This is a genomic window from Pseudomonas sp. P5_B3 (assembly GCF_056400405.1).
Genome location: NZ_JBFULI010000006.1, coordinates 115344 through 169684, shown reverse-complemented (window position 1 = coordinate 169684; position 54341 = coordinate 115344). Strand labels below are relative to the sequence as shown.

Annotated in this window: 66 protein-coding genes and 1 pseudogene (2 of these 67 cut by a window edge); 54 read left to right on the top strand and 13 right to left on the bottom strand. The window is 57.3% G+C overall.

Annotation, left to right across the window (positions count from 1 at the left end):
• Together AC1DRN_RS06405 and AC1DRN_RS06400 are read right to left on the bottom strand one after the other, a co-directional pair.
• Nucleotides 1-874, bottom strand: partial view of a hypothetical protein gene (locus tag AC1DRN_RS06405; protein ID WP_457265779.1) — the 5' portion only. 14 nt of this gene lie to the left of the window's left edge; only the first 874 of its 888 coding nucleotides appear in the window; it begins with the start codon at nucleotides 872-874; its stop codon lies beyond the left edge, outside the window.
• Nucleotides 875-1217: 343 nt separating this feature from the next.
• Nucleotides 1218-2027 carry a S24 family peptidase gene (locus AC1DRN_RS06400; protein ID WP_457265778.1) on the bottom strand — a complete coding sequence of 270 codons (810 nt, stop codon included), beginning with the start codon at nucleotides 2025-2027 and terminating at the stop codon, nucleotides 1218-1220.
• A 100-nt stretch (nucleotides 2028-2127) separates the two neighbouring features.
• On the opposite strand from AC1DRN_RS06400, the gene AC1DRN_RS06395 reads away from it, so the two are divergent.
• The 9 genes from AC1DRN_RS06395 (at nucleotide 2128) to AC1DRN_RS06355 (ending at nucleotide 6858) form a co-directional block, all read left to right on the top strand.
• Entirely contained in the window at nucleotides 2128-2367 is a 240-nt protein-coding gene (locus AC1DRN_RS06395; RefSeq protein WP_457265777.1) for a transcriptional regulator, read from the top strand.
• A gap of 31 nt (nucleotides 2368-2398) precedes the next feature.
• A complete protein-coding gene (locus AC1DRN_RS06390; RefSeq protein ID WP_457265776.1) occupies nucleotides 2399-2587 on the top strand; it encodes a hypothetical protein in 189 nt (62 codons plus the stop codon).
• An 18-nt stretch (nucleotides 2588-2605) separates the two neighbouring features.
• Complete coding sequence (locus tag AC1DRN_RS06385; protein WP_457265775.1) at nucleotides 2606-2785, top strand: hypothetical protein; 180 nt, start codon at nucleotides 2606-2608, stop codon at nucleotides 2783-2785.
• 198 nt (nucleotides 2786-2983) lie between these two features.
• The gene (locus tag AC1DRN_RS06380; RefSeq protein WP_457265774.1) at nucleotides 2984-3955 is read left to right on the top strand and encodes a phage replication protein; all 972 of its coding nucleotides are present in this window, start codon (nucleotides 2984-2986) and stop codon (nucleotides 3953-3955) included.
• The gene (locus AC1DRN_RS06375) at nucleotides 3942-4739 is read left to right on the top strand and encodes a hypothetical protein (RefSeq protein WP_457265773.1); all 798 of its coding nucleotides are present in this window, start codon (nucleotides 3942-3944) and stop codon (nucleotides 4737-4739) included. The genes AC1DRN_RS06380 and AC1DRN_RS06375 overlap by 14 nt, the downstream gene beginning before the upstream one ends.
• Entirely contained in the window at nucleotides 4736-5206 is a 471-nt protein-coding gene (locus AC1DRN_RS06370; RefSeq protein WP_457265772.1) for a hypothetical protein, read from the top strand. The genes AC1DRN_RS06375 and AC1DRN_RS06370 overlap by 4 nt, the downstream gene beginning before the upstream one ends.
• A complete protein-coding gene (locus AC1DRN_RS06365) occupies nucleotides 5203-5802 on the top strand; it encodes a recombination protein NinG (protein WP_457265771.1) in 600 nt (199 codons plus the stop codon). The genes AC1DRN_RS06370 and AC1DRN_RS06365 overlap by 4 nt, the downstream gene beginning before the upstream one ends.
• On the top strand, nucleotides 5799-6476 hold the full coding sequence (locus AC1DRN_RS06360) for a hypothetical protein (protein ID WP_457265770.1): 678 nt from the start codon (nucleotides 5799-5801) through the stop codon (nucleotides 6474-6476). Before AC1DRN_RS06365 ends, AC1DRN_RS06360 begins: the two co-directional genes overlap by 4 nt.
• 163 nt (nucleotides 6477-6639) lie before the next feature.
• Nucleotides 6640-6858 carry a hypothetical protein gene (locus AC1DRN_RS06355; protein ID WP_457265769.1) on the top strand — a complete coding sequence of 73 codons (219 nt, stop codon included), beginning with the start codon at nucleotides 6640-6642 and terminating at the stop codon, nucleotides 6856-6858.
• Between the two features lie 282 nt (nucleotides 6859-7140).
• On the opposite strand, the gene AC1DRN_RS06350 is transcribed toward AC1DRN_RS06355, so the two are convergent.
• Together AC1DRN_RS06350 and AC1DRN_RS06345 are read right to left on the bottom strand one after the other, a co-directional pair.
• The gene (locus AC1DRN_RS06350; RefSeq protein ID WP_457265768.1) at nucleotides 7141-7866 is read right to left on the bottom strand and encodes a type II toxin-antitoxin system HicB family antitoxin; all 726 of its coding nucleotides are present in this window, start codon (nucleotides 7864-7866) and stop codon (nucleotides 7141-7143) included.
• 51 nt (nucleotides 7867-7917) lie between these two features.
• The gene (locus AC1DRN_RS06345; RefSeq protein ID WP_457265767.1) at nucleotides 7918-8097 is read right to left on the bottom strand and encodes a type II toxin-antitoxin system HicA family toxin; all 180 of its coding nucleotides are present in this window, start codon (nucleotides 8095-8097) and stop codon (nucleotides 7918-7920) included.
• Nucleotides 8098-8256: 159 nt separating this feature from the next.
• Between AC1DRN_RS06345 and AC1DRN_RS06340 the strand changes: the two genes are divergently transcribed.
• Genes AC1DRN_RS06340 through AC1DRN_RS06330 form a run of 3 tightly spaced genes read left to right on the top strand, consistent with a single transcriptional unit; the run spans nucleotide 8257 to nucleotide 9068 of the window.
• Nucleotides 8257-8571 (top strand): phage holin family protein, encoded by a 315-nt coding sequence (locus AC1DRN_RS06340; protein ID WP_457265766.1) that lies wholly within the window; start codon nucleotides 8257-8259, stop codon nucleotides 8569-8571.
• A gap of 53 nt (nucleotides 8572-8624) precedes the next feature.
• Nucleotides 8625-8813, top strand: a complete 189-nt coding sequence (locus tag AC1DRN_RS06335) for a hypothetical protein (RefSeq protein WP_457265765.1) — start codon at nucleotides 8625-8627, stop codon at nucleotides 8811-8813.
• On the top strand, nucleotides 8814-9068 hold the full coding sequence (locus tag AC1DRN_RS06330) for a hypothetical protein (protein ID WP_457265764.1): 255 nt from the start codon (nucleotides 8814-8816) through the stop codon (nucleotides 9066-9068). It begins immediately after the preceding gene.
• Nucleotides 9069-9099: 31 nt separating this feature from the next.
• Here the strand turns inward: AC1DRN_RS06330 and AC1DRN_RS06325 are convergent, their stop codons facing one another.
• Nucleotides 9100-9312: a hypothetical protein gene (locus tag AC1DRN_RS06325; protein ID WP_477786654.1), complete on the bottom strand. Its 213-nt coding sequence runs from the start codon at nucleotides 9310-9312 to the stop codon at nucleotides 9100-9102.
• Nucleotides 9313-9386: 74 nt separating this feature from the next.
• On the opposite strand from AC1DRN_RS06325, the gene AC1DRN_RS06320 reads away from it, so the two are divergent.
• From AC1DRN_RS06320 to AC1DRN_RS06300, 5 genes are read left to right on the top strand one after another with little or no spacing between them, the layout of a single operon-like run.
• Entirely contained in the window at nucleotides 9387-10010 is a 624-nt protein-coding gene (locus AC1DRN_RS06320; RefSeq protein ID WP_457265762.1) for a putative metallopeptidase, read from the top strand.
• A 32-nt stretch (nucleotides 10011-10042) separates the two neighbouring features.
• Complete coding sequence (locus tag AC1DRN_RS06315) at nucleotides 10043-10504, top strand: DUF2280 domain-containing protein (RefSeq protein ID WP_457265761.1); 462 nt, start codon at nucleotides 10043-10045, stop codon at nucleotides 10502-10504.
• Nucleotides 10491-11792, top strand: coding sequence for a terminase large subunit domain-containing protein (locus AC1DRN_RS06310; protein WP_457265760.1), 1302 nt, complete (start codon nucleotides 10491-10493; stop codon nucleotides 11790-11792). Before AC1DRN_RS06315 ends, AC1DRN_RS06310 begins: the two co-directional genes overlap by 14 nt.
• Nucleotides 11789-13249, top strand: coding sequence for a DUF4055 domain-containing protein (locus tag AC1DRN_RS06305; RefSeq protein ID WP_457265759.1), 1461 nt, complete (start codon nucleotides 11789-11791; stop codon nucleotides 13247-13249). The genes AC1DRN_RS06310 and AC1DRN_RS06305 overlap by 4 nt, the downstream gene beginning before the upstream one ends.
• Complete coding sequence (locus AC1DRN_RS06300) at nucleotides 13224-14312, top strand: minor capsid protein (RefSeq protein ID WP_457265758.1); 1089 nt, start codon at nucleotides 13224-13226, stop codon at nucleotides 14310-14312. The genes AC1DRN_RS06305 and AC1DRN_RS06300 overlap by 26 nt, the downstream gene beginning before the upstream one ends.
• A gap of 11 nt (nucleotides 14313-14323) precedes the next feature.
• Here the strand turns inward: AC1DRN_RS06300 and AC1DRN_RS06295 are convergent, their stop codons facing one another.
• Nucleotides 14324-15079 carry a hypothetical protein gene (locus tag AC1DRN_RS06295; protein WP_457265757.1) on the bottom strand — a complete coding sequence of 252 codons (756 nt, stop codon included), beginning with the start codon at nucleotides 15077-15079 and terminating at the stop codon, nucleotides 14324-14326.
• A gap of 37 nt (nucleotides 15080-15116) precedes the next feature.
• Between AC1DRN_RS06295 and AC1DRN_RS06290 the strand changes: the two genes are divergently transcribed.
• The 29 genes and pseudogenes from AC1DRN_RS06290 (at nucleotide 15117) to AC1DRN_RS06150 (ending at nucleotide 38773) form a co-directional block, all read left to right on the top strand.
• Nucleotides 15117-15272: a hypothetical protein gene (locus AC1DRN_RS06290; RefSeq protein WP_414924222.1), complete on the top strand. Its 156-nt coding sequence runs from the start codon at nucleotides 15117-15119 to the stop codon at nucleotides 15270-15272.
• A gap of 177 nt (nucleotides 15273-15449) precedes the next feature.
• A complete protein-coding gene (locus AC1DRN_RS06285; protein ID WP_457265756.1) occupies nucleotides 15450-16160 on the top strand; it encodes a hypothetical protein in 711 nt (236 codons plus the stop codon).
• Nucleotides 16161-16169: 9 nt separating this feature from the next.
• Complete coding sequence (locus AC1DRN_RS06280) at nucleotides 16170-17138, top strand: major capsid protein (RefSeq protein ID WP_457265755.1); 969 nt, start codon at nucleotides 16170-16172, stop codon at nucleotides 17136-17138.
• 50 nt (nucleotides 17139-17188) lie between these two features.
• The gene (locus tag AC1DRN_RS06275) at nucleotides 17189-17746 is read left to right on the top strand and encodes a hypothetical protein (RefSeq protein ID WP_457265754.1); all 558 of its coding nucleotides are present in this window, start codon (nucleotides 17189-17191) and stop codon (nucleotides 17744-17746) included.
• A gap of 62 nt (nucleotides 17747-17808) precedes the next feature.
• A complete protein-coding gene (locus AC1DRN_RS06270) occupies nucleotides 17809-18312 on the top strand; it encodes a DnaT-like ssDNA-binding protein (RefSeq protein WP_457265753.1) in 504 nt (167 codons plus the stop codon).
• 36 nt (nucleotides 18313-18348) lie between these two features.
• On the top strand, nucleotides 18349-18567 hold the full coding sequence (locus AC1DRN_RS06265) for a hypothetical protein (RefSeq protein ID WP_457265752.1): 219 nt from the start codon (nucleotides 18349-18351) through the stop codon (nucleotides 18565-18567).
• A gap of 19 nt (nucleotides 18568-18586) precedes the next feature.
• On the top strand, nucleotides 18587-18955 hold the full coding sequence (locus tag AC1DRN_RS06260) for a hypothetical protein (protein ID WP_457265751.1): 369 nt from the start codon (nucleotides 18587-18589) through the stop codon (nucleotides 18953-18955).
• A complete protein-coding gene (locus tag AC1DRN_RS06255) occupies nucleotides 18952-19548 on the top strand; it encodes a hypothetical protein (RefSeq protein ID WP_457265750.1) in 597 nt (198 codons plus the stop codon). Before AC1DRN_RS06260 ends, AC1DRN_RS06255 begins: the two co-directional genes overlap by 4 nt.
• The gene (locus AC1DRN_RS06250) at nucleotides 19545-19961 is read left to right on the top strand and encodes a phage tail terminator-like protein (protein WP_457265749.1); all 417 of its coding nucleotides are present in this window, start codon (nucleotides 19545-19547) and stop codon (nucleotides 19959-19961) included. Before AC1DRN_RS06255 ends, AC1DRN_RS06250 begins: the two co-directional genes overlap by 4 nt.
• Nucleotides 19962-20032: 71 nt before the next feature.
• Nucleotides 20033-20680, top strand: coding sequence for a phage tail protein (locus AC1DRN_RS06245; protein ID WP_457265748.1), 648 nt, complete (start codon nucleotides 20033-20035; stop codon nucleotides 20678-20680).
• 9 nt (nucleotides 20681-20689) lie between these two features.
• Entirely contained in the window at nucleotides 20690-21073 is a 384-nt protein-coding gene (locus AC1DRN_RS06240) for a phage tail assembly chaperone (protein ID WP_414928251.1), read from the top strand.
• Between the two features lie 53 nt (nucleotides 21074-21126).
• Nucleotides 21127-21393: a DUF1799 domain-containing protein gene (locus tag AC1DRN_RS06235; RefSeq protein ID WP_457265747.1), complete on the top strand. Its 267-nt coding sequence runs from the start codon at nucleotides 21127-21129 to the stop codon at nucleotides 21391-21393.
• Nucleotides 21394-21420: 27 nt separating this feature from the next.
• Nucleotides 21421-24414 carry a phage tail tape measure protein gene (locus tag AC1DRN_RS06230; protein ID WP_457265746.1) on the top strand — a complete coding sequence of 998 codons (2994 nt, stop codon included), beginning with the start codon at nucleotides 21421-21423 and terminating at the stop codon, nucleotides 24412-24414.
• Nucleotides 24415-24420: 6 nt separating this feature from the next.
• Nucleotides 24421-24759 (top strand): phage tail protein, encoded by a 339-nt coding sequence (locus AC1DRN_RS06225; RefSeq protein ID WP_457265745.1) that lies wholly within the window; start codon nucleotides 24421-24423, stop codon nucleotides 24757-24759.
• A gap of 11 nt (nucleotides 24760-24770) precedes the next feature.
• Nucleotides 24771-25523, top strand: coding sequence for a phage minor tail protein L (locus AC1DRN_RS06220; protein WP_457265744.1), 753 nt, complete (start codon nucleotides 24771-24773; stop codon nucleotides 25521-25523).
• 2 nt (nucleotides 25524-25525) lie between these two features.
• Nucleotides 25526-26290, top strand: a complete 765-nt coding sequence (locus AC1DRN_RS06215) for a C40 family peptidase (RefSeq protein WP_457265743.1) — start codon at nucleotides 25526-25528, stop codon at nucleotides 26288-26290.
• A 241-nt stretch (nucleotides 26291-26531) separates the two neighbouring features.
• A complete protein-coding gene (locus AC1DRN_RS06210) occupies nucleotides 26532-27032 on the top strand; it encodes a hypothetical protein (RefSeq protein WP_457265742.1) in 501 nt (166 codons plus the stop codon).
• A 370-nt stretch (nucleotides 27033-27402) separates the two neighbouring features.
• On the top strand, nucleotides 27403-27753 hold the full coding sequence (locus tag AC1DRN_RS06205) for a hypothetical protein (RefSeq protein WP_457265741.1): 351 nt from the start codon (nucleotides 27403-27405) through the stop codon (nucleotides 27751-27753).
• A 56-nt stretch (nucleotides 27754-27809) separates the two neighbouring features.
• Nucleotides 27810-28421, top strand: a complete 612-nt coding sequence (locus AC1DRN_RS06200; protein WP_457265740.1) for a tail assembly protein — start codon at nucleotides 27810-27812, stop codon at nucleotides 28419-28421.
• 60 nt (nucleotides 28422-28481) lie between these two features.
• Nucleotides 28482-31409, top strand: a pseudogene (locus tag AC1DRN_RS06195) (TipJ family phage tail tip protein); the annotation flags it as partial.
• A 516-nt stretch (nucleotides 31410-31925) separates the two neighbouring features.
• Complete coding sequence (locus AC1DRN_RS06190) at nucleotides 31926-33902, top strand: DUF1983 domain-containing protein (protein ID WP_457265817.1); 1977 nt, start codon at nucleotides 31926-31928, stop codon at nucleotides 33900-33902.
• A gap of 319 nt (nucleotides 33903-34221) precedes the next feature.
• The gene (locus tag AC1DRN_RS06185) at nucleotides 34222-34914 is read left to right on the top strand and encodes a hypothetical protein (RefSeq protein WP_457265739.1); all 693 of its coding nucleotides are present in this window, start codon (nucleotides 34222-34224) and stop codon (nucleotides 34912-34914) included.
• A gap of 15 nt (nucleotides 34915-34929) precedes the next feature.
• Nucleotides 34930-35655, top strand: coding sequence for a pyocin knob domain-containing protein (locus AC1DRN_RS06180; protein ID WP_457265738.1), 726 nt, complete (start codon nucleotides 34930-34932; stop codon nucleotides 35653-35655).
• The gene (locus AC1DRN_RS06175; protein WP_457265737.1) at nucleotides 35655-35945 is read left to right on the top strand and encodes a hypothetical protein; all 291 of its coding nucleotides are present in this window, start codon (nucleotides 35655-35657) and stop codon (nucleotides 35943-35945) included. Before AC1DRN_RS06180 ends, AC1DRN_RS06175 begins: the two co-directional genes overlap by 1 nt.
• On the top strand, nucleotides 35942-36307 hold the full coding sequence (locus AC1DRN_RS06170; RefSeq protein ID WP_457265736.1) for a phage tail protein: 366 nt from the start codon (nucleotides 35942-35944) through the stop codon (nucleotides 36305-36307). Before AC1DRN_RS06175 ends, AC1DRN_RS06170 begins: the two co-directional genes overlap by 4 nt.
• A 62-nt stretch (nucleotides 36308-36369) precedes the next feature.
• Nucleotides 36370-36795, top strand: a complete 426-nt coding sequence (locus AC1DRN_RS06165; RefSeq protein WP_457265735.1) for a cell wall hydrolase — start codon at nucleotides 36370-36372, stop codon at nucleotides 36793-36795.
• Nucleotides 36792-37310, top strand: a complete 519-nt coding sequence (locus tag AC1DRN_RS06160; RefSeq protein ID WP_457265734.1) for a lysis system spanin subunit — start codon at nucleotides 36792-36794, stop codon at nucleotides 37308-37310. Before AC1DRN_RS06165 ends, AC1DRN_RS06160 begins: the two co-directional genes overlap by 4 nt.
• A gap of 160 nt (nucleotides 37311-37470) precedes the next feature.
• Nucleotides 37471-38373 (top strand): endonuclease/exonuclease/phosphatase family protein, encoded by a 903-nt coding sequence (locus tag AC1DRN_RS06155; protein WP_457265733.1) that lies wholly within the window; start codon nucleotides 37471-37473, stop codon nucleotides 38371-38373.
• Nucleotides 38366-38773 (top strand): hypothetical protein, encoded by a 408-nt coding sequence (locus AC1DRN_RS06150; RefSeq protein WP_477786653.1) that lies wholly within the window; start codon nucleotides 38366-38368, stop codon nucleotides 38771-38773. The genes AC1DRN_RS06155 and AC1DRN_RS06150 overlap by 8 nt, the downstream gene beginning before the upstream one ends.
• A gap of 344 nt (nucleotides 38774-39117) precedes the next feature.
• Here AC1DRN_RS06150 and AC1DRN_RS06145 read toward each other — a convergent pair whose 3' ends face one another.
• Nucleotides 39118-39327 carry a hypothetical protein gene (locus AC1DRN_RS06145; protein ID WP_457265731.1) on the bottom strand — a complete coding sequence of 70 codons (210 nt, stop codon included), beginning with the start codon at nucleotides 39325-39327 and terminating at the stop codon, nucleotides 39118-39120.
• A 341-nt stretch (nucleotides 39328-39668) separates the two neighbouring features.
• On the opposite strand from AC1DRN_RS06145, the gene AC1DRN_RS06140 reads away from it, so the two are divergent.
• Entirely contained in the window at nucleotides 39669-40346 is a 678-nt protein-coding gene (locus tag AC1DRN_RS06140; protein WP_223457164.1) for an aminotransferase class III-fold pyridoxal phosphate-dependent enzyme, read from the top strand.
• 375 nt (nucleotides 40347-40721) lie between these two features.
• On the opposite strand, the gene AC1DRN_RS06135 is transcribed toward AC1DRN_RS06140, so the two are convergent.
• The 6 genes from AC1DRN_RS06135 to AC1DRN_RS06110 all read right to left on the bottom strand — a co-directional run bounded on the left by AC1DRN_RS06135 (nucleotide 40722) and on the right by AC1DRN_RS06110 (nucleotide 49750).
• The gene (locus tag AC1DRN_RS06135; protein ID WP_223457165.1) at nucleotides 40722-41693 is read right to left on the bottom strand and encodes a WD40/YVTN/BNR-like repeat-containing protein; all 972 of its coding nucleotides are present in this window, start codon (nucleotides 41691-41693) and stop codon (nucleotides 40722-40724) included.
• A gap of 14 nt (nucleotides 41694-41707) precedes the next feature.
• Complete coding sequence (locus AC1DRN_RS06130; RefSeq protein WP_223457166.1) at nucleotides 41708-44068, bottom strand: efflux RND transporter permease subunit; 2361 nt, start codon at nucleotides 44066-44068, stop codon at nucleotides 41708-41710.
• A 67-nt stretch (nucleotides 44069-44135) separates the two neighbouring features.
• On the bottom strand, nucleotides 44136-45998 hold the full coding sequence (locus AC1DRN_RS06125) for a DUF1302 domain-containing protein (protein WP_223457168.1): 1863 nt from the start codon (nucleotides 45996-45998) through the stop codon (nucleotides 44136-44138).
• Between the two features lie 21 nt (nucleotides 45999-46019).
• Nucleotides 46020-47375 (bottom strand): DUF1329 domain-containing protein, encoded by a 1356-nt coding sequence (locus AC1DRN_RS06120; protein WP_223457170.1) that lies wholly within the window; start codon nucleotides 47373-47375, stop codon nucleotides 46020-46022.
• Between the two features lie 88 nt (nucleotides 47376-47463).
• Nucleotides 47464-48375, bottom strand: coding sequence for an NmrA family NAD(P)-binding protein (locus AC1DRN_RS06115; RefSeq protein ID WP_223457172.1), 912 nt, complete (start codon nucleotides 48373-48375; stop codon nucleotides 47464-47466).
• Nucleotides 48376-48748: 373 nt separating this feature from the next.
• Nucleotides 48749-49750, bottom strand: coding sequence for a helix-turn-helix domain-containing protein (locus AC1DRN_RS06110; RefSeq protein WP_223457174.1), 1002 nt, complete (start codon nucleotides 49748-49750; stop codon nucleotides 48749-48751).
• A gap of 365 nt (nucleotides 49751-50115) precedes the next feature.
• Here AC1DRN_RS06110 and AC1DRN_RS06105 point away from each other — a divergent pair, with 365 nt between their 5' ends.
• The 7 genes from AC1DRN_RS06105 to AC1DRN_RS06075 all read left to right on the top strand — a co-directional run.
• Nucleotides 50116-50760, top strand: coding sequence for a hypothetical protein (locus AC1DRN_RS06105; RefSeq protein ID WP_110660168.1), 645 nt, complete (start codon nucleotides 50116-50118; stop codon nucleotides 50758-50760).
• Between the two features lie 77 nt (nucleotides 50761-50837).
• On the top strand, nucleotides 50838-52052 hold the full coding sequence (locus AC1DRN_RS06100) for an amine dehydrogenase large subunit (RefSeq protein ID WP_223457176.1): 1215 nt from the start codon (nucleotides 50838-50840) through the stop codon (nucleotides 52050-52052).
• The gene (locus tag AC1DRN_RS06095) at nucleotides 52046-52591 is read left to right on the top strand and encodes a MauE/DoxX family redox-associated membrane protein (RefSeq protein WP_223457177.1); all 546 of its coding nucleotides are present in this window, start codon (nucleotides 52046-52048) and stop codon (nucleotides 52589-52591) included. The genes AC1DRN_RS06100 and AC1DRN_RS06095 overlap by 7 nt, the downstream gene beginning before the upstream one ends.
• A complete protein-coding gene (gene mauD, locus AC1DRN_RS06090; protein ID WP_223457178.1) occupies nucleotides 52588-53184 on the top strand; it encodes a methylamine dehydrogenase accessory protein MauD in 597 nt (198 codons plus the stop codon). The genes AC1DRN_RS06095 and mauD overlap by 4 nt, the downstream gene beginning before the upstream one ends.
• A 26-nt stretch (nucleotides 53185-53210) precedes the next feature.
• Complete coding sequence (locus tag AC1DRN_RS06085) at nucleotides 53211-53738, top strand: methylamine dehydrogenase light chain (RefSeq protein WP_411740682.1); 528 nt, start codon at nucleotides 53211-53213, stop codon at nucleotides 53736-53738.
• Nucleotides 53739-53878: 140 nt separating this feature from the next.
• Nucleotides 53879-54178: a hypothetical protein gene (locus AC1DRN_RS06080; RefSeq protein WP_223457179.1), complete on the top strand. Its 300-nt coding sequence runs from the start codon at nucleotides 53879-53881 to the stop codon at nucleotides 54176-54178.
• Nucleotides 54171-54341 carry the 5' end (the start) of a c-type cytochrome gene (locus AC1DRN_RS06075; RefSeq protein WP_110660980.1) on the top strand. It continues 453 nt past the right edge of the window, so 171 of the gene's 624 nt are visible here — the first part of the coding sequence; it begins with the start codon at nucleotides 54171-54173; its stop codon lies beyond the right edge, outside the window. Before AC1DRN_RS06080 ends, AC1DRN_RS06075 begins: the two co-directional genes overlap by 8 nt.

The window sequence follows — 54341 nt, the reverse complement described above, 5'->3', positions numbered from 1 at the left end:
CCTTCACTTGGATTGCCCATTCAACAAGCGTACCACATATTGATTCGTCGTGCTCAATCGTAGACTCTGAATTGTTTGTGCCAGGAATATACTTACGAGAAGATACAGCCTTAAAAGGCGGGTGGTCTCTCCCAGTAATGAAAAATGATCCCTTGTTACTTCTAATAGCTAGGAACGATGACGTGAAGGTCTCCGGCATGCTCCGGAAATCCTTTCCACCTTTGCCCCTATGCGTAAGTTTTGTTCTGGTCTCTTTAATGTGCGTTGAGGCTCTAATCATCTCAGAGTCAGAGCTTCCAGTAATACCTAACTTGTTCTTTAGATTGCTTAGGAATGAGTCGCTATGTTTTGTAGGCAAGGTGCTTGGTATACCAACACCTAAATCACAAACGATAATTGTTAAATTCTCATCATCTATGCCAACAAGCATCCACCAGCGCGGGTCGGGTATTCCTAGGCCGTCCTGTCTAGGAGACGGATAGGCGTGTTCTACACAGTTGGCGATTGCTTCAATTGCTCCTCGGTATAACCGTTTCAGAATTTGGGGGGGAACCTCTTTAGACAGCGTTTGCAGCAGCGAGCTAGCAAGGCTGCCATCCGCAGAGTCGCCAGATAATTGATGCCATCTTTTTACCGATCTTACGGATGATTTGGTATTGTTTTGCTGCCCGATCAATCTATAAAATCCGATCTGATTCAGGGCGCCTTCTACAAAATTACTATTATCAGACCTGCCGGGGCCACTTCTCAGATTTTCGGGATTTATACACCTTATACTGTTATGCGGATATGCTTTAACAAGGCGGTCAATCTCTGCATAAAAAAGCAGCCCAGCGCCGGCAGTTATCCGCGAGCAGTTTTTTAGATTTATCACAGTTCTACTAGTCGTACTGACGCACTGCCTAATTCGCTTAAGGAATAAAACGAAGGCCCGATGATTTTTTGGGCTGTAAAGATCCATCTTCGTAGGGGCATCTACTATGTGCGGCTTTTCGGCGTGTTTCCTCTTTTCGGAGCGCCCTCCTTTTTTATGAAGGCGTCCTATATTCGCGCGTATAGACCGCGCAAATCTTCTTTCAGCCGCCCTTAATTTTGCCGGCCCTTGGCACTGCAGAACCTTCCTCACTGGCGCTCCTTGCTCTCTGTATTCACCAAGCTAAAATCTGCATGCCAAATAGCCACCCAGGGCCTGACGGAACACCCCAACTGATTAATGCTCATGCTTTTCTACCATTCCAAATAAACAGCACTTTCGCATGAATCGTCACATCGTCAATGCGTGCCGTCTGATTCTCGTAATGCTGGTTGTCTGATATGAGCCTGTAGTGCTCTTCATCCAGACGCATCATCCGCTTGATGTATAGCTCTTGATGCCAAGTCAAAACGTAAATCCCGTCCCCAACAAAATCCTTGATCCCCTTGTCGACAATTACCAGGTCCTTGTCATTGATCGTCCCTTCCATGCTTTGGCCCCAGCCATTGATCATCGCGAGAGCTGATGTCGAGGTATAGGTGACGCCTTTATCGCGCAGGATTTCCTCCCGCACAACCAAGTTCCTAACTACCTCTGTGTAATCTGGAGGCACCTGCCCGTGCCCCATAGCTGCCCGTATGTCGTACTGCGGGATTAGGATTTCATCATTTGTTGGGCGAAGGCTCGAAAGGCTGGCTGGTAAAAAATTTGCCGGGCCACTATCTGGCTCCTCTGCCGCCGCCACGATGCGGTCCCGCGCTTCGCTGGAAAATCCCTTCACCTTGGACAAGGACAGCTTCAGCTGTTCAATCGCCGAGAGACCTGGCTTCACAGGTGACGCCACCTCGGAGCGCGCAGGGCTGACCAGGCTGCCAGCAGCCAAGCCGATCTTTTCTTCCAAGTTCGCTGCAGCCTTCTCGCCGAGGTTTCTGTGCCCGTTAAGAATTTGGGACAGATACGACGCATCCAGGCCGTGCTGATTGGCAAAGTCTTTCTGCGAAGCCCCAGCCATTACGGCCTTAAGAGCTTGTACTCGTAGTTGATTTATATCCATTCGCGAATGATCGCTTCCGTTTAGTACTCAGTAAATTACGGTCTGCTATTGAATGTCAGATTAGCAGTTGCTAATCTGGCGGCAATACGGAGGCGCACCCATGAATCTGCACGACTACATCAAGCCATTTGACAAGCAGTCCCTTGAGAACTTTGCAGCGAGCTGCGGCACGACTGTCGGACAGCTCAAGCAGGTTGCCTACGGCTACCGGCGTCCGGGTGCTGCGCTCGCCATCAGCATTGAGCGCGAATCCTCTCGCTCGGTGACCTGCGAGGAAATGCGCCCGGATATCGACTGGGCATACCTACGCAGTTCCGAGCCAACTCAATCAGCCGCTTAAGCCAATTTCATCAGCCAGGAGCATCGACCGCATGTACGCCAATCCCAAGCACCTCCATGACCGCGAGATCAAGGTCCGTGTTGATGAGGACACGTTTGATCTCATTCAAGCGCTGGCGAAATTCCATCGCACACAGCGCGCAGTCCTTTGTCGGGAGCTCTTAGAGGCCCAGCTTGCCGCCTTGTCGTCTGAGGATACAGCTGAGCACAACGCGGCCTGAAGGCCCAAAGGAGGCCCCATGCCTATCGAACAGGTCGGCTTGGACCAGGCCCTGATGGATCAGCTGGAGCGTGAAGCAGAGAAGAGGGGGGTTACCCCCGAAGAGCTGGCTGCCGAGTTGATGCGTCGAGAACTGGCCAACCGAACCAAGCCCCGAAATCCGAGGGGAACCGTAGCACCTTTCCATCGAAAGGCCTGAGTAGGCCCTGATAAGACCAAATTTCAGGCACAAAAAAGCCACCGGGCATGGTGGCTGATTTGTAAAACTAGAGAGGCCCGACTATGCAGAGCCAGCCTAATTCAAGCAATACCCCCTTCAATGTCGCGACACGTTTTCAGAATTCGAAAAACGTGTCGCGTACTTCTCCGCGTTCTCACTTTGTCAGGAACACCTGACATGCAATACACCGTTACGATCAACCAGGTGAAGGCGCTGGAGTGGGGGCTGAACTCTCAGCAGGCTCTGCTGTTCGCCTTCGTCTACGGCTGCCCGAGCTGGACCAAGCCAATCAAGACGGATGACGGGATCTTCTTCGCGCTGAGCAAGGCCAAGATCATCGAGGAGCTGCCGCTGCTCACTGATAAACCGGATACCGCTTACCGCTTGCTGAAGGCCCTGGAAGAGGCCGGTTTGATTGAGCTTTCCAGTACCTCGAACATCACGCTGTTTCGCCTGACCGAGAAGGCGATCGAGTGGAACCAGAAGCTTGATGGGTCGGAAAAATATCCGACCCCACCACAGAACAAAGGTCGGAAAAAAATCCGATCTACCTCGGAAAAAAATCCGATCAAGGTCGGAGAAAAATCCGAGCCAGGGTCGGAAAAATCTCCGACAAATCAGGATACCAATCATCAGGGTACCAATCAGGATACCAGTCAGGACTTGCAGGACGGCCCGGACAAGCCGGCCCGCAACTTGGTGCTGGTGGTTGATCGCACCGACGTTCCACGGGTTGATATTCCAGCCGACATGCCGGGCCCCAAAGACCAGTCCTGCAAAACCTTCAAGGTCTGGGCGAATTACGCCATGGCCTACCGCAAGCGCTACAGCACTTGGCCGGTGTGGAACGCCAAGGTCGGTGGCCAACTCGGACAACTGGTCGACCGCCTCGGTACCGACGTCGCCCACCACGTCGCAGCCCATTTCCTGAAAACCAGCGATGCCGCAGTTCTACGCAAATGCCACAGCCTCAACGAATTGCTGGCGAACGCCGAGAGTTACCACACCCAGTGGGTGACCGGTCAGCGGATCAACGGCGCCACTGCACGCCAGATGGAACGCACCGAAGCGAACCTTTCCGCCGCTGAGCAAGCCGCTCAATTGGTTCTGACCAGACGTCAGTCGGGAGAGCGCAATGAATACCTCTGAAATGAACGACGCCCAAGTTGCTGGTCTGTCCGCTGCGATCATCGCAACAGCCGAAGCCATGGGCCAGGAGATGAGCCCCGGTACGGCGGCAATCATGGCTGAAGACCTGTGCGCCTATCCCGTATCGGACATCCGCGCTGCGCTGAAGGCCTGCCGCTTCGAAGTAAAAGGCAAGCTGACCATGGCGGACATTCTGCAGCGCGTTCAGGCTGCCGATGGCCGCCCGGGCAAGGATGAAGCTTGGGCGATCGCGATGACCACCAACGATGAATTCGAGACCGTGGTACTGACCGACGAAATCCAACTGGCTCTGGCCGCTGCAAAACCGGTTCTCGACGCCGGCGACAAGGTCGGCGCTCGCATGGCATTCATCAGCGCTTACGAGCGGTTCGTAGGCCAGGCCCGAGAGGATGCGAGACAGGTCAACTGGCACGTCTCTGTCGGGTTCGACGCCAACCGTCGTATCCAAGCCGTCACCAAGGCGGTGCAAATGCAACGTATCCCGCGGGAACACGGGCAGAAGTACTTGGCCGATCTGAGCGTTGAGCCGATCACCGAGGACGGTCGCGCCCTGGCTGGCTTGCTCACCAGCGCAGTCACCCGGCCGGCCCCGGCGATTCGCGAAAAGCTCCAGCTGGTGAAGACGTCGATGCTGGAAATGCGGAAGGTCAGTGCCGAGAGGAAAACTGAAATGAGGATTGAAGCGGCGAACGAGTTGGCGGATCGCCGGGCACTGCTGATTCAGCAGGCTCAGGAGCTGGAAGCGAAGAGGGCGACGCAATGACTGACAAGATCAGCGTCAACAGCCAGGCCAAGCTCACCGAGGCCATCACGAAGCTGAACACCATGTTCCGGGACAAGAAGTTTGTGGTGGTGTCTTTGCGCCCGGGCAAGGATCGCACACTCGATCAGAACGCCTTGTGGTTTGCCATGTACAAGCGCATCGCAGAGATGACCCCGATCGGCGATGCAGCCGACGCCCGGCGTTACTGCAAGCTGCACTTCGGCGTCCAGATCCTGCTGAACGAGGATGCCGGGTTTCAGGCGGAGTGGTACCGGGTTATGCGCCATCTGCCGTACGAGATAAAGCTATCGATGATGGGCGGCTGCAAGCTGTTCGGCCCTGATGGATTCCCAGTGACCAGTCTGTTCAATCGCGCTCAAGGCATCCAGTACACCGACTGGATCTCAGCCTACTTCACTGGCCATGGCGTGGTTTTCACTGATCTGCTGAGCAAGGAGGCTGCATGAGGACTGGGATCAAGGACGTGAAGCAGAAGACGTGCAAAGCCTGTGGCGAGAAGTTTGCCCCGATGTTCAATACCACACAGGTGGTGTGCAGCCAGAAGTGCGCCTTGGCTCACGCTCCCGCCAATAGCGAGAAAGCCCGCAAGGCCATCGACCAGCGCGAGCGCCGCGAGATCAGAGTCCGCAAAGAGAAGCTGAAGAGCAGGGCGGAGCACCTGCGCGAAGCCCAAGCGGCGGTGAACGAGTACGTGCGCCTGCGTGACGCGCACCTGCCATGCATCAGCTGCGACTCGATGCCGAGCGATCACGACCTGATCACGGGTAGCCGCTGGGACGCCGGTCACTATCGGTCGGTCGGTGCCTGTCCTGAGCTTCGGTTCGAACCTATGAACATCCACCGGCAGTGCGTGAAGTGCAATCGCAATCTGTCCGGTAATGCGGTCAAGTACCGCATCCGCCTGGTGAAGCGCATCGGCGCCGACAAGGTGGATTGGCTGGAAGGGCCTCATTCGGCCCGCAAGTACACCATCGACGACCTCAAGGCCATCAAGGCCGAATACCGGGCAAAGACAAGAGAGCTCAAAAAGGAAGCAGCATGAAACTGATCAGCGCAAGGCAGGTATGGACAGAGTCGCAGCACGAATCGAACGCATCGATCAGTGCCATAGCAATCGACAAGGCAGAGTCGGCCCCGGTGAAATCAGGTTCTCGCATGCGCCGCCATGAAGCGGTATTTGCGGCCCTGGGCGAGGACAAGGAAGAGCGCATTCAGGTTGTACGCCAGCGGATCAGCATCAGCGAGACGCGCCGCACGCCAGTGGGTCGTTCCACGGCGCGCGCTGCTCACCTGGCGACCATCGGGAAAGTGCTCCGCGCCATCGATACGTTGCCATTCCAGGTGCAGCAGTTCGGGCACTTCCTTTATCACCCGGCGATGACCATGCAGCACGTCATGAACGCAGTGCTGTTGGTGGCAGCGAAAGCGGAGCTGCCCGACCTGACATCGGCCAAGCGCGTGAAGGCCCAGTACCTGATCACCCTAGCGCTGCAGTCGTACAAGGCCCAGGTGAGCGGGGCGGCAGAGTGGGGGCCAGCGCGGGTAGCGTCCGAGATGAAAGAGTTCTTCGGTGTGACGATTGATCCGAAGAACTGGACGCGCGACTGGCTCGACCTGTGGGAATCCCTGAAGAAAGTGATCACGGAAGTTGATATCCAGGCTCAGCAACCGGTATGGCAGGTAATTCACTCGGAAAAAGATGAAGAGGCGGCATAAATATATTGACATGACGGGAGTTTGTGCGTACTTTTCCCATAGTGCACAAGTAACGCGAAACGCACACGAATACCTGAACCCGGCCACCGTGCCGGGTTTTATATTGTGCGCATGCGACATCGCGTGATAGCGTTTTGACTCTACCGAAAATCAGGAGTCATTAATGTCTGTCACCATCTCGCATAAAGTAGGCCTCGAAGTTCCTGAGGAATGGCGCACCCTCCAAATTCTAGAAATTTGGATCGTCGCTATTGATGGGGAGCCTATGGGAGTCTTCTTCAGTGGGGAAGAGGCCAATGCTTATGCACACTGGACGGAGTGGCGCATTTCTGAAGAGTTAAAGCGGAGTTCTGAACCAAGCTCAGGACCTCGATTGGGATAATGCCATCAACAAGGGGAAACTTTATTTCCCTTGGGATGAGGGAAGCCTCGCCATCATGCGGGGCTTTTTTACGCCTCGAATTCACCTGTAGCCAGGGCAGCGCTCGGGAAAGCCTGGACGTCGATAGCCGGATAGTGCGACGCACGGAATCAACACCGGCAGCCCCCGCACCCCGACCTCAGATGCTTTCGGGGTGGCACGAGACTGAACTGGCGAGATCGATGCAATGGGGGGTCGACGCTGGGAAGGTCTTTGGCGGACAGCGCGGAAAGACGCGTGCACCTATTCGATCAATGCGATGCTTTCTACCGGTTTGCCCGTTACCGGATCCTTCATTGAAGATCGACGGAAGCGACCGGTCGCGACAATCTGGTCAAGGACCGCATCCACTGCCTGCATCGTGCTTGGTTGGCGGGCGTATCGCGTGCGCAGGATGAAGTCCAGTGAGTAGCGCTTGACCTTCGCCAAGCCTTCGCGAGTTTTTCCGATTGGCATTTCAGTCACTCCAGTCTCTTGGAACGCGTCTACTAACCGCTCGATGTACAGGCCGCCATGGGCACCGCCATACGGAAGATCAATCCAGCCTGGCTCGGAAGGGCTCACGCGAATTGATGTTTTAAGCGCGCCGAGTGCGGCTTCCAACTGTTCCATCTTTGACGTATGTAGGAAGTCTACAAGGCGGTCGCCCTGAGCCTGGTGAACGCCAAGTGCACGGCACAGATCTGCTTTGCGCATGCCTTGCTTCATCATCTCGTTCCAGAGAGCAATCTTCGCAACGGTAACGGCTGGCAAAGCAACAACGTGCTCTCCATCCTCCGGTGGGGTCGCTTCTGGAATGGCGCGACGCTCGTCGACATAGAGTGAAAGAGTAGATTCGATCGCGTCCAGGGCTTCGCTGATAGCGTGCTCTCGGTCATCGCCATAGCTGTTCAGTTGCGGCAGGTCTCGGCAGAAGACGGCAACACCTGGTCCATCATCTTCTTCAAAGCGGATTGCATAGTCGTACATGGTCACTCCTCGGAGGTGATGGTCCAGCATTCAGATGTGGTGAAGGGGCTCTCAGAGCCCCAGTTGTTTAATGATCGCCTTGCGGGTCGGTTCTGGCATTTCCTTGCTACCGTGATCCGCGAAGGTGGTCCTGTTGCCGTTTGGGGCGGAGACTTTGAAGTGGCTTCCTTTGCCGGCTTCGAAGGTTACCCCTTGGGCCTTCAACCATCGTCTGAACTCGCTGAACTTCATCACCTCGCCTCGTTGTTTGGATGAGTCCATTCTACAACATTTATGTGTTAATACAACAAATTTGTTGTGTTTGGTTTAGCACCTATTCAGGGCCTCAGCATTCGTTGGGGCTTTTTTGTTCATAGCTCCCTGATAGGGGAGGAACCTGAGATGCCACACATGCCAGAAAAAGACCCGTCGTTCTGGGTGTTGGTCCTGACCGCCCTGAGAGAGAACGGCCTAGCCATGGGGCTGACGTTTGCCCTTACCTGGCTCCGTAGTCAGTACGACGGCAAAGAGACGAAACCTTTGCGTCAATTGATCGAGGCGGCGCTCGGTGCGCTGATCGTTATGGTGGTTGGCCTGACGGTAAAAGAGTTCGGCTTCAGCATTGCCTGGTCATTCGCCACGGCCGGCTTCATCGGCGTGCTCGGTGTTGAGCAGGCCCGACAACTCGGCAAGCGCTGGGCTGAAAGAAAGGCAGACGAGATATAGGCCGCGACACGTTTCGCGAATCAGAAAATTGTGTCGCGACACTGGAGTTCAGCATGACCAACGTCACCCGCCTGCTCCATGCGCTGCCAATGAGCCGGGACATCAACAAGGCGTTGAACGATCTGGATAGCGCGATTGCCAAGGCAATTGACGCTGCCAAGGCTGCCGGGCTGCCGCAAGGCCTGATCGTTGCAGAACTGCACGGTTACGCCCACGCGCAAACACACATCATGGTGACCTGAATGACCGTCAAGGTGCTGGAGTTCAAGCGTGAGGACTGGCGAGACGCTGCCAAGACCTTGCGCAAGATTGCTGATGATCTCGACGCCGGCGATCACCCGGACTGCACAGTTGGAGCCTTAACGTTGATCGGCCCAAAGGGCGAGGTCACCGTATTTGGTCTGGGTCCTAAGTGCGACGACCTGCAGTGCTTGGGTGCCATGCGCTTGGGTGAGCAGAAGCTGGTTGACGTGTTGCTCGATGGCGGGGAAGGGTAGGTGTGCCGCAGGTGAGTGCGGCACGGATGAATCACTCTGCGTTGACCTTCAGTGCTTCCTGAATTTGATCAGCATACGCGGAGAGATTGCCGAGTTCCCATTGAAGCTGGTTTCCGCCGCTAGAGTTCAGGACCTTGGACTGAATCAGCGTCAAAGCTGCCGTTACAGCCGCCTCGCGACGCGCCGTCGGAGAACCTTGGCTGATGTCGGTATCCTTGAGCAGATTTTTAAAGTTTTCAGACATGTTGCTTTCCTTGCTGATGAGTTGAATCCCACCAATACCGGCATCCAGCCGCCATTTCAAGTGTCAGGTGATTCGTGAACAGACCGATGCCGCCTGCCTCGATTTTGGAGCTGTCTGGACTGTCTGACTTCGGTATCCGCCTTACTCCAGCCCCAGAAGTGTGGGAGTGGCTCAGTGCTGAGATCCTGGCCGACACCGGCCGCATCCACAATGAAGACCACGCACACCTGATTGACGCTGATGTCCGGTTCATGTGGGCATCGTCCCACTTCGAGAAACAGGGCCGAACGGTGCTCGGGCAGACTGAGCAAGTGGCGTTACGCGCCGGTGGTTGGCAGAAAGCTCGGATGGAACAGCAGATGATGGATTGGTTCGGCGATGTGCCGGCGTACATCATCACCTTGGCTGCGGATTACTGCGCCACCTGTAGCGATGCTGACTTCTGCGCACTGGTCGAGCATGAGCTGTACCACATCGCTCAGGCGAAGGATCAGTACGGCGCACCCAAGTTCACCCAGGAGGGCCTGCCCAAGCTTGAGATGCGCGGACACGACGTTGAAGAATTCGTCGGTGTCGTTCGTCGCTATGGAGCGAGCCCTGAGGTTCAAGCACTGGTGGACGCTGCAAACAGTCCTGCCGAGGTGGGAGAAATGAACATTTCGAGGGCCTGCGGAACCTGTCTGCTCAAGTCGGCCTGAATTTCTGACAGGTTTTGACGGATGACAACCATATGGCAGCACTACGAAGCGAGGTCAAAGCCTTCATTGTTCAGGCTCTAGCCTGTTTTGATACGCCATCTCAGGTGGTCGAGTCGGTCAAGAAAGAATTCGGCATTGAAGTCAGCCGGCAGCAGTGCGAATCACACGACCCGACAAAGTTCGCCGGTCGAGCCCTGGGCGCAAAGTGGGCCGAGCTATTTCACGCTGCCCGCAAACGATTCCGCGAAGAGACGGAAGACATCCCGATCGCCAATAGAGCGTATCGACTCCGGGCACTTGGTCGCATGGCTGAGAAAGCCGAGAACATGAAGAACATGTCGCTGACTGCTCAGTTATTGGAGCAGGCCGCGAAGGAAGTCGGCGATATCTACGTCAATCGCAACCGGAAGGACGAGCCTGACGACGAGCTGGCAATCCCGACTCGCATTCAGGTCGACGTAGTGGATGCGAGGAAGCCGAATGCCGAGCCTTAACGTTCCGCAGTCGCAGTTCCTCCTGTTGCCCCATAAGTTTCGTGCATTCGTTGCTGGCTTCGGCTCTGGAAAGACCTGGGTGGGATGCTCGGCACTGAGCAAGCATTTCATGGAGTGGCCCGGCGTCAACGCTGGCTACTTCGCGCCGACTTACCCTCAGATCCGTGACATCTTCTATCCGACGATGGAAGAGGTGGCCTATGACTGGGGGTTGAAGACCAAGATCAATCAGGCGAATCATGAGGTTCACATCTACAGCGGCCGGCAGTATCGCGGCACTGTGATCTGCCGCTCGATGGAAAAGCCGCAGACAATCGTCGGCTTCAAAATCGGCCATGCTCTGGTGGATGAGCTGGACGTGCTGACGTCGCTAAAGGCTCAGCAGGCTTGGCGTAAGATCATCGCCCGGATGCGATACAACCTGCCTGGGTTGAAGAACGGCGTGGATGTGACCACGACGCCGGAAGGCTTCAAATTTGTCTTCCTCCAGTTCGTAAAGCAACTGCGTGACAAGCCGGCACTGAAGGAAATGTACGGCCTGATTCAGGCCAGCACCTTCGACAACGAACTGAACCTGCCGGACGACTACATCCCATCGCTGATGGAATCGTATCCCGAGCAACTGATCCGCGCTTACCTCAATGGCCAGTTCGTCAACTTAACGTCCGGCTCGATCTACCACGCGTACGATCGCAAGCTGAACCACTGCTTCGACACCGTGCAGCCGGGCGAGCCTCTGTTCATCGGCATGGATTTCAACGTCGGCAAGATGGCGGCGATCACCCACGTCAAACGGGACCAGGGTCTGCCGCGTGCCGTGGATGAGTTGATGGATGGCTACGACACGCCGGACATGATCCGCCGCATCAAGGAGCGCTACTGGCGCCACAACGGCAACGACTTCGAGAAGACCTGTGAAATCCGGATCTACCCGGATGCATCCGGTGATTCGCGTAAGTCGGTCAATGCCAGCGTCACGGACCTGGCCATGCTTAAGCAGGCGGGCTTCGCGGTCATAGCGCCGGCGGCCAACCCGCCGGTGAAGGATCGAATCAACGCCATGAACGCCATGTTCTGCAATGCGCAGGGCGAGCGACGTTACTTGGTCAACCCGTTCACATGCCCGACTTACGCCGATGGCCTTGAGCAGCAGATATGGGCGCCCAACGGCGAGCCCGATAAGAGCCAGGGCAACGACCACGCCAACGACGGCGGCGGTTACTTCATTCACCGCGAGTACCCGATCGTTAAACCGGTCACCACAATGAAAATGGGAGTCGCCCGATGACGGACGTCACTTTTACCCGGTCCGAGTATAAGGCGGCGCAGTACCGCTGGCGCTTGGTGCGCGACGTCTGCAAGGGTTCGGAAACCATCAAAGCTGCTGGCGACCGATATTTGCCGAGGCCGAATGCATCGGACACCAGCCAGGACAATAGGGACCGCTACGACGCGTACAAGAAGCGTGCTGTCTTCTACAACGCCACGGGTCGGACAAAGCACAGTCTGGTGGGGGCGGTGTTCCGCACCTGGCCAACGCTGACTGTTCCCGGTGCGCTCGACTATGTGTCGAAGGACATCGACGGGCAGGGCGTAAGCATCTACCAGCAGTCGCAATCGGTCATCGGGCATCTGCTTGAAGTTGGCCGCCACGGACTGCTGGTGGATTACGCGGCTGTCCAGGCCGGCACCGTGAGTAAGGCAGACGAACAAGCAGGTCGCGCACGGGCGAATGTCGCCAGTTACCCGGCCGAGGCCATCATCAACTGGAAGACGCGTCAGGTCGGCGGCCAGTACCTGCTTTGCCTCGTCGTGCTGCGCGAGACGGTCGACGTCGACACCGATGATGGCTTTGGTAGCGAGCAGGTTGTCCAATACCGCGTGCTGCGCTTGGATGCCGCCGGCGTCTACACGCAGGAGGTGTGGGAAGAGGGCTCCAGCCAGACGGCAATGGTCATCGCACCCTTTACTCCACTCAATGGCCTTGGCCAACCGTGGCGCGTGATTCCGTTCCAATTTCTGGGCAGCGAGAACAACGACACGACCATCGATGATTCGCCGCTGTACGACATGGCCGAAGTCAATATCGGCCACTACCGCAACAGTGCTGACTACGAAGAGGCGGCCTACCTGGTGGGCCAGCCGCAACCGTGGATGGCGGGGCTCGATGAGCAATGGCGCGACCACATGGAGAAGAACGGCATCTTCCTCGGCTCCCGCGCGCCCTGGCTGCTGCCGGTCAGTGGCACATGCGGTGTCTGGCAGGCACAGCCGAACACCGTGGCCAAAGAGGCCATGGACGCCAAGAAAGAGGACATGGTGTCGCTGGGCGCCCGGCTGATCGAACGGGGAAGTGCGGTGAAGACAGCGACCCAGGCCGACAACGACAGCGCCGCTGAACACAGCGTTCTGTCACTGGTGGTGAGCAACGTCAGTGAGGCTTACAGCCAGTGCCTGGTGTGGATGGCTGAGTTTGTGAATGCCGCGGGCGAAACGCTTTACAAGCTCAATCAGGATTTCAGCCAGATCACTCTGGACGCAACGATCCTCAGCGCGCTGTTCAACGCAGTGCAGGGCGGTAAGTTGCCGGCGGGCGACTTCTGGCAGTACCTGCGTGATCGTGGGGTGATTGATCCGGAGAAGACCGACGATCAGATCCGCGATGAACTGGAAACCGAGAACCCCGGGCCTGACCTGGATGACGACGAGGTAATCCCGGATGGCCGCAAACCAAGCGATCCTTGATGCCACGATTCGGCACGCTGTTTTCCTTGAGCAACTGAAGTCGGGCGAGGTCGCCAAGTTCGGGCCTTTCCTCAAGGAAATTGACCGCTCGATCCGCGAGCGGCTGACCCGGGCCGACCTGACGGATTACACCGTTGCGCGGCTGGAGCGCCTGCTGAGCGAAGTCGACAGCCTGCTGCTGGGCATCTTCGATCGGTACAGCGAGAAGCTGAACCTCGATCTGATCGACATCGCGAATTACGAGGCCGAGTTCGAGGCAGCCAGCCTGACCCGGGCGGCGCCGGTGGGCGTGTCATTCGATGCGGCGGTGCCGGGTGCTGCTGCGGTGCGTGCGGCGATCCTCACCAATCCGCTCAGCGTGCGCGGTGCGGACGGCGGGAAGCTGCTCAAGTCTTTCATTGATGGCTTTACCACCACCGAGCGACAACGCCTCACAGGCGCAATCCGGCAGGGCTTCTTTGAAGGCCAGACGAACTTCCAGATCATCAGGAATATCCGCGGGACCAAGGCACTCAAGTACAACGACGGGGTCCTGGCTACGACCAACCGAAACGCTGGCGCCATCGTGCGGACGGCAGTGCAGCACGTTGCCACCCAAGCGCGCATGGAGACGCTGAAAGAGAACTCCGACGTCGTGCAGTCGGTCGAGTGGGTCAGCACGCTGGATTCCAAGACGACCAGTCAATGCCGGACACTCGACAAGCGCCGATTCAAGCTTACCGAGGGGCCGAGACCACCGATCCATATCAACTGCCGCTCTACGGTGGTGGCGGTGACCCGGTTTAGCGCGTTGTTCGCCCAGGGCGCCACGAGAGCATCCATCGGCGACGGCGGCGCCCAGCAGGTGAGGGCAGACCTCAGTTATTACGACTGGCTCAAGCAGCAGCCGGCGGCGTTTCAGGACAAGGCCATCGGCCCGGTCCGCGCCAAGCTTTTCCGCGAAGGTGGCCTGAGTATCGAACGATTCTCCGAGCTTCAGCTTGATCGCAACTTTTTACCTCTGACCCTTGTGCAGATGAAGGCTCTTGAGCCTCTGGCGTTCGAGCGGGCAGGGCTGATTTGATACGTGTGTAGTCAGAGGACATTGAGGTAGCGGCGAAGCCCTATCCACATCTTGCTGACACCGAGACGATCCGCTGCATCTTGCTGGTTTTTGTAGGTGTCCAGCGGATCGACTTTGTCTTCAGGCCAGCTTGCGAATGCATGAATGATGATTGCAGTGATCTTTGGGATTTGGTCCAAAAACCTCGCGTTGTCCGAGCCCGAATAAAACTCAGGCTGACAGTTTTCAAGAGGCGCGAGGGCCAGGTAGAACTGGTGTCGCCAGTGTTCTTCATGACCTTCAAGCTCCTCAAGGGCTACTTTGTCACGTATGCGCACCTTTGCTTTCTTGTAGTCCTCAAGCAGCCTCGCTGTTGTGAGCCATGCGAGTCGGTTTGCTGGAGGCGGGACAACGCGAGCATCGCCGACAAGGGATTCATACGCGCGCTCGAGGGTCTTAACTGCGTAGTTCAACAAGCGGTCATCGCGCCTCTCATTGACACTTTTTCGAATAGTCAAAAAAGCAAATAAAGCTGATAGGGCGCCAGCACATGCCGCCGCTACGTTTGCCCAATCTCCGCCTGTCATTACTGCACCCTCATCCCAAGTCATCACATCAGTCGTTTGCCATCGTGCAAGCGGCCATTTGACTACGACGCCCAACCAGGCGTCGAGCATTTCGATAACCCGCAGGCAGGGCCCGCATCCTCGTCTCTGGGAGACAACGCCAAGCTGTGCCGTGAACGCATCGTTGTTTCGTGATCGTTGACGGATGGAACGGATATTCATATACAGTCCGTTCTTTCAATTTTTGTTTTGGTTAGTTATGAGCGAAGAACGAGATATTCCAGAACCCGAGCACGACCATCTGCTCGATCATGAATTCCATGATGACGAGTCATGGGTTGAAGAAGACGCCCAGGCAATTGTTGATGAAGATGATGACGTTGATTTTCTTGATCAGATAGATCAAGACGACTGACACGAAAAAATTCAACACCCAAAAGGCCCGCCCATTCGCACGGACCTACATGCTTTCAATCAAGCCCTGGCAGCCGCCGGGGTTTTTTATGCCAACGATTTACACAGGCCTCGTCAATGACGGGGCTTTTTCATATCTGCGGGCAGGGCCTGCAAATCGTCTCTGGGAGACAAACAAATGGGCTTGATGTATCAGCTGGACACTCTGGATGGTCTCGACGACACCGTTAAATCGCTCTACACCGAGAAGGACGGCAAGTACGTCCTCGGCATTGAAGGACTGCCGCAACCCGAAGACGTTTCCGGCTTGAAGTCGAAGGTTGAAGAGCTGCTCGGCGAGAAGAAAGCCGCGGAGAAAGCCCGCAAGGATGCCGAAGATCAGGCTCGCCTGGAGCGCGAAGAAGCAGCCCGCAAGTCCGGCAACGTCGAAGAACTCGAACGTTCTTGGTCCGAGAAGTACAACCGCCGCGAAGCTGAGCTGAATGGCACGCTGGAACAGGAGCGCCAAACACTGAGTGGGCAGATCCGGGAACTGACTGTCGGCCGGACTGCTACTGATATCGCGTCTGCCTTAGCAATCCCGGGCAGCGCCAAAGCCCTGCTGCCGCACATCGAACGTCGTCTGAGCGTCGAACAGCGCGATGGGAAGCCTGTCGTGGTTGTCCTCGACCAGCAGGGCAAGCTCTCGGCGGCAACGCTGGATGAGCTGAAAGCAGAATTCGCAAATGACGTGGCGTTCGCGCCACTGATAGCGGGTAGCAAGGCATCTGGCGGCGGGGCCGGCGGTGCAGGAACAGGCGGCGGGGCCGCGAAAGGCAACATCGGCGGCACCAAAACGGAACGCGCTGCGGCAATCGCCAGCAGGTTCTCTGACCTCCCTCTCAAGTAAGGAATCATCATGTCCCTGTCTCAAATGCAGGTTTTCAATCAATACATCATGCCGGCGACTCTCGAGACGCTGGATCAGTTGCTCGAAGCGTTCAACGCAGCCAGCAACGGCGCGATCGTGCTGTCTCCCGAAGGCTTCACCGGCGACTTCCTGCAGGAATCTTTCTTCCAGGCGTTGGGTGCTGCTCAGCGTCGAGTTGATCGCTACGCGGCGAATGGTGTCGCGCCGATCACCGACTTGACCGAACTGAAGAACACTTCTGTGAAGGTTGCCGGCGGCTTCGGGCCGATTCGCTACGAGCCATCTCAGATGACCTGGCTGGAGCGTCCAACCGTTCAGGGCGTCGAAGTGGCCAGCCGCGCGTTTGCCGAGGTCCTGCTGAAGGATCAACTGAACACCGCCATCGCTGCTCTGGTAGCTGCGATCACTGCGCAGTCCGCTGCCGTAAACGACGTGTCCGCAACTGCGGGCATCACTCAGGCAGGTCTGAACAACGCGCATGCAAAGTTCGGTGATGCCAGCCAATCGATTGTTGCTCAGATCATGCAGGGCACCACCTGGCACAAGCTGGTTGGTCAAGCCATCGGCAATTCCACCAACCTGTTTGTGGCCGGCAACGTTCGCGTGGTCGACATCCTGGGTAAAGTCTCGGTTGTCACTGATGCTCCGGCCTTGATGCAGACTGGCACTCCGAACAAGGAAATCATCCTGGGGCTGGTAAGCGGCGCTGCATTGGTTCACGACAACCGCGACATCATCTCGAACGTTCAAACCGTCAACGGCAAAGAGCGAATCGAAACCACCATCCAAACCGATTACACGTTTGGCCTGGGCCTGAAGGGTTACACCTGGGACACCACCAACGGTGGCAAGTCTCCATCCAACGCGGCGCTGGCCACCGGCACCAACTGGGACAAAACCGCTGCCAGCATCAAGGACACCGCCGGTGTTGCTCTGATCGGTGATGCCTCCAAGTAACCCCTGATGGCGGAGCCGGGCTTCGTGCTCGGCTCGGCGAGGAAACGATCATGAGCAATAAGAACATCTGGTATTTACCTGGGCCATTCCACCAATACCGGGAAGACGTGAAGGCGTTGGCCAAGGAGGTCGGTCTGCGCATCATCGACGCGAACGTGACAGAGGGTCGGGACGACGAAGCCGACAACACTCCCGAAGTAACACTGAAAGAAGTGCCAGCTCCGGCAGCTATGGCTGTTGTTAGCGGCGATCAGAGCGAATTGGAAGAGCTGATCGGCAAGCTGCGGGCCGAGAGCGATACGGTCCGCGCCGTTATTGACGGTCTCGAAGCTGGCGAGATCGTGAAACCGGAATGCGGCGAATTGGCGATCCGTCTCTACGACGCGCTGGACCACATTCGTACCCAGGTGGATGAGCTGGCCACCAGTCGCGATTCTCTTGCTACGGACAACGAGACGCTGCGTGGGGAGATCGAATCTCTGAAGGCTGACGAAGGGCAGGAAGTCGAAGCCCTGAGAGCCAAGCTCGACGCGGCCGGCGTGACGTACCGGGCGAATGCTTCGAAAGAATCCTTGGAAAAGCTCATCGCTGATCTGCCCAAGGCGTGATACTGCGGGTGTTAGCATCACTGATGCCCAATCATTCAAAACTCATTCCAGCGAGATGATTCATGGCTCTCATCGTTGAGGACGGTACCGGCAAGCCAGACGCCGAAAGCTATGCGAGCGCCGAGGATTTGGTCATGTACGCCGGCAAGTTCGGCGTGACCATCCCGGGGGAAGTGCCCGCGCAGGAAGCGCTGTTGCGCCGAGCGGCCTTGGCGATGGATGGCATGAAGTGGAAGGGACGCAAGATGGACAGCGACCAGGCATTGTCCTGGCCGCGCCGGGGTATCGAACTGGATTACGAGTTCAAACCCGAGAACTACCTGCCGGCGCGCATCCAATACGGCCAGATGGCGTTGGCTGCTGAAATCCACACCGACGACATCGATCCGATCGAGAAGCGTAAAGGTGCGGTAACGCTGGAGCGCGTCGAGGGTGCGGTAACTCGCGAATACGCGACGATCCCCAACACCAGCGGCCGACTCTTGCCAGCGGCACCGGATCGCCCGAGCGCCACGCAGTTTGCTGACTATCTACAGAAGCGTGGGCTGTTTGCTGTCCGCGCATAGTGCTAGTTTTGGGGCTCAATAAAAAGGAGCTCAAACATGGCTGACAAATACACCGATGAAGAGCAGCAAGCGTGGGATCACTACTTTTCGGCAGCGCTCCCTCTCGCGAAAGCAGAGGGAGCTGCAGCAGGGAGTCAGGTTGACGGGTCTTGGGCCGAAGTGCTGAAACAGGCGGCCGGCATCGCTGACAATATGATCGAGGAGCGCAGGAAGCGAAAACCTCTGCCTGAGTACCACATCGGATTTTTTAGTTAATTACACATCTGGAGCCACCATGGCCTTCTACGACGAAATGGCCGTGATGGCTCTGGAGATGATCACCGAGTTCGGCCAGCCTGTGACTATTCGGGCATTCACCGTCGGCGAGTACGACCCGGACACCGGGACCGCGCCGCCCGACACGATCACTGAGCAGACCGCCCAAGGCATCCTGCTCGACTTCACCGGCCAAGAATTCCAGAACAACAGTCTGATCAAGCAGGGCGACAAGAAGCTTAAGATCGCCGCGCAGGGGTTGGCGTGGGTGCCTGATCTGCTGAACAAGGTCATTATCCAAGGTCGCACTTGGTCAATCGTCCCTCCATTGAAAGAGATCAACCCAGCCGGTACGCCGACTCTGTATGAGCTGCAGGTGAGGTCATGAGCCGCGCGGGTTCCGGGCAGTCGGGCAGCTTTGCCTTGAGTCTGGCTGAATTCGCGGCTCAGGCCACGGAAGCTATCGACGCCAGTCTGCGCGAGATCATCATCGAGGTCGGCAGCAGCGTGATCCGCATGTCACCTGTGGGCAATCCCGAGATATGGGCGCAGAACACTGTGGCCCGTCAGTACAACAAGGCCGTAGACGATCACAACAGTGACCTGCGCAGTGATCCAGCTAACCTGACGAAAGCGGGCCGCCTCAAGCCAGGCCGTAAGCTGAACGACGGCATGGATATCGTTGCTCCCGAAGGCTACGTTGGCGGGCGGTTCCGGGCGAACTGGCACCTCACAATCGATGTCGTCGAAAACGTCACCTTCGACGAGGTGGACCCGAGTGGAAGCGAAACCATCGCCGCGCTGATCTCGGCAGTCAGCGACTTCAACGCCGGCCAGACTGCCTACCTCATAAACAACCTGCCGTACGCGATCCCTCTCGAGTTCGGGCATTCGACCCAAGCACCCAACGGCATGGTCCGCATAACCGTGGCCCGCTTCCAGCAGATCGTGCAGGAGGCCATCAGGAACAACCAGGTATGAGCCACAACATCATCGCCTCGATCTACGAGGCCAAGCTGATCGCCTGGGCAAAGGCGTTACCGACACCGCTGAAGGTGGTAGTCGAGAACGAGACCTACACGCCCATTGATGGTGCCATCTACCTGAAGGCGTTCACGCTGCCCGCCGACACCGCAAGCAACACGCTCGGCGGCGACCATAAGCTGTACACCGGCGTATTCCAAGTCAGCATCGTGACGCCTTCTGGCAAGTACCGAGGTGCGGCCGGCGCACTGGCCGACCAGATCGCCACGCTGTTCCCGCTGTACGAGCGAAACACGAAAGGCGCGCTTACGGTGGTGACCATGAGCCCGGTAGACCCCGGCCCCGGCATTCCTGACGACACCACCTTCACTGTTCCTGTGTCGTTCCTTTACCGAGCCGACACTAACTAAATCCGCCCGTTGGGCAACCCCGGAACCCGCCATTGAGTGGGTTTTGTCATTTCTGCAAAGAGGAAAAACCAATGGGCTACAAACTCCCCAACGGCGCGACCATTCAGCACGGTGCCACCTACGCCGCCGAGCTGCCATTCACTGCGATGTCCAATGCCAATGAGGCGGTCGCCACGGTGACAGGCAGCACTTTGGCTGCTGGTGACATCGTCTTGGTTACTGCCGGCTGGAGTCGCCTGAACAACCGAGTGGTGCGAGTCAAAACGGCGACTGCAACGGCGACCACTCTCGAAGGCATTGATACGTCCGACGTCCAGGTCTATCCGGCTGGCGGTGGTGTTGGCACTCTGAAGAAGGTCCTCACCTGGGTGCAGATCCCGCAAGTGACTGACGTCGCGTTCTCCGGCGGAGAGCAAAACTACTTGGATGTGGTTTTCCTCGAAGACGACCAAGGCAAGCAAATCCCGACTGATAAATCCGCTGCGAGTATGGCGCTGACCATTGCCGATGATCCGGCCCAGGCTTTCAATGCCGTGCTGCTCGCAGCAGATGCGGGCAAGAAGATCCAGGCTGCACGGATGAATCTTCCTGGCACCGATACCGTTCTCTACGGCGCGTACACCTCGTTCTCGAAGCAACCGGCGGTATCGCGCAACAACCTGCTGACCCGCACTGTCAACCTGGCGTTGCAGGCTGAACCCACCCGCTACCTGTCGTAAGGAATTCTCATGGCAAAGTTTTCCATCGCACCGAAGCCGACGTTTACCGTCGATGTGCCCATTCCGCAGGTAGGTGGCAACCCGGCAATGGTTCCGTTCACGTTCAAGTATCGCGACCGCACTGCTTTGGCTGAGCTCTTCGACAGTTGGAAGCAGAAGGCAAGTGACCTCGGCGAGCGCTTCAAAGGGACGGAGCCAACACTTGTAGAAATCACTGCAGCCGAAGTCGAGCAAGGCGTCGAACAGATCAAGGATCTGGTCGTGTCTTGGGGCTTCGGTGACAAACTTAGTGACGAGTCGATCACAGCTCTGGTGAAGAGTTGTGTTGGCGTGTCGGACGCTGTCGTAAAGGCCTATAGCGAAGCGTTCGGTAAGGCCCGCTTGGGAAACTGACCGACGTCGCACGCGCACTCTACGAGCAGACCACTGATTCCAATGTCCTTTCGGTGTTTGGGCTTTCTCCATCGGATATCGATGACTCCATTGAAGTCTGGCCGGACAACTGGCCGTCTTTCCTCGTCATGGATTCGATGGGGACCCAGTGGCGTACCGGTGCGTGCGGCGCAACTGGCCTCGATTACGGCGTTCTGCCCAATGTGATGAAGCTCGTCGGCATCCCGGCAAAGGATCGCCCCGGTGTGTTCCAGGACATCCGCGTTATGGAGTCGGAAGCCATTGCGGTGATGGCTGAAGCACGCGACAACAGCCCGTGAGAGCGGGCAATTATTCAAGGTGAGTCGATGAACATTGCAGAACTCGGCATCAAGGTCGATTCGGCTGATGCCGCCAACGCTGCGACCGATCTCGACAAGCTGACCAAAGCTGGCGATCGCGCTGAGCAGTCCGCCGTCAGCCTGATGAACGAAATGCAGGCGCTGGAAAAGTCTCTGTCGAAAGGCGCGACCACCACGCAGGAACTGGCCAAACAGCGCGAAAGCCTGGCGAAGCTGACCAAGACCGGCGCCTATGGCGAGGCCGAGTTCACCAAAATCACCGCGCAGTTGGACAAACAGCAGGCGGCGCTGGCGAAGTCGACACTGGATGAACAGAAGGCCCTCAACAGCCTACTGGGCGCAATCGATCCGGCCCGCGCGGCCATGTCCAAGCTGGACAATCAGGTCGAGCAACTGGGAAAGCATCTGGATGCAGGTCGCATCAGCCAAGATCAGTACAACTCCGCGCTGAGCAAGATCGACAAGGACTACGCCAAACTTGAAAAGACTACTACCGGTTTCGACAAACTTCGCCTCGGTACCCGTCAGGCGCAAGAGAACGTCGTGCAGTTGGGAAATGCGCTGTCCTCGGGTGACTGGGGTAGCGGTGTTCGTGCGGTCGCTCAGTTGGGCGCCGGTGCAGGCGAGGGGGCTGCAGGATTACTCGCCATCCTTGGACCACTCGCGCTGGCCACCGCGGCAGTGGGCGGGCTCGCATACGCCTATTACAAGGGCAGCGAAGAGCAGAACAGCTACAACAAGTCACTGATCCTGACCGGCAACTACGCCGGTGTAAGTGCTGGGCAACTGGGGGAGATGGCGCGGCAAGTGAGCGCCACCGTCGGCACGACCGGGCAGGCTGCTGAGGTCCTGGCTCTTCTGGCCGGCAATGGGAAGATTGCCGGCGAGAGCTTTACCGGAATCACCCAGGCCGCAGTGTCCATGCAGGAAGCGACCGGCAAGGCCGTCAGCGAAACAGTTGCCGAGTTCTCCAAACTGGCAGACGACCCGGTTAAGGCGTCCGCTGCGCTGAATGAGCAGTACCACTACCTGACGGCTTCGGTTTACTCGCAGATCGCAGCACTGGAGGAGCAGGGTAATCATGCGGGCGCGGTGAAGCTGGCGACAGAGCAATATGCCGATGCCATCAACGAGCGCACGCCACGAATTCTCGAAAATCTGAGCTTCTGGGAAAAGGGTTACAACGCTGTCGCGCGCGCTGCAGACAATCTGAAGAATATCGGCCGGCCAGATATTGGTGCAGACATCGAGCAGGCACGCCGCAATTTGGCGTCGGCCCAAGCCGGTAACATCGGTTTGTTCCAGAACAAGCGGGAAATGATCGACCTCTATACCAATCAGCTCAACATGCTGGAGGACCAGAGGGATGCCGAGGCCGATATCGCCAAATGGCAAGGTGAGCAGGCGAAAGCCCAGGGTGACGCCGTCTCGTCGATGGCGAAGGTTGATGCACTGACCAAGTCTTCATGGACGAATGAGCAAAAGCGCACTGAGGCGATCAAGGAGTACAAGCAGCAGCTCGAAGACATTCGCAAGGTCGCGCCGAACGATCCGCGCCTGAATCAAGCGGCGATCGACAAGAACCTGGCGAACATAAACGACCAGTTCAAGGATCCGAAAGCAGCCGGTTCCCAGGTCGATCTAACCGTCTTCAACAACGCCAAGAACAACCTGGCCGACATCGTCACCGACTATAAAAACGCCCAGAAGGAACTGGACGCGGCGCAGAAGGCCGGTCTGGTATCCCAGGAGGACTATGCCGCGCGAAGCGCCGCGCTGATCAAGCAGGAAAACGCGGATGTGGCTGCAGCCTTCGAGGCCGAGATATCCGCCCTCGAAGCAGCCAAGGCTAAGAAGACCACCACGGTCGCCCAGGGCATCCAACTGGACCAGAAGATCGCCGATGCACGTCAGGCGATGGTCAAGGCTCAGAAGGATGCTGATTCAGAGCTGGCTGTGCTCGCACTGAAGGAAAAGGAGCGCACCGACAAGCAGACTCTGGCGGTCAACACCTACACTAGCGCCCTGCAGCAACAGGTCGATACGCTTCGGCAGCAGGGTCTGCGCGCGGCCTCTGGTCTTGGCCAGGGTGACCGTCAACGTGGTCTGACGGATCAGCAGAACGGCATCGACGACCGCTTTAACCAGCAGCGCCTGGAGCTGGCCAACCAGTACGGCGATGGCTCGCGCGGCATGAGCCTCGACGAGTACACCCAGAAGCTGGCCGCGCTGAAAGCCACGCAGCAGGATCTGCATGACACCGTGCGATCCAACTACGACGAAATGACCGCCGCCCAGGGTGACTGGAGCGCCGGCGCATCGTCGGCGTGGCAGAACTACCTGGAATCAGCGCGTGACGTGGCCGGGCAGACGAAAAGCCTGTTCTCCAATGCTTTCAGCGGAATGGAGGACGCAGTCGCGAACTTCGCCATATCAGGAAAGTTCGCGTTTTCCGACTTCACCAAATCGATCTTGGCCGACATGGCGCGCATCGCAACTCGGCAGGCGGCCTCCGGGCTGCTGTCGAACATTGCCAGCACTGCCGCCAGTGCTTACTTCGGCAGTGGCGATGCCCCGGTTTCGGCTGGCTCGACCCAGGCCGGCTATACGGGGAGCGATTTCTCGAGTTGGGTTTCTGGGCAAAGAGCCACGGGCGGACCGGTCGCGGCGAACTCGCTGTATGAGGTCAACGAGTTGGGGCCTGAGCTTTACAACGAGGGCGGCCGGTCATTCCTCATGACCGGGGCGAACGGCGGAAGTGTAACGCCACTGACCACTGGCGGAGGGACTGGCATTCAAGCCATGAGCGGTGGCGGCGCTACACAAATCAGCGTGCAAGTGAATGTCGCCAGCGATGGCAGCACCAGCGCAACATCCAGCGATCCGTCGTATCAGCAGTTCGGCAAAGAGCTTGGCGACTTCGTCGAGCAGAAGTATCGGCAGCTGCTGCGCAAGGATCTGGGACAGGGCGGCAGCATTACCAGAGCAATCAAAGGGTGACGGTTTATGGCGCTTGAGCGATTCACCTGGCAGATCGAAAAAGGGGCCGAGGGCGACATCAGTCAGCGGGTACGTTCCAAACAATTCGCCGACGGCTACAGGCAGTCGGTGTCGGATGGCATCAACAACAAATCGCAGTCCTGGCCTTTCAGCTACACCGGCAACGCCGACACGGTCAAACAGATCATCGCCTTCCTCGATCGCCACGCGGGGGCGAAAGCCTTCCTGTGGGCGCCGCCACTCGGTGAGCTCGGCCTCTACAGATGCACGGGTTACAAGCCTGCGCACAGGGGCGGCGACGTTTACGCCCTGACCGGAACCCTAGAACAAACCTTTCACCCATAAGGAACTGCCTCATGGCATTGATAACGGACATCCAGAAGCTGGAGCCCGGCGGGGAAGTGCGGCTGTTTGAAATTGACGGCACGGAATACGGTGCTGACGTGTTGCGCTTCCACGGTCACGCCATCCCGCACACGCCAGCCGAGCTACTGGCCTACGAGGGCTCAGTCGACGAGCTCCCAGCAAAGTCGATCTGGTGGCAGGGCAACGAGTACGCGGCCTGGCCGGTGCAGATTGAAGGCATCGGCGCGGACAGCAACGGCAGCGCAACTCGACCCGTATTCAGCGCTGGCAACGTCAACGGGCGAATCACGGCGCTGTGCCTGGCGTTCGACGACCTGCTGAAGTTTCAGCTGACCGTGCGCGAGACCATGGCGCAGTACCTGGATGCGGTGAACTTCCAAGATGGCAACCCGACTGCCGACCCAACGCAAGAGGCGCTGGAAATCTGGTACATCGACCAGAAAACCGGCGAGGACGGCGAGGCCGTGCAGTGGGAGCTGTCATCCCCGGGCGAGATCGACAACCACGGATTGCCCGGGCGGCAGATGACGACTTTCTGTCACTGGGCCATGACGGGCGGATATCGCGGACCGAACTGCGGCTACACCGGTGGCGCGATGTTCGACGATGACGACAACCCGACCGACGACCCGAGCAAAGACGAATGCAAGGGCGGGCTCAAGTCCTGCAAAGTGCGCTTCGGAGACAACAACCAACTTCCACACGGCGGCTTCCCCGCTGTTTCCCTGATCGCCCGGAGCTGACCATGCGCAAGCACATCCTGAGTGCGATCCAGGCACACGCCGCCGCCGAGTACCCGAAAGAGTGCTGTGGCTTGCTACTGGCCGTAGGGCGCAAACAGCTATACCACCCGTGCCGGAACATCGCGGCCGATCCCGGAGAAGAGTTCCGGATTGATCCAGAGGATTACGCCGCAGCGGAAGATTTGGGCGAGGTGATCGGCATTGTTCACTCGCACCCTGACGCCACCAGCCGTCCGTCCGCGCATGACTTGGCCATGTGCGAGGCCACCGAGTTGCCTTGGCACATCCTGAGCTGGCCGGAAGGCGATCTGCGCAGCATCACTCCGGCCGGCAACACGCCGCTGCTCAATCGCCCCTTCGTGCACGGTACCTGGGACTGCTGGCAGGTCTGCGCCGACTGGTATAAGCGCGAGTGGGGGCTGGAGTTCGAGACCTTCAAGCGCGAGGACGGCTGGTGGGAAAGTGCGGACGCGGTCAGCCTGTACGAAGCGAATTACGAGGCGGCCGGCTTTGTCCGTGTCGACCATCCACAGCGCGGCGACATGATAGTGATGGAGGTGGGGCGGACGGTGTACCCCAATCACGCTGGTGTATTTCTCGGCGATGACTCGGTGCTGATGGGCGAGGATGGCGCGACATTTGGTCCGGGACCATTTCTGCTGCACCACCTATACGGCCGACCGTCGGAAATTATTGTGTTCGGCGGCCCTTGGTTGGACCGTATTCGCCTGATACTCAGGCATAAAGACGCACAATCAACTACATAAACGGATGTCTCTACGAGTTTTCGGTAATTTTTGTGCAATCAATTGCATCTATCATTTCGATAGCTGATTCATTCCGTGAACTGGTTGTACGTTTGACCGTCTCATCTATAGTCACGTTGTGAGCGCTACGAAATCGTTCGTAATGGTTTTGTATCGCGGATTTCAGTTGACAAGGACATCAACGTAGAGATAATCGCGACCCGGTAGTCCATTCACCGGGTTATCACTGAGGGAATTTATGATGAATTCGGCAAACCACCACCACTTAGCTGATGCGCTTTCTGCCGCAGAGCTCATGGGTGTTGGCGCTGTGCGGTCTCTCGACCTGCTGAGAGATATCGACGGCACGATTGAAGCCATCTCCCATCATTGCCAACTGCTCAATGCAGCTGAAAGATCGTTTGTTGCGGTCAAAGACTCGATAGCATCTGGAGAAGCTTCCAAGCTGATACCGGAAGAAAACGTAGTGCCTGTCCTGGAGAGTCTCCAAGACAGCTTGGTTAAATCCTACGCTGAATCTAAGGCAAAAATGCAGTGCGCAATCAACGATCCACGCTTAAACGATGAAGACGGCGTTGTTGATGCGTACGCTGGACTACTAGACGCGCTGACCTCGCTTAACACCATGGCCGAGGAGCTACGCTGGAGCATTTTGGAAAGCAATGCAGACAAAGAGTCTGACCACACTCCAGTGATTTTGAGTGAGCCAGCTGACATCGACAAATTCCTTGACGATCTGTGAGGCTGAAGATTACGGCCATCGACATAGGCCGCAAGTCGTTTCAGAATTCTTACAGTGCTCTTGCTGAAGACGTTAAGGCTGCTTTCAAGGAAGCATATCGACTACTACTCCAAGATCCTCAGCCCAAGAAATTGCGTCTTGAGAAACTTTCTGGTTATAAGCGGCCAGGAGTCTATACGATTCACATAACCGCGAACCACAGCCACAAACTGAGTTTTGAGCTTGTTGGGACAGTTGCGGAGCTAAGGCGTATAGGTACACACAAAGAGATTGATCGCACTCCATAATTCGAAGCCCGGCCACACGCCGGGCTTTTTCGTTTCTGGCGCCCCAGTGCTACAGTCACCCCCTTTCAGGACGAGGAAGAGTCATGCGGATTTTGATTGGGGCGATGGCGGTGATGCTGCTGGCAGGGTGCATGGCACCAACGATGAACGAGGCCAGGCAGGAAGGTCCGCGCAAAGTTTTGTACTCGAAAAAATCTGACAAGGCTGTTGCCCAGTGCGTGCAGTACGAATGGCAAAACCAGTCACTGTTTGGGGTAACACCTGAAGCCACTCTTCAGCCGGGCCGGGATAGCGGCTACACGGTCTTCACGGCAGGCTCCGAGTATTTCGTCGACATCCAGCCGGGTGCATCGGGCTCAGTAGGTAAGTATTACGCTGTGCTGAACAACTGGATATCTGAAAAGCGACTGACCGCCTTGCAAAGCTGTCTGTAAACAGAGTTCGTATTTGTGACCCGCTTCGGCGGGTTTTTTATTTTCTGGAGAAACGTATGTCCATGCTGTCGATCAACTACCAGCCCATGACCACGATCAAGCTTTATGGGCGGCTCAGACAGTTTGGTCGGTCCTTTCGTCTCTCTGTCCGGTCGCCGGCTGAAGCAATCAAAGCCCTGTGTGTTCAGATTCCGGGCTTTGAACGGTTCCTGTCCAACGCAAAGTCTCGCGGGATTGAGTTCGCAGTGTTCCGTGGCAAAACGAACATCGGGGAAAATGAGTTAGGTTTTGCCGGAGATGGCGACATACGAATCGCGCCGATCATTTCCGGCAGCAAGAAGGCTGGCGGACTGCAAACAATTATCGGGGCCGTGCTCATCGTCGTCGGCCTAGTTATCACTGGCGGCACCTTCGGCGCGGGTGCGCCATTCGGCTCTGCACTGATAACAATGGGCGCATCCATGGCCATTGGAGGAGTAATCCAGATGTTAAGTCCGGCGGCGAAGGGCCTGAAGACCAGCGCCGCACCCGAAAACACACCCGGCTATGCCTTCGGCAGCGCGAAGAACACCACCGCATCCGGCAACCCAGTTCCGCTTTGCATCGGCAAGCGCCGCTGGGGTGGCGCGATCATCAGCGCCGCGATCTACGCCGAAGACCAAATGTAGTCAGACCACCAAACACCACGACCGCCCATGAGGCGGTTTTTTTATTGCCTGGAGGAACGCATGGGCGCAGCACAGCAGGTTGAAATCGTCGGCGCCAAGGGCGGATCGGACAAGCCGAAGACTCCGACCGAGGCGCCAGATAGTCTGCGCTCGGTGGCCATGGCCAAAATACTGATCGCCATGGGCGAGGGTGAGTTTGCCGGCAATCCAACGGCCCAGGACATCTACCTCGACAACACGCCGCTGCAAGATCCTCAGGGCAACATGAACTTCCCGAACGTGAAGTGGGAGTACCGCGGCGGCTCCGTCGAGCAGGGCTACATCCAAGGCATTCCGTCGATCGAGAACGAAACCTCCCTCGGCATAGAGCTGCGCAGCGGTACGCCTTGGGTTCGCGCCATCAACAACACTGAGCTGTCGGCCGTGCGCGTTCGCTTTGCCTGGCCTGCGCTGCAATCGATCGATGCCAGCGGCAACGTGAACGGCTACCGAATCGAATACAAGGTCGAACTGGCCACCGACGGCGGCGCCTATCAGCAGGTCCTCAGTGAGGCCGTGGATGGCAAGACCACCAGCACTTACGAGCGCACGCGGCGTATCGATTTACCGGCAGCTACCAGTGGCTGGCTGATGCGCATTACTCGCATCACCCCCAACCAGAACAACAACAAGATCGCCGACACCATGCAAATCGCGGGCTTCACCGAGGTCATCGACGCGAAGCTCAGCTACCCGAATACCGCGTTGCTCTACATCGAATTCTCGGCCGAGCAGTTCCGCAACATCCCGGCGGTCACCGTAGATTGCCGAGCCCGTAAATGGCAGGTCCCAAGCAATTATGACCCGGACAGCCGCTCCTACACCGACATCTGGGACGGTACCTTCAAGCTCGCCTGGACTGATAATCCTGCGTGGGTGACTTACGGAATCACGGTAAATGACCGCTTCGGCCTCGGCCGCCGAATCAAGTCGTGGCAGGTCGACAAGTGGGAGCTGTACCGGATCGCCCAGTATTGCGATCAGTTGGTGCCGGACGGAAAGGGCGGGCAAGAGCCGCGCTTCATTTGCAACCTCAACCTGCAGGGCAAGGCCGATGCCTGGTCGCTGCTGCGCGATATCTCGGCGATTTACCGCGGCATGACCTACTGGGCGCAAGGACAGCTGTTCAGCTTGTCCGACATGCCGCGCGCAACCGACTTCGACTTTGCCTACACCAGGGCGAACGTCATCGATGGCAAGTTCACTTACTCGAGCGCGTCGGAGCGCACGCGCTACAGTCGAGCTCTGATCAGCTACGACAACCCGGCGAACAACTACGACACCGACGTCACTTCGGTGACCGATCCGAAGCTGCAACGGCGTTACGGTGACAACCCACTGGAGATCGGCGCCATTGGATGCACCCGCGAGTCGGAGGCGCAACGCCGCGGCAAGTGGGCGCTGCTGACCAACTCCAAAGACCGGGCGGTCAGCTTCAAGGTGGGGCTCGACGGTCGCATCCCTCTGCCTGGTTACGTGATCCCCGTGGCCGACGAGCTACTGGCGGGCCGCGCAATCGGTGGGCGAATCTCCGCAGTTGCTGGTCGCACCATCACCCTGGACCGCGACACTCAAGCCAAGGCCGGCGACCGACTGATCCTGAACCTGCCCAATGGCAAGTGCGAAGGGCGCACTGTGCAGTCCGTAGCAGGGCGCGCGGTGACCGTCACTGTCGCGTATTCGGCGGTGCCGGAGCGCGAGCTGGTCTGGGCGCTCGATGCGGATGACCTGGCTGTGCCGCTGTACCGGGTGACCGCCGTGTCGCGGCCGGAACCGGGCGTATTTGAAATCTCGGCCGTTCAGTACGACTCGAGCAAGTTCGCCTTCATCGACACCGGTGCTCGACTGGAAGAACGGCCGATCAGCGTCATTCCGATTACCGTGGTGCCGGCGCCGGCGAACGTCACCCTGTCGGCAAGTTCAGTCGTATCCCAAGGCATCGCCGTCGCCACCATGACGATCACCTGGCCAGCGGTGAACGGTGCGGTTGGCTATGACGTGGAGTGGCGCAAGGACAGCGGCAACTGGATCAAGATGCCGCGCACTGGCGCAACCGGTGTAGATGTTGTGGGCATCTACGCGGGCGCCTATGTGGCCCGCGTTCGAGCCGTGAGCGCCTTCGACATATCGTCGGTCTGGCGCGCCTCGATCCTGACCAATCTCAAGGGCAAGGAAGGCTTGCCGCCAGCGGTGTCATCGCTGACAGCCACACCACTGCTGTTTGGCATCTACCTCAAGTGGGGATTCCCGGCCGGCGCCGAGGACAGCCAGCGGACGGAAATCTGGTACGGGCCGACAACCAGTCTGGAGGCTGCGACCAAGCTGGCGGATCTGGCTTACCCGCAAAACGATTATTCACTGCAGCACCTGCAGGCGGGGGCGCGCCTGTTTTTTTGGGTACGCCTGATCGACCGTACCGGCAACGTGGGGCCTTTTTATCCGACAGGCCTTGGCGTCATGGGGCAGGCCAGTTCCGACGCGGGACCGATTCTTGATCAGATCGCGGGTCAGATCTCTGAGTCTGAGTTGGGCGGTAGCTTGCTCGGCAGGATCGATTTGATTGATGGCCCGGCAACCCTGCCAGGGTCGGTGAGCAATCGCTTGAATGAGCTGGATGAACGGGTAGGCGAAGGGCAGGCCGCGCTGCAACAGCAAATCGATCAGGTCAACACCATTGCCAAGTCGGGGGAGTATCAGAAAGAAAAAGCCTACGATGTTGGCGACTCGATTCGTCTGGATGACCGCCTGTACCAAGCCAAAATCGCGGTGCCAGCGGATGTCAGCGGAGCGAAGTCGCCCCCGAATGCGACCTATTGGATGGACGTTGGCCAAGTGGTATCGGATTCGAACGGCCTGGCCGCACGGGTTAATGTCACTGAAAGCAAAATCACCAGCATCGAGGGGGTTAATACCAGCCAAGGCACGGCGATCACCGGGCTAAACAACAGCCTGACCACCACCAACACCAACGTGACCGCCGCGCAAAACGCGGCGAACGCGGCCAACACCCTTGCCGGTGGCAAGGGCAAGGTGCTGGTGCAGACGGCGGCGCCGGCGGCGGCCGATCAGCTGGCGCAGAATCTGTGGATCGACATCACCGGAGGAGCGAACACCCCGAAGCGCTGGACTGGCTCGGCGTGGGCGGCGGTCACTGACAAGGTGGCCACCGATGCGGCGGCAGCGGCGGCCAATGCGCTGACTCAAGTGGCGACCAAGGCCGAGGCGGCGACCGTTACAGCCCTGAGCAACACCGTGACACAGCAGGGTGATGCCATCACGGCACAAGGGCAGTCGCTGACTGGTATCCAAGCCAGCATTGGTGGACTTGGGGCCGCCGGCACCAACCTGCTGGTGGACAAATACAGCTGGCTCACGTCGCCGACTTTGCCGGTCACCGTCAGCGGCTCAAGTCTGGCGCGTATCGGCGTGGCCGTGGCCGAGGCGTCATCGGGCTACGGCATCAAGATGACAACGGCCAGCACGTCCACCAGTCAGTTCCTGATGCTTTCGCCGACCAACAACCTGGCCGGCTGGAACATCGATATGGAACCCGGGACGTATCTGGTATCGATGTACGTGCAATCCTCGGCCGTGGGTGCGATGCGCGTTTCGATGTACAACGGCAGTCATCGTTATTCGGTGAACGCCACCTATAGCACCACGCGTCAACGGCTGGTGTTCGTCTGCACCGCCACCGCGTTTGCGCGGGCCGCGATCACGATCTACCCGAACATGTCTGCCCTGGCAGCCGGTACGGAAATCACGATTGACAGCGTGATGATCGAGAAAATGGCCGGGGCGAATACCAGCATCACGCCTTCACCCTTTGTCGCCGGCAATTCCGCCGCGTCCGTTTCTGGGCAGGCGGTGGCGACGTCGGCGCTGGATGCCCGGGTAAGCCAGACCGAAACCGGCCTGACCAGCCAAGGCAGTCAGCTGACGTCGCTGAGCAACACCGTGGCGGGCAAGGCGGACAACAGCGCGCTGCAGTCGCTGGCGTCCACCGTCTCGCAACAAGGTGACACGCTGACCAGCCAAGGCTCGGCAGTCACTCAGCTGCAGAGTACGGTGGGCGCGATTGGCGGCAACGGGGTCAACCTGCTGCCGGGTGAGTACACGGCGTTTTCGGCCGCACCGCCGACCCTGCAAAAGGTATCCACTACTGTCGTCACGACCGAGGCGGACGCCACGGCCTACACCGGGTATCTGCTGAAAGTCTCGGCCACCGCCATCACGGTGGGCTACGTGTACTTGGCCAGCTCGGCAACGGACTACAACCTCAAGCTCAAGCCCAGCAAGAAATACATTTTCTCGCTCAAGGCCAAAGGCAGCGTTACGCATAACGTCGATGTGCGCATTCGTTACCTGAACGCCGCCGGTGGCGTGGTTGAAACCAGCGTGGGGACCATCGCTGTCGGGACGAATCTGGCCAGTTACAGCGCCGTGATCACCGTGCCGGCGGCCCTGGTCGAGCGGGCGCAGGTGGTGTTGTTCACGCAGAACACGGCGGCAATCGGCGATACCTGGCTGGATGCGGTCATGCTGGAAGCCCAGGTGGGCACGGCCACCACGCCGAGCGAGTTCACCCCGGGCGCCTCGGTTCGCCAAGCCTATGGCCAAGCCACCGCGATCAGCTCGCTGGATACTCGCGTAACCGACACTGAAGGCCAGATTACCGCCCAGGCGACCAAGCTGGACGGCATTTTTGCTCAGGTCAATCCGCCGCTGGCGGGTGACAGCAGCGACTTTGCCGGTTCGACCGCCAGTTTTGTCGGCGTTTGGTCCGAACAATCGGCGCGGATTGAGGACGGTGTTGCGCTGGGTCAGCGGATTGATGTCGTCACCGCTTCTGTCGGTGCTAACAGCGCTGCGATCCAGACCGAAACCACCACGCGAGCAACAGCCGATAGCGCTCTGGCAAGCCAGATCACTACGGTGCAGGCCGTGGCTAATAGCGCGTCGGCTGCCGTTCAGACGGTGTCTCAGGCTCAGGCCTCCACGGATGGCAAGCTGGGCACCATGTGGTCGGTGAAGATGCAAGTCAACGCTCAAGGCCAATATGTGGCTGCGGGTATTGGGCTCGGTATCGAGAATACGGGGGCCGGACTGCAAAGCACTTTCCTGGTCAGTGCGGATACATTCGCCGTGGTCAACGGCATCAATGGCACGCTGTCTTCGCCGTTTGCCGTCACCGGGGGGCAGGTGTTCATCCGGGATGCATTCATTGCAAACGGCAGTATCACGATGTTGAAGATCGGTGACAGCTTGCAGTCTGACGATTACGTCGCTGGTACATCGGGATGGAAGCTCACAAAAGCGGGCATCTTTGAAATCAATGGGACTATTGCTGGACAAGGAAAAATGACGATGACTAACAGAGCACTCAAGGTTTATGACGGAAGTAACGTACTGCGAGTGCAACTTGGAGATTTAACCGCGTGAGTTATGGGCTAAAGACATGGAGTGCCAACGGCACTCCAGAGCTTGATACAGACAAGTTTACGTATCAGGTGATTCACAATCAGGTGTATCAGTTGACAGGTGCTAATACTATCACCGTGCCAATCACTGGCTTTAGCCCATCAAACTGTGCTGCTGTAATCCTGCCAACTACAGCGCCGACCGGTACATTTAGTTCGCAAGCCATGCCTTATGAATCGGTTGCTGAAGGGGTTGTAACCATTAGATCAAAAAACCCCTCAGAACCGGGCACTGTTGGTTCAGCTATCCAGTTTAGACTACTGGTAATGAGGTACGGCTAGTGAGCTACGGACTCAAAGTAATAAACAATTCTAACTACGTGCAAATTGATTCTGATACGCCACGACTGTGTGCATTGTATAACGGAACGTATGCGGCATCTGGTAGCTACATTGTTACCACTAACTTCCCATCGCCAGTTACAACGACCGAACCACCTTGTATCTTCATCCGGAATGATCCAGCAAGACCGGATGAAGTGTATTACCGGATGGATATCAATGGAAGCTCTGGTAACTGGACAGGGTTCACAATCACAGCGGGTAACAACACACACCGCCCCGCTGGTAAGTGGTTCGTTGCGGTATTCGCATCCTTAGCAAAAGCAACATATGGGCTTCGAGTCTTTGGACCATCGGGTGCTATTTGTTATGACTCAGGTGCAACGCCCGTCATTGTAACTAGAGCCAATCACTCTTGGACATATCAGGGCAGCGTCTCTCTTGCGACAATTGGTAGTGCTTACTATTTCAGAAACGAACAACAAGCGGCATTAGCAATCGATGAATATTTTATGATCAACCCTTTCTCAAGGGGGGTACTCAAACCACAAAGTCTCAACTGGCAAGATTGCGGTGTTCGTTTCAACTACTCAGAAAACAGATTGCAGTTGTACATAGTTGACACCGGTGCTGGACCTTGGACGGACCAAGGGGCACCCGCTGCTGTATTTGCACGTCTTCCCGGTACTTAATTAAGAAGAGTCAACATGGCTAAACAAACTATCGCCTTGGGCACAGCCCCTACAGGCGTGGGTGGCGATACACCACGCTCTGCCTTTACAAAGATTCAAGCAAACTTCGATGAGCTTTACAATAAGTTTATCAACTATGGGTTTGATACAGCAGTTCCACTCAACGCTCCGGCGTTGAACAGCGTAGACACCTTTGGATTTTACTACTGCTCGGCTGCTACCAACGTACCTGCTGGTGAAACTTATGGATGGTTACTAGTACAACCGTTGAGTGCATCATTTGTCGCTCAAACATTTACCAGCGCCAACACCGGGTGGGTTTATACTCGAACCAAGGTAAACGGCACCTGGACAGCTTGGGGCAGGGTTGTAACTTCCACAAACATGCTCGGCACGGTATCCACAGCGGGAGGATTACCGACTGGTTCAATCTTCCAATCAGGTACTAACGCTAATGGTTGGTATATCCGTTACGCAGACGGCACGCAGATGTGTTGGACAGCGACTGCCTCACTTGTACCACCTATTGGTGTTGGTTCAATTAGCTGGACATACCCTATCGCATTCATCACACCACCACCTTACCTGTCCCTCACTGCATCAGTTGGGAACGGTGCCGACCCTCGGAACTACGTTGGGCAACCAATGTATAACAACGTATATGTTGGTTCTGCTTATTTTACGACATATACAATTGGCGCAGTTGGTTGCTATGCCTTCGCTATCGGGAGATGGTACTAATGAAAATTAACCTAAGTCCACAATGCCGAGATGATGAACTTTCGGTAATTGTATCTGGGGACATTCTTGTCCTCAATGGAGAAGTCCTAGACTTCACCCCGCTCCCCGAGGGTGGCACCCTGCCGCGCAGTGCTGTAGAGAATCCGTGGCTAATCGGAGATGTAACAAGGAAAGATGGCCAGATTGAGCTTACGTTACTCTTACCTCATGGATTCGACGCATCTGAAGCAGTCCGATTTCCAAAACCAATTATTGTAACAACTGATGGAAAAGTGGAGCTGCCAACATGAGTATCGACTGGTCCCAGCTGATCACCAAAGCCATGAAGGACGCCACTGCACAGGCTGCGCAACTGGCCGAAGCCAATGCAGAGCTGGCCGCAAAGAATGCCAGAGCGGTGCTGCAGATCACCCGCATTCAAGACCGTGTCGAAACGATCGGTTACGGCATCGACGCCGGCGATGCGACAGAAGAAGATGAAGCCGAGCACTCGGCGTTGTTGCTTAATCTGAAAGCCTGGAAGGGTTACAAGTTTTCCCTGGGCAAGGTTACCGTTCAGCCGACCTGGTACGCCGCACCGATCTGGCCTGCCGAGCCTGCGATTCCCGAGATCGTTGCAGCCCCCGAGTCGATAGCTGCCGACGTGATGTAACACGCAGCCACCGCACAACGCACCCGCCATCGAGCGGGATTTTTTTTGCCTGGAGAAAAGTGATGACCGTATCCGAGAGAGACCGCGACATCCTCGCCCGAACATTGTGGAGCGAGGCCCGCGGCGAATCCCTGGCCGGCCAGATCGCCGTGGCCTGGACCATCCGCAACCGGGTGAACGACGGCAAGGCCAAGTCGTGGTGGGGGGAGGGCTATGCCGGCGTGTGCCAGAAGCCGTACCAGTTCAGCTGCTGGAACAGGAGCGATCCGAACTTCGCATACCTGAGTGGCGCCAAGCAGATTCCCTTCCGTGAGCTCGCGCAGGTGCGGATTGCCGCTGACCAGGTAATCGATGGAAGGGTGCTGGATCCCACCGGCGGTGCCACCCATTACTACGCGACCACCATGCCGAGGCCGCCGGTCTGGGTGAAAGGCGCCACACAGACGCTGGCGCTCGGGCATCACGTCTTCTTCACGGATGTGCCATGAACCCGGCTGCGCTCAAGTTGGCGATGGTGGGGGCGCTGGCGCTGCTGCTGATCACTGTCGCCAGCGTATGGAAGGTGCAGGACTGGCGCTACGGCAAGCAACTCGCCGAGCAGGCCGGCCTGCATCAGAACGACCTCATCGCCATCAGCAATGCTGCCGCCGCCCAGATCCGCACCGATCAGGACAAGCGCCTCGCACTCGAGCAGCGCCTTTCGGCCAGTGACCAATCCCACCACGAGACTTTGACCAATGCACAGAAAGACCAGGCTCGTTTGCGCGATCGCCTTGCCACTGCTGATTTGCGGCTGTCAGTCCTCCTCGACGCCACGGATTCAGCCGGTGGCTGTGCAGTGTCAGCCGGTACCGGCGCCGGCGGCGTGGTTCATGGAAGAACACGCGCCCGACTTGACCCAGCGTATGCTCAACGAATTGTCGCCATCACCGACACCGGCGACCGAGGATTGATCGCACTGGCGGCGTGCCAAGGTTTTGTTCGAGAGTTAACGCGCAGATAGCATTGTGTGATCTGATTATGAACAAGTTGTATTTTCACATGCGTCAGCCTATAGGCTTTGAGGGGGGCATGGGAAGAGAAAGTTTGTTTTGTCACTAGGGGAGCGTCGTAGTACATTGTGGCGCTGCAAGGCGGACTGATGACGTGCTAGGGAAGTTTTAATGAATATAACGTTCGCTTGGTGGAATGTCGGTCTTAAACCGCCAGTTGCATCTGCGAAAGAGCCCGATATCGCAACTGTCCTTCGTCCGTGGTTCTTGTTTTGCCACCTAGAAGAACTACTGGAACTCGATTTGGTAGCATTTGGAGAGGTTTCTGATTCGTTTGTACGGGCGTTAGGTAGATCTTTTTTGAGATCGGGCTTCGAGTCCATAAGTATAACCGGCAAGGAAGGGAGGATAATTTTTGATATTGCTGTTTTTTATCGCTCGGATAAATTAGAGCTTATTGAAAGTAAGAATATTGTCCATCCTCACTATTCTGGCAATTTAAGGGTCGCAGTTAGGCTGGAGTTTAAGGTTGTAGGTAGTGAGGAGCGATTTTATTTTTATGTGTCTCACTGGCCCAGTAGGCGATCTCGTCCAGAACTGGGGCGGGATGAACTTGGTTACGCTTTGAGAGCGGACATAGATACCGTTTTTAAAGAAGAAGGCTATGACGCTAAAGTGATTTTGATGGGCGATTATAATGACGAGCCTTTTGATAAGCCTATATATGATAAGTTGGTCGCCACTAGAGATAGGCGCGTAGTTGTTGAAGAACCATTTATTCTTTATAACCCATTTTGGCGTAGTTTAGGTGGGATTCAACCCTATAGTCGCAATGGAAAGTTGTCTCCTTGTCATGGAACTTATTATTATAAGGCGAGTTCGCATGTCACAAAGTGGTTCACTTTTGATCAGATAATTGTCTCTTCAGCTTTTATGGGGCACACACCTTGGCATCTTGATGAGGAGTTGACTACTGTCTTTAGTTATCAGGATGATGAGTACCTAGGTGGAGAGTTTTTTAAAAATTTCGATCATTTGCCTATTTATGGAAGGGTAACTAGATATTATGACTGACTTTATGAGTGCGCTTGCCGCTGGGTTGGAATCTGCTAAGAAGGTAGGAAGGAATAAACGTGAGATAGACGAAAAGCTTTTGCATATTGCAGAAATGGTTTTTCAAGGGACAGGTGAGAGTGTAAAGTTGGTTTTTGATTTGTCGACTAAGCATAGGGAAGCAACGCTTGGTAATTTAGTTCACGTTATTTATGCTATGTCTACTTCTGATCCAGATAAAGCGGAGAAGATTGCGACGGTGATCTCTGATCGGGAGCAGGGGTATCCTGTTGTTATTGAGACGACACCTACTAACTATATTTGTACTGGAGTGGATGAAATAGAAGCTGCATTTGCAGATGTTGTTCAATCAACTGCCGTCTCGAATGCATTTTATAAACTTATGGGTGGTGAGGGTTGACGGCGTTGACTTTTCGACAAGTAGATGGTTGAATTTTTAGGGGTTCAATTGCTGTTCGTGCTTTGTAAGTTGTTCGGTACGGGTCACATGCTTTTCACCTGCACCACACGAATTGTTCCCCTCTAGGTCCCAGCCTCGCATAGTTGTAGGTTAAACGCATGTGTATTCCTTGTTGTGCGCCAGTTGCGGCAACGGATATCGATATTGTGTAGGTGAATTAAACTAGTGGCAGGTGTCTTCAATTCAGACAGATCCACGGTTTAAGCTCTACCCCTGCTGTTCGGGCATACAGTTCTCAAGTATAGCGATCTAGCAAGGGCAAATCGAATAGCTGCAGGGTGCAGTCAGTCTGGCGCCATCATCACCGCGAGCGTCATCTTGATGAACTCTTCGTTCTTGTCGATCGCTTCCAGGGCGCCGCGCACGTTGTTGGCGACGTCGGCTGACCCGCGCTGCTCGACCCAGTTCGAAAGCTCCAGGATGGCGGCTTCGAGGGCAAGTTGGTTTTCATTGAGCTTGAACAGCAGGGAAGGGAGCAGATCAGAATTTGGCATCGCGAATCCTCCGTGGAGATTTCAGCGTAGCAGTCGTCAATCGTGGAGGAGGGAAGAAAGGTAGGGCGGCGGGACGCCGGAGATAGCCCAAAAGGGTGTGGGGACTTTTTCGGGGATTCGCAATTTCCTGTTCAACTCTGTAAGGCACCGTTTGCAGCGAGCGCCGGAAGAAGAGCCAGTAAATGCTGGGCCTTGTGCCCATTTTCAAGCATGGGGTGCTAGGGGTCGAGTGTTCGAATCACTCCGTCCCGACCATATAATTCAAGGGGTTGCGAGATTTTATCTCGCGACCCCTTTTTTATTTTTGGTCGTTTTTACCCCTACAAAACGACTGGCTCTGGGTGGAATCTTCAGCTGATACCAAGGTCGGAATTTTCCCCGTGGGCTTTAGTCCCGGCTTGATAAGTGAGTTGAGGACGGTTTTTGGGTTCATTCCTGTCACGCGTTACCGGCGCTATTGGCCGATTGCTGCCCTTCAGAAAGAATGGCTATCCAAACAGCTGTCGTCCTCCTATCAGCCCATTGCAGCCATATTAATTAACGACGCTGTTTACCAAGACATTGCCGACCAGAGCCATTCGATTGGCACCTTAGGGCATGGCTTCACTGGTAGCGGGCACCCGCTAGCTACTGCAGTCGCCCTGGAGAATCTTACAATTATCGAAGAGGAGGGCCTGGTTCAGCATGCTGCTGAAATGGGGATTATCCTTCGCAAAGGGCTTCAGCAGTTTGCTGATCATCCAATGGTTGGCGAGGTTCGTGGTGTGGGGTTGATTGCTGCCGTTGAGTTGGTAGCCGACCGGCACACAAAAGAGCCTTTTCAGCCTGTTGGTAGACTCGGGCGGTATCTGTCCTCTCAGACCCAGGAACGTGGAATGATCAACCGAGTCATGGGAGATGCATTGGCATTCTGTCCTCCGTTGATCTCAACGGAGAAGGATATCAATGAAATCCTTGGAGTTTTTGCGGCTTCTTTGGATGCGACACAGCACTGGTACCTCGAACACACTGCACAGTAGTTAACGCCACTCACTACAGGCAGAGCCGGAATGCGGAGTCCTCTGTCCAGCAGCTTCATACCCGCTGCTATCAGGCGTGGAGCGATTAGTGTCAAGGTGCAATAGACTGGCACGGTGGCGAGAAGGGAGCGTCGAGTGATCATGGTGATTTTGGCCATGAAATTGATTCACCCTACTTTTCTCCCCACAAAAACGTCAGCTCTTGGTGGACGTTACTGGACTCTCGTAGAGCAGAACATCGCTGGAACTCAAGTAAATACTAGCTTAGAAAAATCCAGAGTAAAATTTTGGAGGCTTTCAAGATGTATGAAAAAGGAGGATCACCGCAAGGCAAATGGCCGCGTTCTGTACAGGCACTGGGTCGGCCTGAGCCACTCATTGCCGCGATGACAGCCGCTGATGCAACACACCCTGTGGACTGAACAATGTCAGTTGATCGTCATCCACAGCCAGCAGCGCAGAAAGGTTCACGCGGTCTTCACGAATCGCGCTACTGAAATGCTTTAGGTCAGCATCCGCGACGCTTACCAGCCCACCATTACCAACCACCACCACGCGGCCATCGGCCAACTGGATCACGGCGGTGATCGCCTCCTGGCTGCCGCTGTCCAACTCGCGCCAGGAATCGCCGCGGTCTTCGCTGAGCAGCACCCGCCCGCTCATGCCAGCCAGTAGCACGCGGCCGTCGCGCAATGTGATGCCGCTCCATAACGAGCCACTGACGCCGGTATGCAACGTCTCCCATGTCACACCGTTGTCGCGCGAGCGGTACGCGTTGCCGCCCTCCGCGGCGATGAACAGGCTGCCATCCGGTGCGGAGAAGATGTGATTGAGGTGATAGTCATCATCGTTCGCACCCAGGCTCAGGCGTTGCCAGCTCTGACCACCATCCTGGGTCTCGCTGGCGTAGCCATAGGCGCCGGTGACTATGCCGTGGCGGATGTTCTCGAACCAGACGGAAAGCAGTACGGGTTTGTCTTCCAGGCGCTGCTGCAGAGTCCAGTTTTCGCCAGCATCGCTGGTGTGCAACAGCACTCCTCCATGACCGACCGCCCATCCATTTTGCGCGTCGGCGAAACTAACCGCGGTCAGCAGCGTATCGACAGGAACCACCCTGGCTTGCCGCCAGTCCTGCCCCCCGTCGGAGAGCGCCACGACGCCATAATCGCCCACCGCGACCAGGCGCTCGCCGGCCTGGCTCACCGCCACCAGCGGGGCGTGTTGTGCTTGGGTTTGGCGCATGGCGGGAGTCCGTTCAGCGGCACGGCTGTAGAGGACCATGTTGGCGCCTGCCAGCAAGGCGCAAACCAGCAGCAAACGCACGGGAGTGAAGTCTCTCTTGGGCATTTCGTGTCCTCCAATCAGTGCGCAACCAGAGGCGCGCAAACCGGCCCCCGACGCGGAATCAGCACATCCAGCATCACTGCGATGGCCGGTAACAGGGTAATCGCCATCAGCATGTTGACCATGAACATAAAGGTCAGCAGTAGCCCCATGTCAGCCTGGAACTTCAGCGCCGAGAACGACCAGGTGGCCACACCGATGGACAGGGTGATGGCCGTGAAGATGGTCGCCACGCCGACCTCGCGCAGCGCCAGCTTGAAGGCGTTGGCGATGTCCAGCCCCTCAGCCAGGTGCAACTGCAGACGGTTATAGATGTAGAAGGCGTAATCCACGCCGATGCCGACCGCGAGCACCATCACCGGCAAAGTGGCGACAGTCAGGCCAATATCCAGCGCCTTCATGAAGCAGTAACCGAGAAAGGTGGCCAAGGTCAGCGGCAGGCAGCAGGCGACCATCGCTCGCCAGTCGCGGTAAACCACAAAGACCAGCAGCACGATGGTCAGGTAGACGTAGAGCATCATCGGCAGCTCGGAGCTTTCGACGATCTCGTTGGTGGCCGCCTGCACCCCGGCATTGCCACTGGCGAGGCGCACGTTTACCCCCACCATTGGGTGCTCGGCGCGGTATTGCTGAACGGCCTCCACCACGGTTTTCAGGGTGCTGGCCTTGTGGTCGGCCAGATACAGGTTGACCGGCAGCAAGCTGCAATCTGCGTTGTACAGCCGCAGCCCCTCGGGTACCTGGCGCACCGCTTCACCGAGTGACAGCTCATCCACCGGTAGCGCCACCCATTTCGGATTGCCCTCGTTGACTCCGGAGGCCGAGAGCTTGGTCAGTACAGGCAACGACTGCGCCGAGAGCACACCCGGCACATTGGCCAGGTACCAGGTCAGCCGGTCGATGTAGGCCATCACCTCGTGCTGATAGCAGCTGTTCTGCGGCGTTTCCACCGCGACTGTGAAGAGATCCAGGCCGAGACCGAAATGGCTGACCACGCTTTCCACGTCTTTGTTATAGCGCGAGTCGATATGCAGCTCCGGCGCGCCCGGCAGGACATGGCCGACATGCCGACCCTGGCTCTGCCACACGGCGGCGACCAGCAGCACCAGACACAGCACCGCCCCGATTGCCGCATTACGCGTCTCGGCGATGCGCCCGAGCTTGAGCATGGCGCCGTCACGCCCGCGGCGAAGTCGATCGACGCGTGTCACATAGGCCTGATCGAAGCGGAAATAGCTGGCCAGCACCGGCAGCATGATCAGGTTGGTGACTATCTTGTAGGCCACCCCAACCGAGGCGGTGATCGCCAGTTCGCGAATCATTGGGATTGGCACCAGCACCAGCGTAGCGAAGCCGACGAAGGCGGTGATCAGCGCCAGCGTGCCGGGAATCAGCAAGCCGGAGAAGCTGCGGCGCGCGGCGGTCATGCCATCGGCGCCGGCGCAGACCTCCTTGGAGATGAAGTTGACCTGCTGCACGCCATGGGACACGCCGATGGCGAACACCAGGAAAGGCACCAGGATTGCCAGCGGGTCGAGGCCGAAGCCGAGCAGCGTGATGGTGCCGAATTGCCAGACCACCGACACCAGCGAACAGCACAGCGGCAGGAAGGTCAACGCCCAGGAGCGGGTGTACCAATAGACCGCCAGCACGGTGAGCAGGAACGCCAGGGCGAAGAAACCCATCACCGACGTGGCGCCAGCGCCGATGTCGCCCATCTGCTTGGCGAAACCGATGATCTGCACCTCGTACTGGTCGTCGCCGTACTTGGCCCGCACTTCATCCTCCAGGCGCTGGCTGAACTCCAGGTAGTTCAGGCGTTGGCCGGTCTGTGGGTCAGGATCGGCCAGCTCGGCCAGCACCATGGCCCCGGAGTAGTCGTTGGCCACCAGGCTACCGACGAAGCCGCCGACCAGGGTGCGCTCACGAATGCCGACGATGGCCTGGTCGCTCAGAGTGGCCACGGTGACGTCGCCCCCCACCACATCCTCGGCCTTCATGCCCTCTTCGGTAATCTGTACCGCGCGGGTGTTCGGGGTCCACAGCGAGGTCACCGTGCGGCGGTCGATGCCGGGCATGAAGAACAGGGTCTGGGTCAGATCGTTAAGCTTGGTCAGCGCCTCCTTGTTCCAGATATCGCCGTGCTTGGCGTGCAGCACCACGATGATGCGATTGGCGCCGAACAGCACGTCGCGGTACTGGTTGAAGGTCTTGATGAACTCGTGCTGCTGCGGCAGCTGCTTGTCGAAGCCGGCAGACATGCGTAGCTGCGCGGCGAAGCCGCCCATCACCAGGGTAATCAAGGCCAGCACGCCGAGGGTGGCAAGACGATGACGGAAGAAGAAGCGCTCGAGGCCGAGCACCAGGGAAGTCAGCATGGTTATGCCTTCCTGAAATTACCAAGCGAACGGAGCAGGGCGGGACTGGCCCGCCTTACGCCGGTGGTCAGAACGAGTAGGAGATGTTGCCGCTGATGAAATCGCGGTCAGTCATCAGGTTGTTGTCGCCGCCGCCCCAGTACTGCACCCACTGCAGGCCACCCTTCCAACGGTCGCGGTAGTTGAACAGCAAGGAGCTGGTCAGCGACTTGCGGCCCTCGACGAACGGCGATGCGTTCGGCGTGGTGCCGTTGACGTCGTGGTAAAAGTCCAGCTGCGGCGTGAGGGTGATACCGCTACCGAACGCATTCGGGTAGTTGATGCCCATCTCGGCGACGTAGCCCCAGGAGGTTTTGTCCGGCAGTGAATAGTCCGGGAGCAGGTATGGCGTCTCGCCCGAGGTGTCCAGATCCGGGTAGTGGGTGACGACCGCCTCGGTCAGCAGGAAGCCGTCGGAGGCGCCCAGGCTCCCGGGAATGAAACCCAGCGGGTCGCTGGCGGAGAAGCTGTAGACGGCATTCACATGTGCCTGCCATTTCTTCTCTTCGACATAGCCCTTGCTGACGCCGTTGTCGTACACGCTGAATTCATTGAACCGGCCGGTGAAGGCCACGCCAAAGGGCACCAGGGGATCAATGCTGACGCTGTCGTTGGGCCGGTAGGACAGCTCCGCGCCGACCGCTACCGGTCCGACCATGGTGTTCATCGACAGGCCGAACAGATTCTTGTCTTCGCCATAGTTGATGAAGTAGTTATCGACCAGCAGGGTATCGGGGGAGCGGGTGGCCGTGTAGCCGACGAAGGGCAACTTGTCATGGTAACGCTGGTAGAACACGCCGAACTCGGTCTCGATCTCCTCCGCCGTCCAGCGCAGGGCGATGCCGTACTGCCCACTGTTTTTCGCTTCATGCCTGCCGGCGTAGGGAATCGCCAGCCCCGTGGCGAACATCTGCTCGTCGCTCAGGCCGCTGATGCCTGGCGCGCCGCAGCGTCCCGTGGGCGTCAGGTCGGCGCAAGTCAGGCCGAGCAAGGGGCTGAAGACATTGTTGACGAAGCTGGTCGAGAGGTAGATCGGCAGATTGCCTTCACCCACCACATCGCTCCCCGAGTAGTAGGTGCCCACCGGGTCGATGCCATAGGCGTTCCACTTGAACTGGTAGTAGGCCTCAACGCTGAGGGTCTCGCTCAGCCCGAGGTTGAACGAAGCCATAGGTGCCGGGATGAACACCTCCTTCAATTGGGTGCCGGGGGTGTGGTAGTTCGCAAGGTTGATGGCGTTGATCTGGTTGATGCCACCGGTCACGAAGATTTCCTCGCCCCAGCTGATCACCTGGTTGCCGACCTTGACCTTGGCTGGCATCTCACCCAGGTCGAAGCTCTTCGCCACCCAGAGGTCGAGCAACTCCAGGCGCTCGGTGGCTTCCCGCTTGGCGTCGTCATCCAGTTCGGTGTTTCGGGTGTCATCCATCTTGAAGTCTTTCGCCCAGGCGACCCGGCCGAGTGCGCTCCAACCCTCACCGAGTTTCAGGCTCAACTCATGGTTGCCCTTGATCACGTGCGAGAAGACATCGTGCTTGTTGTAGTTGAGGTTGCCATCGTCAGCATTGCTGTAGCTGATATCGGCGTTGGCGTAGCCATTCCCTTTGCTCAGATTGTAGAAGCGCCCGGTCTGAGTCTGGGTGCCGTTGTTACAGCCACCGCTGTCGCCGCCGAGGATATGGCAGTCCTGCGGCTCCAGGCGCTGAGCGAAGCCATAGGACAGACTCGAATCCAGGCTGCCGGATATCCCCGCGTCCGAGCCGAAGCGAAACGCGTGGCCCGGCGCGCTCCAGACCAGGCCGCAGGCCGCCATCATCAGCAGGGTCAGGTTGTTTTTGACACGCGGGAAGCCCGGCGCGGCAAGGGCCGCGCCTTTATTTTTGTTATGCATGAGCTTTTCCTCAGGTCGGACTTAACGTTCGCCGCGGCGACGCAGTTCGTCGGAGTTGAACATCTTGTCGTTGACCCGGCCTTCGAGGCCTGCGGTCAGGTCGAGCACCTTGCCTTCCTGGGTAAAGCCGTCGGCGATGTAGCGACGGGCGATCAGGTCATAGCTGACGTACTCGATGGAGGTGCATGCCTGGATCTGTGGATTGGCCCAGACGCTGCCTTCCTGGGCACGCCAAAGATTGCCCTTGGCGTCGAACATATCGACATGCAGCAATGCCCAGCTGTCCTCGTCGAAGTAGAACACCCGCTTGGCCAGGGAGTGGCGCTTGTCAGCTTTCACCGTTGCCTCCACCACCCAGACCCGGTGCTGCTCGTAACGCTGCACATCACGATTGAGGTAGTCCTGACCGATCAACTGCTCATAGTTGTTCGACTTATCGACCAACTTGTAAGAGTTGTACGCAACAATCATTTCCTTTTTGCCGACCAGCTTGTAGTCGTAACGATCGAGCGCACCGGTGTACATATTGATCTGGTCAACGTAGTAGAGGCTGTCCGAGCCAGCAATCGGGTTGTCGTAGGCAAAGGAGGGTGCGCGCCGCACGCGGCGTTGGCCAGGGAAGTAGATCCAGGCATCCTGCGGCTTATCCAACTGCGCATGCACCAGGTACATCTCGCCTGCCCGGGACGAGGGTGAAAGCAGGTCATACATCAGCATGGCTTCGATATTGCCGGTATCTGCCGGGGCTTTTACGGCCGGGTCGTTATAGGGGTAGAACTCGTAGGATTTCTGCTCGACTTGCGTCAGCGTCCCCCCTTTGTCCCGCATCAGAAACGCGGCATCGAATTGCCGACCCTTGGCGATGTAGCGCAATTTGTAGTTCCACATCGCCTCCACACCGCTGGCTGGTAGCGGAAACGGAATCGCCTCGCCGGCCGCGGCTTCCAACTGCCAACCGTCAGCGCCAACCTTGCTCTGTGCGGCGAATTGTTTGGTGCGCTGCGCCACGGCGTCCGGGAAGGTGCAGCTGCGATGTGTCGGATAAACGTCCACGCGGTAGCCGGGGTAGGCCTTGATCAGTTCAATCTGTCCGGCGGGCAACTTTGCCTGATGTTGAGCGAGATTCTGTGCATTGACGCTGAAAAGCACCTTGTCAGCCCCATAGGGGTCACCATGGCCGGGCTCCCAGCCAGCTGGGGCTCGGGTCAGGCCTCCCTCCCAGGCCGGGATGCTGCCATCAACCGTGCCAGCCCGCTCCGCACCGAAGGGGGTGAGTTGTTTGCCGAGTTGCTCCAGTTCAGCTGAAGTGGCCGCCTGTGCCGTGCTCAGGCCCCAGCATGCAAGCAGGGCGCTAAACAGCAAAGTCCGTTTGAACATGCTATTCACGAGGTGTCTCCTATTATTGTTAGAGGTCGGAGCGCAGGGCTGGGCGGAGTTCGCACAGCTTTCCAGCGGCGCCAGTGAATCAGATAAACAGGGTTCGATTGGCTATCAGATAGTCGCGCAAGGCCATGGGAGGTCGACCGGTCAACTGCGCAAAGCTGTCGGTGACAGGAATGTCGAGGTAATCGCGGGTTTCGTGCCGGAAGTAGGTCATGAGCAAATCAAAGGCCTCTCCGGTGGCGGTGCGCAGGGGCTGCTCATCGTCCACCAGCGTGACCGGCTCACCGATCACTTCGCCCAGTAGCTCGGCGAGCTGGGTAAAGTCGATGCGCTCAGTGCCGGTGAGCAGATACTCGTGACCCACATGGAGTGCGGCATCGCTTGCCAGGATCCTGGCGGCTGCTGCGGCAACGTCGCACTCAGACAACCACAGGCGTGATGCATGGGTGGCCTGCGGCATGGCCAGGCGCCGGTGTTGTTTCACCTCGGCAGCCAGGAACCAGGGCACATTGAACATCAGCCAACTGGCAACATTGAGGTAGGTCATGGGTAAGCCACTGGCATCAAACAGTGGCTTCGCGACAACCGAGAGGTTGGCCCCACAGCGGGTGGCCAGAATGTCCGGCTCCAATTGATCAGCCGTCAGCCCTGGCGGGAGGGAGATCAAGCGCAATACCTGGGCAACACAGCCGGCTTCCTGAATGGCGCTAATCAGGTTGGGGGTGACGATGCTTTCGTCGGTGTAAAAATCCGGCGAGACAATAAACACCTTGTCTACGTCGGTAAAAACGGTGGGCAGACTACCGGGGTCGTACCAGTCGGCCTTAAGTACTTCAGCCTGTGGATGCAGGGCACGCAGTAAATCGCACCCGGCGTCGCGGCTGCTGGTCAGACGTAAGTTTATAGCTGGGTATTTTACCGCCAGTGCTTGAGCGGTCAGTCCACCAATATTTCCCGTGGCACCCAGAATGAGCACTCTGCTTGTTTTGTTCACAGTCAATAAGTCCTGATGATTGATTAAATATTCAGCCTTGCCGGTAACGATGGAATGACCACTGACGCCCGCGCAAGTTGTAGTGGTGCATCAAGTCTCAATGCGCATTGCAACGTGTTGGTTCGATTATTTGTGTGGTTGTGGCGCAGGCGTTAGCCAAAAATCGCAGTGTTTACGATGTTTGAATTATTGCCGGGCGCACTTAACCGATGCTTCGGCGACACGTGTTGCGCGCGTGCAGAATTAGTGCCGGTCACTGAGTGCTCCAGCGCTATTATCCAATTGGTAAATAGCTTTATATTCAAAAGGATCGCACTGGGCGAAATGTTAGTGCACAGGGATAGCGGGCTGGTTAGTCAGGAGCAGCATCATGTTAACTGGCATAACGTCGGCGCGTCTCGGATGGCAGATCGCCGAACAGGCGCTTGTAATCTGCGCTGAAATGCGAGGGATGCCAAAATCCCCAGCGCGCAGCAATATCCAGCACGGAAGTCTGTGGCCCGCCAGACTTGATGTCCTGCCGCACATAGTTGAGTCGCAACGCGCGTAGGTAGGCCACTGCGGTCATGCCCAGGACGTCCTGGAATGCATATTCCAGGGTGCGTGAGCCAACTCCCAGATAGTGACAAAGCCTGGCAATGGTGAAGCTCTCACCCTGGGGGTCGTGAAACAGGTATTCACGCGCCCGTGCAACCAGGGCATAGCGATGTTTGGGCATGGCGAATGCGCACAGTTTGTCGCCGTTGCCAAGCAACTTGAGCACTTGTGTGTAAATGGATTCGGTCAGTGAGTCCTGTGCATGCTGGTGCTGCAAGGCGCCTGGGTTGTTGAGCAGAACGGTCAGTACGGTTTGCAGAAATGTTTGCAGCTGCGCAGCCTGATCTGGCATGACCTTTAGAAAGGCGGTTTTATCAAGGCTGCGAGCGACATCGGCATCTTTGATTTGATCGGCATAGGCAGTAAAGACGTCAGTGTCGAAGCTTAGGGTCAGCAAGTCGCTTGAGTGTGCTGTGTAGTAGGTGAAGGTTTCATCCTCGGCAAAGCAGACGATTTCCCGGTGATTGACTTCGGTGCCGCTGAACAGGGCAGGTTGGGACAACGCCAGCGGCAGGGCAATAGAGCGCGAATTGGCTTTGGTGGCGAATTTAACGCACATGCGCTGGGAGGTGATTTCACGAAACAGTTGCATGCCGGCAAAGCTCACCAGGCTGCAGCGTCCGGCAAAGAATCCGTTGCTCAACTGCTGGACCTCGCTGGACCAGCCAGGCAGGGTCGCGCCATAGTCATCAACGTCATGCAGTTCTGCAACGCTGACGACGACGGGATCAGTCGCGATCAATGGAGTAGGGGAGTAAAGGCCGCCGCTGGTGTTCACTGGCAATCTCCTTGGACAACATACGATTCCTGGCGGTTACTCCGCCGAGCACTAGGCGCCTTTATCCCATGCGGCGCGTATCACCACTACTCCTGTAATCGCCCATCGTGCTGAAAGTGCACTGACGATCGGTCTCGCGCAGCCTAAGCGATTGGCAGTGCCAGCGTTAGCCAATAAACGCAATTTACTCTATGCGGATATTGGGTAACACCTGGCTGGGCGTTGATCTGACACTACGGCCATCAGGTTATTCCCGTTTGCCGAGGAGGCCGATGACCTGCGCTGGCGCTGTTTAAGCCAGCCCATAGGCTGCAGTGCCGGTGGGTAATCAAATCCTCCCGGTCAAAACAAAAAGGACAGCGGCAATGTCTAGCAGAGATATGATGATTTACGCGGCTGTTTCGTCCCTGGTGTGGGTCGGGTTTTATTACGGATACCGCTTTCTCAAGTTAAAAAACGATATGTTGGGCTACGAGTGGTTCTTTCTGGCCGTGTCTGCAACCAACGTGATTTTAGATAAGGCCGGTGTCTTTGAATTTTCCGCCTATGTCTGGCATTACCTGGATACGTTCTCAAAATTATTTGGTGTCACCGTTATTGGTGCCATCGGATTAATGAAAGTGACGCATAACTTTGAATTGTCCAAAGGTAAGGAGATTCTGGTTTTTGTCGTCGCGCTTGTTCTCAGTTACGGCTTTGAAACGCTGGACTTCATGCGGGCGGCATTGCCGGTCGCTTCAATGTTGGCAGCCGTACTCTTTTTAATCTTCTGCGGTTGTATCGTGCAGCAAGCATTCAAATACAAGTTGATCTTGCACGGCTGGTTGATGATCGTGCTTATCGTCCTGAATCTGTTTGTCGCCGCTATCCAGGACTTCATGGTTCTGCCAAATGAAGACACTGCGGTGTTTTTCAATAAGTGGGTGATTGAAACCCTGGCCTGGTCGTTGATTTTTACAGAGATTTTCTATGTGTATCGCGCCCTGGCGCGCAAGAAGGGAATGGCATAGGCCCACCGTCATACACAGCGAGAAAACCCCGATCGCAGCCAACTTCAATAGCTTATGGGTAGGTAGGTAATGTCGATATGTTCAAACGTTTAGCGTGCTATTTCATGCTGGGCACTTCACTGCAACTGCCCTTGGCACTGGCTGATATTGCGGTGGAGCAGGCCAGGGTCGAAACCCTGGCAGCCCATGACGGTCAGCATTGGTTCTGGGTATGGGGCAATCGAGCGCCGACGCAGCTCGATGGTCGAGCCTTTTTGTTCGATGACAGCGGCAAGATGCTGGGCCAGCTTGATACCGGCTTCTGGTTCAACAGCCTGTTGCCTGCGCAGTCGCGTAATGAGTTGTTTTCCGTCGAAACCTATTTCAGCCGCGGCACCCGTGGAACCCGCAGCGATATGGTGACGGTCTATGACCCGTTGACCCTCGCGCCCAAACGGGAGATCCCGATTCCGTCCAAGCGCATCAACGCCTTGGGCAATACGGGTTTGAGTGTGTTGTCGGACGACGAGCGTTTTCTCCTGGTGCTCAATTTTACCCCGGCGCAGTCCATCAGTATCGTCGATCTGGATGCCGATCGTTTTGTCAGCGAGGTGGAGACACCCGGCTGCGCCTCGATCTATCCGGCCGGCAAGCGTGACTTCTATGCCATCTGCGGCGACGGCGGATTTCTTCACCTGCGCCTGGGAGAACAAGGTCAGGTACTGATCCAGCAGCGCAGCAAACCGTTATTCGATCCGCTCAAGGACCTGTTGTCGACTTCGGCTTCGCGGATAGGTGACACCTGGTATTTCGTTTCTCGCGAAAGTCAGGTGTATGCCATTCAGATGGGCCCGGATCAGTTGCGCGTGTCCCGGCAGTGGTCGTTGCTTAGCGGGGATGAGCGAAAGGACGACTGGCGCATGAGCGGCATTCAGCACACCGCCGTACATGCAGCGAGCGGCCGATTGTTCGTGTTGATGCACCAAGGCGGGCCAGACACCTTCCAGGAGCCGGGCACCGAAGTCTGGGTCTTCGATGCGAACCAGGGCAAAAAAATCCAGACCATCAAACTGGCTGAGCAGAGCATCTCTATCGGCGTCAGTCCCGGCGTCCAGCCACGTCTTTACAGCGTGGACTGGGTGCTGCAGATGCCCTGGCTGGCCAGTGCCTGGATTTATTTAACCGAGGGCCAGGATGGTGTGCTGCGTCGTCTGCAGCAGGACATCAATCTTTACGATGTCGAGAGCGGTGCGCACCTGCGCACCATCACCGGGCTGCCTTATGGATATCTGAACATGGTGCTGCCATGGTGATCGGCCTGCTCGGCGAACCGGTCTGGTTGACCGCCATAAGTGCCGGCATGGCCCTGCTGCTGGGGGTTGCAGGCTGGCACAAATTACGCGACACGCTTGGGTTCACGGCGGTGTTGCAGAGCTATGACGTGCTTGCGCAAGGGTTGGTTCGTCCTGTCGCCTTGCTGTTGCCTTGGCTTGAGATAGTCACCGCCGGCGGGTTGTTGGCTTTCCGGCAGCCCTTCGTTGTGTGGCTCGCGGCGGCGTTGTTGCTGACCTATGCGCTTGCAATGGCGCTGAGCCTGTTGCAGGGCCGGCGCATTGCCGACTGCGGTTGCCAGGCAGGCGCCCGCCGCCAGGCAGTCAGTTGGCCATTGGTATGGCGCAACCTGATTCTCATGCTCCTCACCCTGAATCTGCTGCTGCCGCCGAGCGGCCGCATCCTGGTTTTCTACGATTGGCTGGTGATTGGCTGCGTGGTGCTTACCGGCAGCGCCTTCTACCTTCTGGCCAATACCCTGATTGCCAACCAAAACTCTGCCCGAGAACTCTCTCTATGATTGAAGCACTGGTTGTTGCCATTAGCCTTTCCTGGTTGGCCATCATCGGTTTGTTGGTGACGGTGCTGGCCCTGACCCGGCAAATTGGTCTGCTGCACGAACGCATCCGCCCGGTAGGGGCGCTGTCGCTGGGCAAGGTGATCAAGGTCGGGGATGAGGCGCCAGTCTTCAATCTGCCGAGCCTGACCGGCGGTGCTTTGAGTCTGGCTGGCTTCGATGCTGGCGGACTCTCCACACTGCTGTTCTTCCTTTCGCCGACGTGCCCGGTGTGCAAGACCTTGCTGCCGGTGCTCAAGTCGGCCCAGGCAAAGGAGCGAGCCTGGCTACGCGTGATCCTGGCCAGTGATGGTGACGAAGCCGAACAGTTGTCCTTCATTCGGCGTGAAGGGCTGAATGAGTTTCCGTATTTGCTCTCTCCCGAGGTTGGAATGGCTTACCAGATCGCCAAGCTGCCCTATGGGGTGTTGATTGATGCCTCGGGCAAGGTGACCGCACACGGCCTGATCAATACTCGCGAACATCTGGACAGCCTTTTCGAGGCGAAAAGCCTCGGCTACGCCACGGTTCAACAATTTCATGCGGCACATGGCTGAGTTGCCAGGCACACGCATCGAGGGCAATGACGATGGAAAACAATTGGCTTGATCAAGTGACCGAAAAACTTACCCGACAGACCGCTCGCAGCACGTCGCGTCGAGGTTTTCTCGGCGGCTTGGGCACTCTGTTGATCGGTGCGGGCGCCTTTACGCTGCTGCCGGTCTATCGCAACAGTGCCTTTGCTTCCACCGGCATTGCTGAAGAAGGAAATCCCAATAGCTGCGACTACTGGAGACATTGTGCGATCGACGGTTTTCTCTGTGGATGTTGTGGTGGCACGGCTAGCAGCTGTCCGCCAGGCACCGTGAAGTCGGACATCACCTGGATCGGCACCTGCCGAAACCCTACGGACGGCAAGGACTACGTCATTTCCTACAACGACTGTTGTGGCAAAAGTAATTGTGGGCGCTGCATCTGCCAGCGAGATCAGGGCGACACGCCAATCTATCGGCCGCAGAGCTCGAATGATCTCAATTGGTGTACCGGCAGCCAGGCGAATGTGCCTTATCACTGCTCGCTGTCGGTCGTGATAGGAGTGAAGAAACAATGATTCGCGCAGTTGCTCTGGGGCTTCTCCTGTCCAGCAGCTGCAGTTGGGCGACCGAGCCGGCTCAGGTCGATTACATGCTCAATTGTCAGGGTTGCCATTTACCAGATGGCAGCGGCTTTCCCGCACGACAGGTGCCAGATTTGCGTAATCGGATGGGCAGCTTTCTCAGTGTGCCGGGGGGTCGCGAGTATCTGGTGCAGGTGCCGGGGACCGCCCAGACGGCGCTGCCCGATTCTGATCTGGCACGCTTGCTGAACTGGATGCTCGGCAGCTTCAGTGCGGCACAGATACCGGCGGATTTTCAACCCTATACCGCTGCTGAAGTAGGCACCTTGCGTCAGTATCCCCTGGCCAGCCCATCAGTCATTCAAGCACATCTGCTTGAACAGATCGTTCAGCGTGAGCAACAGCAGCACAGTGGAGCATTCGCAGATGAATAAGATGACCAGCCTGGCCTTACTGTTTCTGGCTCCGCTCGCCACCCAGGCGACGGAGGCGCCCACTGCAGCACTGAGTGCAACCTGTGCGGTGTGCCACGGCGCAGAAGGCCAGGGTAATCAGGCGTTGGGCGCACCGCGCCTGGCGGGGCAGAACGTACAATAT

Bases quoted from the DNA above. Each gene is read 5' to 3' on its own strand.
- AC1DRN_RS06365 (WP_457265771.1), top strand. From the start codon at position 5,203: ATGAGGACTGGGATCAAGGACGTGAAGCAGAAGACGTGCAAAGCCTGT.
- AC1DRN_RS06240 (WP_414928251.1), top strand. From the start codon at position 20,690: ATGGCAAAGTTTTCCATCGCACCGAAGCCGACGTTTACCGTCGATGTG.
- AC1DRN_RS06145 (WP_457265731.1), bottom strand. From the start codon at position 39,327: ATGCCAAATTCTGATCTGCTCCCTTCCCTGCTGTTCAAGCTCAATGAA.
- AC1DRN_RS06355 (WP_457265769.1), top strand. From the start codon at position 6,640: ATGTCTGTCACCATCTCGCATAAAGTAGGCCTCGAAGTTCCTGAGGAA.
- AC1DRN_RS06260 (WP_457265751.1), top strand. From the start codon at position 18,587: ATGGCCTTCTACGACGAAATGGCCGTGATGGCTCTGGAGATGATCACC.
- AC1DRN_RS06335 (WP_457265765.1), top strand. From the start codon at position 8,625: ATGACCAACGTCACCCGCCTGCTCCATGCGCTGCCAATGAGCCGGGAC.
- AC1DRN_RS06310 (WP_457265760.1), top strand. From the start codon at position 10,491: ATGCCGAGCCTTAACGTTCCGCAGTCGCAGTTCCTCCTGTTGCCCCAT.
- AC1DRN_RS06105 (WP_110660168.1), top strand. From the start codon at position 50,116: ATGTCTAGCAGAGATATGATGATTTACGCGGCTGTTTCGTCCCTGGTG.
- AC1DRN_RS06200 (WP_457265740.1), top strand. From the start codon at position 27,810: ATGTCCATGCTGTCGATCAACTACCAGCCCATGACCACGATCAAGCTT.
- mauD (WP_223457178.1), top strand. From the start codon at position 52,588: ATGATTGAAGCACTGGTTGTTGCCATTAGCCTTTCCTGGTTGGCCATC.
- AC1DRN_RS06390 (WP_457265776.1), top strand. From the start codon at position 2,399: ATGTACGCCAATCCCAAGCACCTCCATGACCGCGAGATCAAGGTCCGT.
- AC1DRN_RS06085 (WP_411740682.1), top strand. From the start codon at position 53,211: ATGACGATGGAAAACAATTGGCTTGATCAAGTGACCGAAAAACTTACC.
- AC1DRN_RS06360 (WP_457265770.1), top strand. From the start codon at position 5,799: ATGAAACTGATCAGCGCAAGGCAGGTATGGACAGAGTCGCAGCACGAA.
- AC1DRN_RS06305 (WP_457265759.1), top strand. From the start codon at position 11,789: ATGACGGACGTCACTTTTACCCGGTCCGAGTATAAGGCGGCGCAGTAC.
- AC1DRN_RS06190 (WP_457265817.1), top strand. From the start codon at position 31,926: ATGACAACGGCCAGCACGTCCACCAGTCAGTTCCTGATGCTTTCGCCG.
- AC1DRN_RS06225 (WP_457265745.1), top strand. From the start codon at position 24,421: ATGGCGCTTGAGCGATTCACCTGGCAGATCGAAAAAGGGGCCGAGGGC.
- AC1DRN_RS06170 (WP_457265736.1), top strand. From the start codon at position 35,942: ATGAGTATCGACTGGTCCCAGCTGATCACCAAAGCCATGAAGGACGCC.
- AC1DRN_RS06270 (WP_457265753.1), top strand. From the start codon at position 17,809: ATGGCTCTCATCGTTGAGGACGGTACCGGCAAGCCAGACGCCGAAAGC.
- AC1DRN_RS06350 (WP_457265768.1), bottom strand. From the start codon at position 7,866: ATGTACGACTATGCAATCCGCTTTGAAGAAGATGATGGACCAGGTGTT.
- AC1DRN_RS06295 (WP_457265757.1), bottom strand. From the start codon at position 15,079: ATGAATATCCGTTCCATCCGTCAACGATCACGAAACAACGATGCGTTC.
- AC1DRN_RS06150 (WP_477786653.1), top strand. From the start codon at position 38,366: ATGACTGACTTTATGAGTGCGCTTGCCGCTGGGTTGGAATCTGCTAAG.
- AC1DRN_RS06265 (WP_457265752.1), top strand. From the start codon at position 18,349: ATGGCTGACAAATACACCGATGAAGAGCAGCAAGCGTGGGATCACTAC.
- AC1DRN_RS06285 (WP_457265756.1), top strand. From the start codon at position 15,450: ATGGGCTTGATGTATCAGCTGGACACTCTGGATGGTCTCGACGACACC.
- AC1DRN_RS06155 (WP_457265733.1), top strand. From the start codon at position 37,471: ATGAATATAACGTTCGCTTGGTGGAATGTCGGTCTTAAACCGCCAGTT.
- AC1DRN_RS06315 (WP_457265761.1), top strand. From the start codon at position 10,043: ATGGCAGCACTACGAAGCGAGGTCAAAGCCTTCATTGTTCAGGCTCTA.
- AC1DRN_RS06210 (WP_457265742.1), top strand. From the start codon at position 26,532: ATGAATTCGGCAAACCACCACCACTTAGCTGATGCGCTTTCTGCCGCA.
- AC1DRN_RS06120 (WP_223457170.1), bottom strand. From the start codon at position 47,375: ATGTTCAAACGGACTTTGCTGTTTAGCGCCCTGCTTGCATGCTGGGGC.
- AC1DRN_RS06400 (WP_457265778.1), bottom strand. From the start codon at position 2,027: ATGGATATAAATCAACTACGAGTACAAGCTCTTAAGGCCGTAATGGCT.
- AC1DRN_RS06300 (WP_457265758.1), top strand. From the start codon at position 13,224: ATGGCCGCAAACCAAGCGATCCTTGATGCCACGATTCGGCACGCTGTT.
- AC1DRN_RS06220 (WP_457265744.1), top strand. From the start codon at position 24,771: ATGGCATTGATAACGGACATCCAGAAGCTGGAGCCCGGCGGGGAAGTG.
- AC1DRN_RS06205 (WP_457265741.1), top strand. From the start codon at position 27,403: ATGCGGATTTTGATTGGGGCGATGGCGGTGATGCTGCTGGCAGGGTGC.
- AC1DRN_RS06345 (WP_457265767.1), bottom strand. From the start codon at position 8,097: ATGAAGTTCAGCGAGTTCAGACGATGGTTGAAGGCCCAAGGGGTAACC.
- AC1DRN_RS06160 (WP_457265734.1), top strand. From the start codon at position 36,792: ATGAACCCGGCTGCGCTCAAGTTGGCGATGGTGGGGGCGCTGGCGCTG.
- AC1DRN_RS06395 (WP_457265777.1), top strand. From the start codon at position 2,128: ATGAATCTGCACGACTACATCAAGCCATTTGACAAGCAGTCCCTTGAG.
- AC1DRN_RS06385 (WP_457265775.1), top strand. From the start codon at position 2,606: ATGCCTATCGAACAGGTCGGCTTGGACCAGGCCCTGATGGATCAGCTG.
- AC1DRN_RS06245 (WP_457265748.1), top strand. From the start codon at position 20,033: ATGGGCTACAAACTCCCCAACGGCGCGACCATTCAGCACGGTGCCACC.
- AC1DRN_RS06340 (WP_457265766.1), top strand. From the start codon at position 8,257: ATGCCAGAAAAAGACCCGTCGTTCTGGGTGTTGGTCCTGACCGCCCTG.
- AC1DRN_RS06175 (WP_457265737.1), top strand. From the start codon at position 35,655: ATGAAAATTAACCTAAGTCCACAATGCCGAGATGATGAACTTTCGGTA.
- AC1DRN_RS06130 (WP_223457166.1), bottom strand. From the start codon at position 44,068: ATGCTGACTTCCCTGGTGCTCGGCCTCGAGCGCTTCTTCTTCCGTCAT.
- AC1DRN_RS06125 (WP_223457168.1), bottom strand. From the start codon at position 45,998: ATGCATAACAAAAATAAAGGCGCGGCCCTTGCCGCGCCGGGCTTCCCG.
- AC1DRN_RS06095 (WP_223457177.1), top strand. From the start codon at position 52,046: ATGGTGATCGGCCTGCTCGGCGAACCGGTCTGGTTGACCGCCATAAGT.
- AC1DRN_RS06375 (WP_457265773.1), top strand. From the start codon at position 3,942: ATGAATACCTCTGAAATGAACGACGCCCAAGTTGCTGGTCTGTCCGCT.
- AC1DRN_RS06380 (WP_457265774.1), top strand. From the start codon at position 2,984: ATGCAATACACCGTTACGATCAACCAGGTGAAGGCGCTGGAGTGGGGG.
- AC1DRN_RS06135 (WP_223457165.1), bottom strand. From the start codon at position 41,693: ATGCCCAAGAGAGACTTCACTCCCGTGCGTTTGCTGCTGGTTTGCGCC.
- AC1DRN_RS06100 (WP_223457176.1), top strand. From the start codon at position 50,838: ATGTTCAAACGTTTAGCGTGCTATTTCATGCTGGGCACTTCACTGCAA.
- AC1DRN_RS06230 (WP_457265746.1), top strand. From the start codon at position 21,421: ATGAACATTGCAGAACTCGGCATCAAGGTCGATTCGGCTGATGCCGCC.
- AC1DRN_RS06255 (WP_457265750.1), top strand. From the start codon at position 18,952: ATGAGCCGCGCGGGTTCCGGGCAGTCGGGCAGCTTTGCCTTGAGTCTG.
- AC1DRN_RS06215 (WP_457265743.1), top strand. From the start codon at position 25,526: ATGCGCAAGCACATCCTGAGTGCGATCCAGGCACACGCCGCCGCCGAG.
- AC1DRN_RS06275 (WP_457265754.1), top strand. From the start codon at position 17,189: ATGAGCAATAAGAACATCTGGTATTTACCTGGGCCATTCCACCAATAC.
- AC1DRN_RS06290 (WP_414924222.1), top strand. From the start codon at position 15,117: ATGAGCGAAGAACGAGATATTCCAGAACCCGAGCACGACCATCTGCTC.
- AC1DRN_RS06325 (WP_477786654.1), bottom strand. From the start codon at position 9,312: ATGTCTGAAAACTTTAAAAATCTGCTCAAGGATACCGACATCAGCCAA.
- AC1DRN_RS06330 (WP_457265764.1), top strand. From the start codon at position 8,814: ATGACCGTCAAGGTGCTGGAGTTCAAGCGTGAGGACTGGCGAGACGCT.
- AC1DRN_RS06165 (WP_457265735.1), top strand. From the start codon at position 36,370: ATGACCGTATCCGAGAGAGACCGCGACATCCTCGCCCGAACATTGTGG.
- AC1DRN_RS06370 (WP_457265772.1), top strand. From the start codon at position 4,736: ATGACTGACAAGATCAGCGTCAACAGCCAGGCCAAGCTCACCGAGGCC.
- AC1DRN_RS06280 (WP_457265755.1), top strand. From the start codon at position 16,170: ATGTCCCTGTCTCAAATGCAGGTTTTCAATCAATACATCATGCCGGCG.
- AC1DRN_RS06180 (WP_457265738.1), top strand. From the start codon at position 34,930: ATGGCTAAACAAACTATCGCCTTGGGCACAGCCCCTACAGGCGTGGGT.
- AC1DRN_RS06250 (WP_457265749.1), top strand. From the start codon at position 19,545: ATGAGCCACAACATCATCGCCTCGATCTACGAGGCCAAGCTGATCGCC.